Source organism: Caulobacter sp. FW305-C-30-S16 (assembly GCF_058783025.1).
The window spans coordinates 919,898-972,911 of record NZ_JBYSYH010000001.1 but is presented as its reverse complement, the minus strand read 5'-3'; the positions used below and the strand labels follow the sequence as shown (position 1 = coordinate 972,911).

Genomic DNA, 53,014 nt, shown 5'->3' with positions numbered 1-53,014 from the left:
AGCCAGCCCCACGCGCCGTGGGGCTGCGGGACGATGAAGGCCGCGGGCAGCACGAGCAGCGCCGAGAAGCCGTCGATCAGCGCCCGGCTCGACATCTTGTCCTTGCCGGCCTTGAGGATCGCGTTGACCACCGCATGGGTCGCGCCCGAGGCGATCATCATCAGCGCGGCGGTCTGGGCGGCGGTCATGGTTCAGGACCTGACAGGCTTACCCGGCGGCGCGCAACTCTCGCCAGAACGGTTAACCACAAGACTCATCCGGCGGATGAAGGTCAATGCGACTTTCGGGCGAGCGGCCTAGCGTGTCATCGGAGGGGTACCGCCATGGTCTCGATGATCATTGTCGTCGCGTCGTTGTTTTCAGGGCTGCTGTTCCTGTTCAGCGCCTGGGTGACACGCGCCGGATACTGGCGGACGGCGGCGGCCCTTCTGGGGGGATTGGCCGCCGCCGGCTTCCGCTTCGGCGTCGACATGATCGCTTATCGTTTCGACTGGTGGACGTTCGGCGACACGCCCTACGCGCCGGTCGTCACCTATGCGCCGGTAATGTTCTGGTTCGGCGCAGGTCTGGGGCTGATCGGCTGGCGGATGATCCGCAACTGGGGCGCGGCCGGCGAACTGAGCTTCTTCGCCGCCTTCGTGGCGATGGGCCTGGGCCGCGACCTGCTGCTGACGACCGGCGACGGCGCGTTGAAGATGGCCCTCGGCTACCTGCCGCTGGCCATCGCCGCCGGCGCCTGGCTGGTGATGGCGGTGCTGGTCCAGATGCTGATGCAGATGCTGGTCGGGGCGGTCGACGCCGACGAGCTCGCGCCTGAGCGCATTCCGCAGCTCGACGAAGCCGCCACCCTGTCCTGGACCCGCGACGGCGGCGACCCGTTCAGCCGTCACGCCTGACCCGTCGCGGTCAGAACGCGGGTCGCCGGAAACAGGGCCTCATCTCGCCCTGAAGCGACGAAGACCGTGAATTACTCCGCCTGGACCGCCGAACTCTTTCGACCAGCGCCGCGCGACTCCGCTGCATCGCAGCATATCACTTGTAATTCCAGACCCGCCGGACTAGTCTTGACGCCCCCGGACGTCTGCGCCCGCGGCCGGCTATCAACACCTCCCCAGGGCGAACCCGAGCTAATCTCCTAATGGAAAAAGTGCCGATGACCGCCGGGGGCTATACGTCCCTCGACGAAGAACTTAAGCGTTTGAAGACGCTGGAGCGACCGAGCGTGATCGCGGCCATCTCCGAAGCGCGTGCGCATGGCGACCTCAGCGAGAACGCCGAGTACCACGCGGCCAAGGAACGTCAGGGCTGGATCGAAGGCCGTATCGCCGAGATCGAGGACAAGATCGCGCGCGCGCAGATCATCGACGTCTCCAAGCTTTCGGGTTCGCAGGTCAAGTTCGGCGCCACCGTCACCGTGGTCGACGAGGACACCGAGGACGAGGGCCGCTACCAGATCGTCGGCGAGCACGAAGCCGACGTGAAGCAGGGCCGCATCTCGCTGTCCTCGCCGCTTTCGCGCGCGATGATCGGCAAGGAAGTGGGCGAAGTCGTCGAGGTGAACACCCCGGGCGGCGTGAAGGCCTACGAAATTCTCAAGGTCGAGTGGGTCTAGGGCAGCGCGCCTTCGCCGGCCATCATTCCACCGTCATCCTCGGGCTTGTCGTGGGGCCTGCCCTCGGGTCGGATTTCATCTGATCCCGGGGGACCCAAGCACACTTACGTCTGGCGGTGTTCATGGGTCGTCAGGACAAGCCTGACGATGACGGGTATTGAACGCCGGTGGTCAAACAACCCTCCCCCCCTCCTCTGACGATCTGGGCCCTGTCCGACGGGCGCGCCGGCATCGAGGCGCAGGCTGTCGGCCTGGCCGAAGCGGTCGCGCGGCACCGCAAGGCGAAGGTGATCGTCAAGCGGATCGGCTGGACCGGCCGGATCGGTCGCCTGCCCTGGTGGCTGAACCTGTTTCCCCGCCGCTGGCTGACGCCGGAGAGCGAATTCGAAGCGCCCTGGCCTGACCTGCTGGTCGCCGCGGGTCGCGCGACCCTGCCGCTGTCCATCCGCATGCGCCGCTGGACCGGCGGCAAGACCTATGTCGTCCAGATCCAGGATCCCCGCGCGCCGGCGGGTCTGTTCGACCTGGTCGTTCCGCCCAACCATGACCGGCTGAAGGGCGACAATATCGTCTCGATCATCGGTGCGCCGCACCGGGTGACGGCGAAGAAGCTGGCTGACGAGTACAAGCGGTTCGCCGCCGCCATCGATCCCCTGCCCCACCCACGCGCCGCGGTGCTGATCGGCGGCCGGTCGAAGGCCTTCGACCTGTCGCCCGAGCGGGCCTCCGCCATCGCCCAGGAGATCCAGCTGCCGCTGGAACAGGAGGGCGGCTCCCTGCTGATGAGCTTCTCGCGGCGGACCCCGCCCCAGGCGCGCGCGCTGCTGACCGCGCGACTCAAGCACCTGCCGGGGATCATCTGGGACAACGAGGGCGACAACCCCTACTTCGCCTTCCTCGCCGGCGCCGACTACATCCTGGTCACCGAGGACTCGGCCAACATGGCCACCGAGGCGGCCGGCACGGGCAAGCCGGTGTTCATCCTGAAGATGGACGGGCAGAGCCTGAAGTTCCGCCTGTTCCACGAAGAGCTGGAGCGCCACGGCGCGGCGCGGCCGTTCGGCGGCGCCTTCCACGGCTGGAGCTACGAGCCGCTGGCCGAGACGGACCGCGCGGCGAAGGAAATCCTGGCCCGGATGGACGCGGCGAAGGCCGGCTGACCCCCTTTATTCGGGGCGCGGCGGCACGCCAGTCCAGCAAGGATGCGGGCCACTGACACCGGAGTCGCCCATGTCGCTGTCCCTGATCCGCCGCCACGCCGCCGCCCTCCTCCTGGCCGGTGTCGCCCTGGCCGCGCCGGCCGTCGCGCACGCCGACTGGGAATGGACCCGCTGGGGCATGACCGTCGACAGCGTGGTCGCCGGGTCCGCCGGCGCCGTGAGCCGGGTCGAAGGGCGGCCCGGCGACCGGGTTCACGACTTCGACCTCAAGGCCACGGGCGAGATCGTGCGCTACGGCATCCGGCTGAACGCACAGTTCTATTTCGATCCGGCCGGCGCCTCGCTGAAGGTCATTCGCCTGTCGGTCATCGACTTCGCAGACTGCGACAGGCTCAAGCAGGCGGTCCGCCGGGACCTGGGCGCGCCGGACTCGCCGGGGTCCTTTCTGGAATGGCGCAATGACGGTCGCGGCAACTATGTCGGCGTCACGGGGGTGAAGATCGGTGCGACCGACGGCATCTGCTTCGTCCGCTACCGTCCGGTCGCCGACGGCAGCGGGACGCCCTGACGCGACCGCGGCCGCTGCGCTACAACGGGCGAGTCGCGCCACCGGACACCGTCCATGATCCTCGCCATCCTCCAGGCCCGCATGAGTTCCACCCGTTTGCCGGGCAAGGTGCTGATGCCGCTGGCCGGGGCGCCGATGATCGTGCGGCAGATCGAGCGGGTCGCCCGCGCGCGCCGGATCGACAAGCTGGTGGTCGCCACAAGCCTGAGCCCCGCTGACGACGCCATCGAGAAGGCCGTTCGCAAGGAGGGGATCGCTGTCCATCGCGGTTCGCTGCACGACGTGCTGGCCCGGTTCCTCGGCGCGCTGGACGAGCATGGTCCGGCTGACCACGTCGTGCGCCTGACCGCCGACTGCCCGCTGGCCGATCCGGACGTCATCGACGAGACGATCGAGACGCATCTGGAAACCGGCGCCGACTACACCAGCAACACCCCGCCGCACCGGACCTTTCCCAAGGGCCTCGATATCGAGGTGATGAAGGCCGACATCCTGCGCCGCGCGGGCGCCGAGGCGGCGACGCCCGAGGAGCGCGAACACGTCACCTGGGGGATCTGGAACAACCCCGACCGCTATCGCCTGGCCTTCCATTCCCAGCCGGCCGACGAGGGCGAGGTCCGCTGGACCGTCGACCGGCCGGACGACTACGCCTTCATGGCCACGGTCTACGACGCCCTCTATCGCGGCAACCGCAACTTCACCTCCGACGCCGTTCGCCGGTTCGTCCTTGGCCGCTCCGACCTCGCCGACTACGGCGGAGACCGACGCGTATGACCGCCCCGACCGTCACCCTGCGCGACCTGACGCCGGAGGACAGCGGCCGCATCCACGCCTGGCGCAACAGCGAGGCCGTGCGGTCGTACATGTACACCGACCACCTGATCAGCCCGGACGAGCACGCCCGCTGGTTCGCCGGCATCGCCGGCGACGACCGCCGCCGCTACTGGATCATCGAGCTCGACGGCAGGCCGGTGGGGCTGGCCAACCTCTATGACATCGACCGCCGCCACGGCCGCTGCGCCTGGGCCTACTACCTGGCCGATCCGTCGACGCGCGGCCTGGGGCTGGGCAGCTATGTCGAGTTCTGGATGATCGAGCAGGTGTTCGGGCCGCAGGGGCTGGGCAAGCTGTGGTGCGAGGTGCTGGCCAGCAACGAGGCCGTCTGGAAGCTGCACGAGCGTCACGGGTTCGTCCGGGAGGCCTGCTTCCGCCGGCATGTGATGAAGGACGGGATTGCGGTGGACGTGCTGGGCCTGGGTTTGCTGGCCGAGGACTGGGCGCAGCGGCGGGATGCGATGGCGGCGCGACTGGCGGAGAAGGGGTTTGAGGTTCCCTAACACACACTCCTCTCCCGCCAGGGAGAGGGGGACCAGCCGGAGGCTGGTGGAGAGGGAAGCGCGGAAGTTGGCAGGGACGTCCCGATCAATCGCTCTTCAGCGATCAGCCGCCGGCGCCTCCCTCTCCACCATGCTCCGCATGGTCCCCCTCTCCCTCGCGGGAGAGGAGTGCGAATAGCCGCTCCGCGGCCCGGTCCGCCCCCAGCCCGTCGCAGAGCGCCGCCGACTTTGCTGACAGTCCTGCCCGGAGCGCATCGTCCCGAACCAGCCGCCCGACAGCCTCCGCAAGCCGCCCCTCAAGCCCCGGCCATCTCGCGTCGAGCGCCAGGGTCACGCCCGCTGCATCCAGCTTCATCGCCATGTCGCGCTGGTTGTCCGCCAGGATCAGCGTCACCGTCGGCAGGCCGAGGCAGGCCCGCTCCCAGACGCTCGACCCGCCCGCGCCGATGCACAGGTCCGCCCGCGCGATCAGGCCGGCCATGTCATCGGTGTCGATGTGCAGGGTGACGCGGCCGTCCGCCGCCAGCGCCTGCAAAGCCGGCAAGCTGGGCGCGCCGGCGCCGACCACCACGTCGAGGGCCAGGGCGCCGTCCGCCAGCGCCGCCGCGACCCGGCCGGTGATCCCGCCCACATCGGTCAGGCCCAGCGAGACCAGGCAGCGCCTGGCCGGCTCGCCCCGCCGGGCCAGCGCCGCCGACCGCGCCGCGACGAACGCCGGCCGGACCAGCGCATAGGCCGGCCCCGCCAGCACGACCGGGGCGGCGTAGTCCCGCGCGTCACGCCCGAACGAAGGGTCCAGCACCAGATCCGCGTCGTGCGGCCGCATAAGATCGTCGAGCACCGCCAGCCGTCCCGCCCGGGCGCGCCAGACCACCTCGGTCGCCGGCGCCATGCGATAGGAATCCAGCACCACCAGGTCGGCCGTGGCGTCCTCGCCGACCAGCGGCATGCCCGGCGCGTAGCGGGCAAGGATATCGGCCGCCTCGGGCGTCCGCACGAAGGCGCAGCCCGCGCCCTTCGCCGCCAGCGCCCCGGCCAGGGTGAGACAGCGCATCACATGCCCGCCGCCGACGCCCGGGCCGGCGTCGCAGACAAAGAGGATGCGGGGTGAGGTCATCGGGGTCCGGGAGCGGTGAGTCGCGTTAGTCTAGGCCAGCTTCCCGTGACACGGCGCGTTCGATTATCCCACGGACGCGGCACTGGCGAACGCCGGTCATTGGTCTCATATGGTCTTCAAAGCAGACGCACTAGCGCACCCCGGAGGCGAGCATGGCCAGTCAGAAGAAATCCGTCGTTGTCACCGGCGTCTCCACCGGCATCGGCTGGGGCGCCCTGAAAGTCCTGGTGAACAAGGGCTTCCATGTCTTCGGCAGCGTCCGCAAGGCGGCCGACGGCGAGCGGCTCAAGGCCGAGTTCGGCGACGCGTTCACACCGCTGCTGTTTGATGTGACCGACGAGGCGGCGGTCCGCGCCGGCGCGCGACAGGTCGAAGCGGCTCTGGGCGGCGCGACGCTGGCGGGTCTGGTCAACAATGCCGGCATCGCCGTCGCGGGCCCGCTGCTGCATCTGCCGATCGAGGAATTCCGCCATCAGATGGAGGTCAATGTCACCGGCATCGTGACCGTGACCCAGGCCTTCGCCCCGCTGCTCGGCGCGGAGGCTCCCGCCCGCAAGGATCCCGGCCGGATCGTCAACATCTCCTCGGTCGGCGGCAAGACGGCCAACCCGTTCCTGGCCCCCTACTGCGCCTCGAAGTTCGCCGTCGAGGGGTTGTCGGAATCCCTGCGCCGCGAGCTTCTACCGTTCGGGGTCGATGTCATCGTGGTGGCGCCGGGCGCCGTGGCCACGCCGATCTGGGCCAAGGCCGACGAACTCGATATCAATGCCTACGCCAACACGGTCTACGCTGGCCCGCTCGCGCGGCTGCAGGCCTACATGCAGGGGCTGGGCAAGTCAGGGCTGGCGCCCGAGCGCATCGGCGAGGCGATCCACACCGCCCTGACGACCGCGAAACCCAGAGTTCGCTACACGGTTTCGCCGGAACCGTTCCAAGTGTTCATGTCCGAGCGTGTGCTGTCCAAGCGCGGGCTGGACGCCATCGTCGGCAAGCGCCTGGGCCTGCTGCCGGAGTAGGCCTTCCCGAACTAGGAGACCATCGACCAGTCCAGCGGCTCGCCGAAGGCGAGGTCGCGGCTGGCGACTTTCCCAAGCACCCTGTCCAGATCCGCCGGCGGCAGGCCGTTGCCCGGCCGCACCGAGCGGACGTTGGCCTTCGTCAGCACCTCGCCGGCCTTCACCGGAGCGGTGACATAGAGCGAGCGGCGGAACTGGCGGTTGGCCTTCTCCGAACCCAGCACATCGTAGTGCGCCTGGCCGAGCGCCGCCCAGGCGTCGCGACAGTCGCGCACGAGGGCGGTGAATTCGGCCGGCTCCAGGCTGAAGGCGGAGTCGGGCCCGCCGTCTGACCGGGCCAGGGTGAAGTGCTTCTCTATCACGCAGGCGCCCAGCGCCACGGCCGCGACCGCCGTCGCCGTGCCCGGCGTATGGTCCGAAAGGCCGATCACAACGCCCAGCCGCCCGGCCATGTCGGGGATCGTCCGCACGTTGGCGTCCTCGAAGGTCGCCGGATAACTGGACACGCAGTGGAGCATCACTACCCCGGCCGCGCCGCCGGACAGGGCGGCGTCGCGGGCGGTCTTCATCTCCTCGAGATTGGCCATGCCCGTTGAGATGATCAGCGGCTTGCCGTGCGCGGCCGCGTAACGGATCAGGGGCAGGTCCACGGCCTCGAAACTGGCGATCTTGTAGGCAGGCGCGCTCAGCCCCGCGAGCAGGTCCACCGCCGTCTCGTCGAACGGACTGGAGAACAGCGTCACGCCTCGCGTCGCCGCCCGTTCGAACAGGGCGGCGTGCCATTCGTAGGGGGTCTGCGCCTCGCGATAGAGGGCGTGCAGCGTCTGGCCGTCCCACAGCCCGCCATGGATGACGAACTCAGGCCGGTCGACGTCGAGGGTGATGGTGTCGGCCGTATAGGTCTGGATCTTGATCGCGTCACAGCCGGTGTCGGCCGCCGCGTCGATCATGGTCAGCGCCCGGTCGAGGCTGCCGTTGTGGTTGCCCGACAGTTCGCAGATCACATAGGGCGGATGGCCGGGTCCGATCTTCCGGCCGGCGATCTCGATCTCGGGGATGGCGGTCATGGCGAGGCTCGACGCGGCTGAGTCGGAGCCATCCTAGACCCGTTCGGCATGACTAGTCGCCGCCGCCGCCATCGCTGCCGCCGTCTGAGCTGCTATCCGAACCGCTGTCGCTGTCGTCGTCGCGCGAACGCCCGCCGTCCCCGCCGCCGGCCGCGCCGTCGCCGCCCGATCCGTCGCCCTTGCCCTTTTCCCTGCCCTTTTTCGCCGACATCGCCACGCCCATGCCGCAACCGATCGCGACCCCGAGACTGAGGCCGAGGGCCAGGTTGTCGAGCGCCAGACCAAGGCCGACACCGATGGCGATCCCCGCGCCGATGCCGATGGAAAATCCCGCGCCGTTCATATCCAGCACCTCAAAGCCACGCGCCCATCGCGCCGAAGCGGAATCATCCCTAAATTAGGGCCCATGTCGACCTCCGCCCCCCGCACCACCCGCTGTCTGATCATCGGTTCCGGCCCCGCCGGCTGGACCGCCGCCATCTATGCCGCCCGCGCGCTGCTCAAGCCGGTGCTGATCCAGGGCATCCAGCCCGGCGGCCAGCTGACGATCACCACCGACGTCGAGAACTATCCCGGCTTCGCCGACGTCATCCAGGGGCCCTGGCTGATGGAGCAGATGGAGGCCCAGGCCCGTCACGTCGGGACCGAGGTCATCAGCGACATCGTGCTGGAGGCCGACCTCTCGCAGCGGCCGTTCCGGATCAGGACCGACAGCGGACAGGACTGGCTGGCCGAGACGGTGATCATCGCCACCGGCGCCCAGGCCAAATGGCTGGGTCTGGAGAGCGAGGCGAAGTTCCAAGGGTTCGGCGTCAGCGCCTGCGCCACCTGCGACGGCTTCTTCTATCGCGGCAAGGAGGTCATCGTCGTCGGCGGCGGCAACACCGCCGTGGAGGAGGCGCTCTACCTGACCAGCTTCGCCAGCAAGGTCACCGTGGTCCACCGCAAGGACGAATTCCGCGCCGAGAAGATCCTGCAGGAACGTTTGCTGGCCAATCCGAAGATCGAGGTGATCTGGGAGCATGCCATCGACGAGATCCTCGGCGACACCGATCCGATGGGCGTCACCGGCGCACGTCTGAAGCATGCCGTGACCGGTGAAACCCGGCTGGTGAAGGCGGACGGCGTGTTCATCGCCATCGGGCATGCGCCATCGTCGGAACTGTTCAGGGATCAGCTGGAAACCCATGCAGGCGGCTACCTTTCGGTGCTGCCGGGCACGGCCTCGACGGCCATCGCGGGCGTCTACGCCGCCGGCGACGTCACCGACGATGTCTATCGGCAGGCCGTGACCGCCGCGGGCATGGGCTGCATGGCCGCGCTGGAGGCGGTGCGCTTCCTGGCCGAACAGGATCACGAGGCCGCCCATCACCCGATCAGCCACGGCGAGGCCCTGAAGATCGGGATATGGTGATCCGCCCCGCGACGCCCGAAGACCACGCCGCGATCCGCGCCGTCGTCACGGGCGCCTTCACCGCCGAGTTCGGCAAGTCCGACGAGGCCGGCCTCGTCGACGCCCTGCGCGCCGACGGCGACGCGCTGGTGGAACTGGTGGCGATCGAGGATGACGCCGTTGTCGGCCACGTCCTGTTCAGCCCGCTGACGACGGACACCGGCGCGCGGTTCGCCGCGCTGGCCCCGCTTTCCGTGGTCCCCGGTCGCCAGAAGGACGGACTGGGCACGATGCTGATGCAGGTGGGGCATGAGCTCTGCCGCGCGGCCGGCGTGGAGGCGATCATCGTCCTCGGCCACCCCGCCTACTACCCGCGCGTCGGCTACTCCGGCGAAGCCGCGAAGGCGGTAACGTCGCCGTTCGCCGGACCGCATTTCATGGCCCTGGCGCTGAAGCCCGGCGCGCTGGATGGGCCGGTGACCGTGACCTACGCCAGAGCGTTCGGGCTGCCCCCGAAGACATCCGCGTAGGGCGACCGCCTACTGGCCGCGGCGTGTCGCGATCGGCAGGTCGCCGGCGTTGGGGTCGGGCGCGGGCGGAGCCACAGGCGGCGGCGCGGTGCTGACCGGCGCGTCGGGATCCTCCATCGCCTTGAGACGCGCATTGATGTCGGCGATTTCCGACGGCGTCGGCGGGCGGCGGGCAGGCTGGAGCGCGCCATCGATCCTCACAGGCTCCTCGCCCGGCAGGCCCGGGACCTGAACCTGGATGGTGTAGCTGCGGCTCTCACCGTCGACGTCCAGGGTCACCGTCTTGACCTCCTCGCCCTCGTGCAGGTGGTCGCCGAGCAGTTGATTGCCCTGGGTCCTGCCGTCGACGCCCTCGAGAATGGCCAGGCTCAGGTTCGTTTCCCCGCCTGCGTACTTGCCGGAGAAGGCGCGCGGCAGGCCTGAAGGCCCCGTCCAGCGGTAGAAGATATGGCGGCCGATCTGGGCGATCTTGTAGAGGGTCGGAGCCCAGTAGGGCGCGACATAGTCGGCATGATAGTGGGTCGCGGTGCCGACGTTCTTCAGGACGAAGCCGTTCAGGGCATTCAGGGCGACGCCCCGCGCCCGCTCCCACAGCACCGGGTGAGGCACCCGCATCAGGGCGCCGTCGCAGGTGAAGCTGAACTGGCAGCCGGTCGTCCGCTGCGAGCCCTGATAGACCACGCCGCAGATTGATTTCGGATAGCCCGGGTGACGCAGCCGATTGAGCACGGTCTGGGCGACGGCCTGCATCCCTTCGACCGGCTCGACCGCCGCCTCGTAGTAGACCGCCTGGGTCAGGCATTCCTCGGCGCGGGCGCGATCCTCGTCCGACGCCTTGAGAATGAACGGCCTGGCCGGCAGGGGCGGTTCCGAGCCGAACGGCCGCAGGGCGTTGATCAGCATCGCGTCGCCGGCCTCGAGTTCGAGACTGCCGAGGGTCGGAATCCGCGCCAGGTCATAGCTGGTCCAGCCGACCACCCGCCCCCAGGGATCCGACGCCCGGACCGGATCATGCCGCTGCGCCAGCGCCAGCATCGCCGGGTCCATGTCGGCGGTCAGCCGCGCCAGGGCTTCGTTGGAGAGGCCGCGCGCCACCGCCAGAACGCCGCCGATCCGGCCGGTTCCAGGCGCGACCCGATAGTTGGTGACGCAGGCGCCGAGCGTCGCTGCGATCACCACAACGAACAGCCATCGGGCGACAGGGCGCAGGTCTGCGATCAAGCGGGCATCCGTTCCATCAGCGCCTTGCCTGACAGGATCCATGGCTCCCCTTGAACCCGGGTCCGGCGCGGCGAAGCTCCCCGTTTAGCGCCGCTCTGTGAAAAACCCTAGCGCCCGGATGCGGGTGATGAGCGTGTTGCGCCGGGCAGACAAGGTCGGCATTGATTGCGGCAAGGTGTCGCGGCGCGTCGGGGGCGTTTCGGCAGAGCGAGGACGCATGGCCGACCGCAATCTTCCCCCCGCCGATGGAGACGCCGAGCCCCTTTTCTGGCGGGCGATTCCGCTACAATCTCCGCCCTGGCCGCAGGCGCTGGCGGTGATGACCGTGGCGCTTCTGCTCTCCATCGCCATGCGGCTCGCGGTGCTGGGCTTTCCGCAGGGCCTGGGCCCCTCGTCGACTTTCTTTCCCGCCTTCATGGCCGCCACCCTGTTCGGAGGCCAGCGCTGGGGCTGGGCGGCGCTTGCAATCGCCCTGGCGATCGGCGGCTTTTCGCCCTGGAACCCCGCCTACAATCTCCCGCAGCAAGGTACGCTCGCTCTGTTCGGGCTTTCGGGAATCGTCACGGTCGTGGTCGCCAGCGGCCTGCGCACCGCGCTGGTCCGGCTACGCCGGGAAGCGACAGCGCGGTCGGAAGCCGAGGCGATGCTGACGCTCGCCGAGGAGGCCGGCGGCATCGGCCTCTGGGACTGGGACATGGCGGCCCCCCGGGTGCGCTGGTCCCCCGGCGTGTTCCGGATCATGGGCATCGCGCCCGCCGACGCCCCGCCTTCGCCGAGAAACCTGCTGGGCCGCGTCAACCCGGACGACCTGGATCGACTGGCCGACGTCAACGCGCAGGCGATCCGCCATGGCCAGGCCTACACGGTCGACTATCGCTCCAGGGGTGATGACGGTCAGGAGCGCTGGCTGCACGCCCGGGGCCAGATCCATCGCAACGCCGCCGGACGCGCCGTGCGTCTGGTCGGCTACATCCTCGATGTCACCGAACGTTACCGGGCCGCCGAACAACTGCGCGAAAGCGAGGCGCGGTTCCGCAATCTCGCCGACAGCGCGCCGGCCCTGCTGTGGATTTCGGAACCGGCCGGCGCGCGGGCTTTCGTCAACTCGGCCTATGTCGCATTCCTCGGCGGTTCCTACGATGACGTGCTGAAGGTTGACTGGCGGACGCGGCTGCATCCGGACGATCTGCAACGGATCATTCGCGAACAGGTCGCTGGTGAAAGCTCACGCAAGCCGTTCACGCTGGAGGCGCGCTACCGCCGGGCGGACGGCGAATGGCGCTGGCTGAGGTCGTTCTCGCAGCCGCGTATCGATCCGGCGGGCGCGTTTTCCGGGTTCGGGGGCATCGCCTTCGATGTGACCGACGCCAAACAGGTCGAGGCCGACCTGCAGCACATCAACGAGCTGCTCGAGGACCGGGTCCAGCTGGCCGTGGCCGAGCGTGACCAGGCCCAGGCCGCCCTGCTGCAATCGCAGAAGCTGGAGGCCCTCGGCCAGCTGACGGGCGGCGTGGCCCACGACTTCAACAACCTGCTGACGGTGATCATCGGCGCCCTGGACATCGTCCAGCGCCATCCGGAGGACACCGGCCGCACCGCCCGGCTCGGCAAGGCGGCGCTGGACGCGGCCCAGCGCGGCGAGCGCCTGACCCGGCAGCTGCTCGCCTTTTCGCGACGACAGCCTTTGCGCCCGGAAGTGACGATCATCGACACCGTGCTGCGCGACAGCGAGACCCTCTATCGCGGCGCGCTCGGCGAGCGGTTCATGCTCGACATGTCGCTGGCGGCCGGAGACGCGCCCGTCAGCATCGACCCGGCCCAGTTCGACGCGGCGGTGATGAACCTCCTGGTCAACGCCCGCGACGCCATGCCCAGCGGCGGCGTCGTCTCCATATCGACCCGCGTCGGGCAACGCCCGGCGACCGGCGACCTGGCGGCCGGGGACTATCTGTCCGTCAGCGTTCAGGACACCGGCGAGGGCATGGACGACGCGACACGCGCGCGCGTGTTCGAGCCCTTCTTCAGCACCAAGCCGGTCGGCAAGGGGACGGGCCTGGGCCTTTCACAGGTCTATGGCTTCGTCCATCAGAGCGGCGGCGGCGTTGCGATCGAAAGCGCGCCCGGGCAGGGCGCGACGATCACGCTGCTGCTGCCGCTGACCCAGGCGGCGCAGCCGGTGAGCGAGGAGGACAGGCCTGCGCCGCACACGCCGACCAAGGCCCTGGATGTCCTGCTGGTCGAGGACGATCCGGCGGTCGCGACGCTCGCGGAGGCCATGCTTCGGGAGCTCGGGCATTCCGTGACCCTGGCCGTGCACCCGGCGGACGCCCTGGCGCAGCTGGACGGGCCGGCGCGCTTCACCCTGCTTTTGACCGATGTGGTGATGCCCGGCGAGCTCACCGGCGTTGACCTCGCGCGCCAGGTGGTCGCGGCCCGGCCGGACCTGCCGGTCCTGCTCAGCTCCGGCTACACCGGGGACATCCTGGCCTCGGCCGAGGACGCGCCGTGGCCGCTGTTGCGCAAGCCCTACACCCTCGACGCGCTCGCCGCGGCGATCGCCGAGGCGGTCAAGCGGGCGTAGGCAACCCCAGACGCCGTCGTCTGGGCCCCGTGCCCAGGCCCCCTCTCCACCTGTTCCGAACCCGTCAAGTTGGAGAACCGCCCCTGCGACTGAACGCGGGATCCTCGGGACGGGCCCGAGGATGACGGTGAGGATGGATGGCCGCGGATCGGCGAATTTACCCCTTGCCTCTTATGCTCATATCTAGCATAAGTAGCTCACCGCCGGTGTGGATCGGTCCGCTGCCGGCGTTTTACAGGCCCCTGAAATGCTCAGTTTGAGCATAAGGAGGATTGAGATGGCTGACGGTTTCGCTGCTCTCGACTTCACCCCTGAGGTGGAAGCCGCCGTCGCCCCGCTGTGGGAACGGGTCAAGGGCCGGGTCACGCCGCTGGAGTGGCGCGTCCACGCCCCGCTGATCGCCGAGATCAACCGCATCAAGCGCGAGAAGAACGCGGTCATCCTGGCGCACAACTACATGACGCCCGAGATCTTCCACGGCGTCGGCGACTATGTCGGCGACAGCCTGGGCCTGGCCCGCGAGGCGGCCCGGTCGGATGCGAAGATCATCGTCCAGGCCGGCGTGCACTTCATGGCCGAGACCAGCAAGGTGCTGTGCCCGGACAAGACCGTGCTGATCCCCGACCTGCGCGCCGGCTGCAGCCTGGCCAGCTCGATCACCGGCGCCGACGTCAAGCTGATCAAGCAGCGCTATCCCGGCCTGCCGGTGGTCACCTATGTGAACACCACCGCCGACGTGAAGGCCGAGACCGACATCTGCTGCACCAGCGCCAATGCGGTGCAGGTGGTCGAATGGGCCGCGAAGCAATGGGGCGTCGACCGGGTGATCCTGATCCCCGACGAGTTCCTCGCCCGCAACGTCGCCGCCCAGACGGACGTGAAGATCATCGCCTGGCAGGGCCGTTGCGAGGTGCACGAGCGCTTCAACGCCGCCGACATTGCCGAGATGCGGATCGCCTACCCGGGCGCCGAGATCCTCGCCCATCCGGAATGCCCGGAGGAGGTGCTGGCCGCCGCCGACTTCGCCGGCTCGACCGCCGCGATGAACGACTACGTCGTCACGCGGAAGCCGAAGCAGGTGGTGCTGATCACCGAATGCTCGATGGCCAGCAATGTCGCCGCCGATGCGCCGGGCACCGAATTCATCGGCCCCTGCAACATGTGCCCGCACATGAAGCGGATCACGCTGGCGAACATCCATGAGGCGCTCGTGAAGGAGCAGTTCGAGGTCACCGTCGAGCCGGCCCTCGCCGCCCGCGCGCGTCTCGCCGTGCAACGGATGATCGACCTGCCCCCGCCGGCCCAACCCGCGCGTTACGACCTGGTCAAGGCGCGCCACCACGTCGCTGTGGAGTTGATCTGATGATCGCCATCAACAAGCTCGGCGTCGCCTACATGGTCAAGGCGACCCCGCCGGAAGTGACCAAGCCCTGGGGCAGCCTGCTGCCGCTCAACGCCCGCAACGTGGTGGAGGAACTGATCCGCCACGGCTGCAGCCTGCAGGACGCGTTCGACGCCATGGTCACGGCCGATCCCGCCCGGGCCGCACTGGAGCTGCGATGATCGAGCGTATCCACCACGACGGCGTGCTGGTCATCGGGGCCGGGCTCGCGGGTTTGACCGCCGCCATGGCCGTGGCGCCGCGCCGGGCGCTGGTCCTGTCGCCGACGCCGCTGAACCAGGGTTGTTCCTCGGCATGGGCGCAAGGCGGAATGGCCGCGGCGCTGGGCGAGGACGACGCGCCCGCCCTGCACGCCGCCGACACCCTGGCCGCCGGCGCGGGACTCTGCGACGCCGACATGGTCGACATCCTGACCCGCGAGGGCCCGGACGCCGTGCGCCATCTCGCTGAACTGGGCGCGCCGTTCGACCGGACCGCCGAGGGCGGCTTCGCCCAGAGCCTCGAGGCCGCCCACAGCCGCGCCCGCGTGGCGCGCGTGAAGGGCGACCAGGCCGGCGCGGAGATCATGCGCGCCATGACCGTGGCTGCCTATGTCTCGCCGCTGATCAACACCCGCGCCGGAGTCCGCGCGCGGCTGCTGCTGCAGGATGCGACGGGCCGCGTGCGCGGCGTGCTGGCCGAACAGAAGGGCCGGCTGATCGAGATCACCGCCGACGCGGTCGTGCTGGCCACCGGCGGGATCGGCGGCCTCTACGCCGTCACCACCACGCCTGCGGAACTGAAGGGTGAGGGCCTGGGCCTCGCCGCCCTCGCCGGCGCGGTGATCAGCGACCCCGAGTTCGTCCAGTTCCACCCGACCGCCATCGACATCGGCAGAGACCCGGCCCCGCTGGCCACCGAGGCCCTGCGCGGCGAGGGCGCCCGGCTGCTCAATGCGACGGGCGAGGTGTTCATGGACCGCTACGACCCGGCTGCCGAACTGGCGCCGCGCGACGTCGTGGCCCGGGCCATCCATGCCGAGATCCAGGCCGGACGCGGCGCGTTTCTCGACGCGCGCGCGGCGGTCGGCGACCACTTCCCGGACGAGTTTCCGGGCGTGTTCGCCGCCTGCATGAGCGCCGGCATCGACCCGCGCTATCAGGTCATTCCGGTCGCCCCGGCCTGCCACTATCACATGGGCGGCGTGGTCACGGACGCCGCCGGCGCCACCAGCCTGCCCGGCCTTTATGCCGCCGGCGAGTGCGCCTCGACGGGCGTGCACGGCGCCAACCGGCTGGCCAGCAACTCGCTGCTGGAAGCGGCGGTGTTCGGCGCGCGCGCCGGGGCCGCCGCCCGAGACATCCCTGCGCCAACCGCACGGCTGGTGCGGGGCGAGGCTCTGCCGGACCTGCCCGCCAAGGCCCTGGCCGCGCTGCGGCGGGCCATGAGCCGTGACGCCGGCGTGGTTCGCGACGCCGACGGCCTGACCCGGCTGATCGAGACCGTCGAGACGATGAAGGCCGAGCACGGCGAGGGACCAATCCTCGCTGCCGCCGGACTGGTCGCGGGGGCCGCGCTCGCGCGTCGGGAAAGCCGAGGCGCCCATTTCCGCACTGACTTCCCCTTGTCGGCCGAGCCGCCGACCCGCACCTTCATCACCCACCCGGGCCAGCAGGCCCTCAAGGTCGCCGCCGAATGATCGCTCCCCTGCCCGACCTGCTGATCGACCCCGTTGTCCGCGCCGCCCTGGCGGAGGATCTGGGACGCGCGGGCGACATCACGGCGCTCGCCTGCATCGACGCCGACGCCCGGCTGGAGGCGACCTTCGGCGCCCGCAAGGCCGGGACCATCGCGGGTCTCGCCTGCGCTCGCCTCGCGATCCTGGCGATGGATCCGGACGCGAAGTTCAAGGCGCGTGTCGCGGACGGCGATCAGGTGAAGGCCGGCGCCGTGCTGGCGAAAGTCTCGGCCAACGCCCGCGCCCTGCTGTCGGCGGAACGGACGGCGCTGAACCTGCTCGGCCGGCTGAGCGGCGTGGCGACCCTCACGCGCAGCTACGTCGACGCCGTCGCCGGCACGTCGGCCCGCATCACCGACACCCGCAAGACCACCCCGGGCCTGCGGGCGCTGGAGAAGTACGCCGTCCGTTGCGGCGGCGCGCTGAACCACCGCTTCGGCCTGGATGACGCCATCCTGATCAAGGACAACCACATCGCGGCCTGCGGCGGGGTCGGCGAGGCCATCCGCCGCGCCCGCGCCTTCGCCGGGCACCTGGTCAAGGTCGAGTGTGAGGTCGACAGCCTGGCGCAGCTGGTCGAGGCGCTCGACGCCGGCCCGGATGTGGTGATGCTGGACAACTTCAGTCTCAAGACCCTGCGCGTCGCCGTCGGCATGGCCGCCGGCCGGGTCGTGCTGGAGGCCTCCGGCGGCGTCAATCTCGACACCGTCCGCGACATCGCCGAGACCGGCGTGGACGTGATCAGCGTCGGGGCGCTGACGCACTCGGCGAGCGTGCTGGACATCGGCCTGGACGCGGCCTGATCTATCCTCCCCAGCCCGCTGGGGAGGATAGGCGTGAGTTGAAAGAGAGCCAACGATGCACATCGACCTCACCGGCAAGACCGTGCTCGTCACCGGCGCCAGTCGGGGCATCGGCGCAGCGATCGCAACAGCGCTCGCGGGTTCCGGCGCGAAGGTCGCGGTGCACTATTCCGCCTCGCCGGACGAGGCGGCGCAGGTTGCAGCCGCCTGCGGGCCGGACGCCCGCACCTTCGCCGCGGACCTGGCTGACCCGGCCGCCTGTCAGCGGCTGTGGACCGAGGTCGTCGCCCGTTACGGCCGCATCGATGTGCTGGTGAACAATGCCGGCGTCGCAACCGCCGTCGATGACCCCTCCATCGACCGCTGGCTCGAAATCTGGAACCGGACGCTCGACGTGAACCTGCGCGCCACGGCCTTGCTCTGCCGGCTGGCGACGGACCATTTCACGACTCACGGCGGCGGGCGGATCATCAACATCAGCTCGCGGGCAGCCTTCCGCGGCGACCAGCCGGACTACATCGCCTACGCCGCCTCCAAGGGCGGGATGGTCGCCCTGACCCGCTCCATCGCGCGCGGCTTCGGCAAGCAGGGGATCGTGGCGTTCAACGTCGCGCCGGGCTTCACCCGCACCGCCATGGCCCAGGACTTCATCGACCAGTACGGCGAGGACTACGCCACCAGCGACATCGCCCTGACCCGGCTGACCGAGCCGAAGGACATCGCCCCGACCATCGTGTTCCTCGCCAGCGGCCTGGCCGACCACGCCACCGGCGCGACGATCGACATCAACGCCGGCTCCTACGTCCATTAAATTTGCGTCATGCGCCTCCGGGCGGGCGGTTTCGTGCCTCTCTATCCTTCGGGAACCCATGGGAGGGCGTATGACAAAGCTCGATCGCCGAGGTCTGCTGACCGGGCTCGGCCTGGCTGGACTGGCCGCCGCCGCGACGCCCACCGCCGCGCAAACGCCGCCGCCGGCAGCCGCCGCGCCGAAACCGACGCTTGCCCAGCGGTTGGCCGCCGAGGCCCCCAGGCACCAGCGGGCCATGTCGTTCGACGGACAGAACTGGTCCGGCCCCGGTCTTGACTGGCTGGTGGCGGAGGGGACTGCCGCACAGTTCTTCCTGTTGGGCGAGGAGCATGGCCTGGCGCAGGTTCCGGCCCTCGTGCGCCAGCTGCTGCCGGCGCTGAAACCGGCCGGCTATTCACGGCTGGGGCTGGAGGTCTCGCCGCCCGCGGCGCGCGCGCTGGACAAGGCGGCCGCCGGCGGGCTCGACGGGTTGAAGCGCTACTTCGACCAGGTCGGCGAGGGGCCCGCCTTCTATACCATGAGGGAAGAGGCGCAGATGCTGGCCGCTGTCCGCGCGGCCTTTCCCGGAAAGCCGCCGCTGCTGTTCGGGCTGGACTACGAGATCCTCCTCGACCGGCCCTTCATCGCCGACCTTAAGGCCAGGGCGCCCGTTTCCGCCCGCGCGCCGCTGGCGGCCCTGGAAGCGGCCTCTCTTGCCAGCTGGGCGGCCTACGCTGCGACGAAAGACATCGGCAAGATCTTCTGCTTCAGCGGCGACCCGGCCTTGGTCGAGGCGGTCAAGGCGGCCTGGTCCGACCCCGACCCGGCCAGCGCAGAGATCCTGGAGACCCTGCACCAGAGCCTGATCATCAACGGTCACCAGACCGCCGGCCGCTATTTCCAGTCCAACGACAGCCGGGCCCAATTCAACCGGGCCAACTGGGCAAGGTTTTGGCGCGCTGAAACCGCAGCAGGCCGCCTGCCCAAGGCTATGTTCAAGTTCGGCGCCGGTCACATGGTCCGTGGACGCAGCATGACCGAGGTCTATGACATCGCCAGCATCGTGTCGGAGACGGCCGCACTGTTCGACGGCCATAGCTTCCATCTGGCGGTTGTGCCGCTGGATGGCGGCCGCCAGGCGGTGCTCAACCCGGAAACGATCACCTATGGCGACGCGCCGGTAGAGACCGTGGCCGAGATGGGCCTGGAGCCACTGGCGGCGCTGGCCGGCCCGACAGGCTCCACACTGCAGGACCTGCGTCCGCTGCGGCGGCTGATGTCTGCCTCGGTGACCGCCACCGCCGATCCGCGGCTGGCCCGGGTGGTGCACGGCTATGACGCCGTGTTGTTCGTCCGCGACGCGGCCCCGTCGGGCAATCTCTAGGCCGCCGACGAGGCTTCCGCCGGCGCGCGACCGGCCGGCCGGCGCCGGGTCAGCCACGCCTGTAGCGGCGCGTCGAAGAAGCGGTGGAACAGGCCGGCGGCCATCAGGGACAACGGCAGCGACGCGGCCCACAGAACCCAGTGCAGCCAGGCGGGCAGCGGCAGGACGCCGGACAGCAAGTTGAGCCCGGCGAACCAGATCATGCCGGTCAGGGAATGGGTGATGAACAGGGAGAAGGACAGTTTGGCCCCCTGTTCAATCAGCGCGGAGGGTCTGGTCACGGGCAGCCGGCCGAGGGCCAGCACGATGGTCGCGATGGCGATGATGCTGGGCAGATCGAAGCGACCCTCGATCTGCAGAATGACGATAGCCGCGACGGCCAGGCCGGCGAGCCAACGGGCGACGGCGACGCCGGGACGCCCCTGTTCGACCACGCGGGCGATGCAGATCCCCAGCAGAAACAGGGGTGCGGCCCGGATCACGCCCAGACTGAAGTCGAGATCGTAGATGCTGTGATGAAAGACCCGCAGGCAGACGAGGTCGCCGGCCATGACGGCGGCCAGTCCGAGCGCGAGCAGGGCCGAGGGACTGGTGATGCGGCTGATCCAGCGCCAGGCGAGCGGGAAGGCGGCGTAACAGACCAGCAGCGCCGACAATGACCAGCTCGGGAGGTTCCACCCGCCGCCGCCGGGGAGACCCCAGCCCTGCATCAGGAACCCCTGCATGAGAAAGGCCGTCGCCGTGTAGTTTTCAGGATGCCGCACGCCGATCCCGACCAGGGTGGCCAGCCCCAGGACGATCCCCAATGCCGCCAGCACCATCACCTGGGCCGGCCAGATGCGCGTCAATCGCTTCCTGAGGAAATCCAGCAGGCCGACGCGGCCCGACAGGATCTGGCCGCCATAGGCGCGGCCCAGCACATACCCCGACAGGATGAGGAAGAAGTCGGTGGCGAGGTAGCCGCGGCCGAACACCGGGTGAAGGTCCGCCAGGGCGATCGGCGCTTCGGCGCCGTAGTGGTACAGCACGATCAGCAAGGCTGCGGCAAACCGCAGCAGGTCAAGCGCGCCGCCGCGACCGTCCTGCCCGGAATGGGTCACAGAATGGGACATATCTCGCTTCACGGGCGAAGCCTCCGGGGAACTGACAGGATGACTTGCATCTCCCGGGCCGCTGCCTATCTGTATCAGTAGCAGTTACTTACGGAGTCGCCATGACCGCTCGCATGCCGGTCCTGTTCCTCGGCCACGGTTCGCCGATGAACGCCATCGAGGACAACGCCTGGCGGCGCGGCTGGGCGAGCGTCGCCACTTCCCTGCCCCGCCCCAGGGCGGTGCTCTGCATCTCGGCGCACTGGGAAACTTCCGGCGCCGCGGCCGTGTCGGCGGCGGAGCGCCCCGCCACCATCCATGACTTCGGCGGCTTCCCCCAGGCCCTGTTCGACGTGCAGTACGCGGCGCCGGGCGATCCGGCGCTGGCCGCGCGGGTCGGCGACCTGCTGGCGCCCGACGCTGTCGCTCAGCACCCGACACGCGGCCTTGATCACGGCGCCTGGAGCGTCCTGCTGCCGATGTACCCGGACGCCGACGTCCCGATCGTCCAGCTCAGCCTGGACCGGTCAAAGCCCAATGCCTGGCACCACGCGGCCGGCGTCCGGCTGGCCGCCCTGCGCGACGAAGGGGTGCTGATCGTCGGCAGCGGCGACATCGTGCACAATCTGCGGGACGTGAACTTCCGCACCGGCGCGACCCCCGACTGGGCGCCGCGTTTCAACGAGACCGCCAAGCAACTGATCGGGGCGGGAAACCACGGCCCGCTGATCGACTGGGAATCCCTCGGCGCGGACGCCCATGCCGCGATCAACAGCGCTGAACACTATCTGCCCCTGCTCTACGTCCTGGGGGCGACAGACCCTGGCGAGCCGATCAGTGTCTTCAACGATGACGTCTTTGCCGGGATCTCGATGACCAGCCTGCGATTTGGCTAGGGCCGGCGCCGCGACCGGCCAGATCAGCACCCGGGCGGTGGTCGGAAGTCGCGGGTCTCCATCGCCTGCAGCCCCAGTTCCGCCCGGCGTGCATCCAGTCCGGCGGGGTCCTCGACCACCCCGACGGTCCAGGTTCCGGCCTTGCAGACCGGCTGGGTGCCGAACCGTTGCGGCCGGCCCTCCAGCACGGCCAGCCGATCGACGACGCTGGCGTACCAGGCCGGCAGCACCTCGGCGTCAGCGACCAGCGGGGCCATCCGCATTGACGCCTCGCGCATGAGCTTGCGGTCGTTCACCGCGTGCACCGTGATCAGCCAGGCTGCACGCGCCGCGTCTTCGCCGTAGGCCGTCCGGCCGAACCAGCCGCCGCCCTGCGGCAGCATCGCCTTCAGCCCCGCCTGGTTGCGGCGATCGACTGCCTCGACGAGCGACCAGGCCGCACTGAGGGTCGCCCGCTGCTCGTCGAAGCTCATGGTTTCGAGATCGAGGTCGTACAGGGCTTCCCTGGCGGTCTGTTCGATCCCGGCCATCCGCGTCAGTTTGTCGGCATCCGACGTCGCCGGCGGCAGGGCGTCCATCTCCGCCTGTTTCGCCCGGATCGTCGCCTTCAGCCCGCGCACGAGCTTCTCGCCGCGCGGCGACAGACCGGGGCCCGCGTCAGGCGCGTAAACCGGAGCCGCCGCCAGGGCGGGCGTGGCGGCGAACGCGAGGGCAGTGAGCAGCAGGCGGCGGGTGAGCATGTCCGGACACTCCGAAGGAAGCGGAGACTGTCCATCATCCCGCCAGGAGCGCAACCGGACCGCCTTCGGTCGCCCTAGGGAAAGGAAGGCGCCTAGTCGGTCTTGCCCTGCCCCGTCTCGACCCGGGCTTGCTCCAGCGCCTCGCCTTCGGGACCGTCGAGGGCCTGCTCGGCCTCGCGGGCTTTGGGCTTCACCTGACCGGACTGGACGAAGGCCCGCTGTGCGTCATCGAACCGCTCGGCGGCCTCGTAGTCGCCCTCGCCCTGAATTCTGGTCTTGTCGGTCATGTCGACCTCCGTGGGTTGCCTGGAAAGCAAACCCGCACCTGGCCGGACCGGTTCCCGTCCGCCCGGTGGGAACAGACTGGGCCTGCACAGGGTTGTGTTCCCATCACCAAGGGAGACACCCATGCGCACCACCCTGACACTCCTGGCCGCCTCGGCCGCAGCCCTGTCGCTCGCCGCCTGCAGCGGTCCGGCCGAGGACGCCGCCCAAAAGCAGGCCGACGCCGTGGAAGCCGCCGGCGACGCCAGGGGCGACGCCCTCGACAAGCAGGCTGAAGCCGTCGAGCGCGCGGCCCCGGCCCAGGCCGATGCGCTCGAGGATCAGGCCGACGCGGCCCGCAAGGCCGGCGATCAGCAATCCGACGCCATCAAGAAGGAAACCGACCGCGCCTACTGACGCGGTTCGACCTGCGTTCCCCCTTCCCCACCGGGAGGGGGAGCGCCCATCAGACGCAGTCCGGCGGACGCCGGTCGCGAGGCCGGACACGTGAGCGAGTCACGAAGGACTTGTGTCGCGGCGGCCTGGTTGCTGTAGAACAGGGACTTCACCGCTGGCCGACCCTCGCCGGCGTGTTGCCTGCCCCGGGCGCCGCGTTCCGGAGACGGTCATGGCCAAGGGTCAGAAGAAATCCAACAAGGAAGTCCGCAAGCCCAAGGCGGACAAGAAGGCCGCCGCCGCGCCGACCAGCCGGTTCATCGAGGTTGCCGGAAAGAAATAGGGTCCGCAGGGGACATGGACCGCAGGTACGTGTCCCTCAATCGAGCTTCTGCGGTTTAGGGGACACGTACCTTCGGTACATGTCCCCCTCAGCTCAAATCCCGCGCCAGTTCGGCCCGGCTCGCCGGGCTGAGCATCGCCATGTGGGCGTAGTGCTCGTGGTCGCAGCCCAGAGCGATCGTCACCGTCGGGTCCCGGAATACCGTCTTCATCGCCTCGGTCAGCGGAAAGCGCAGGAAGTGGATGGAGGACGTCTTGCCGTCCTCGCGCGTGCGCTCGACATTATCGCCCTCCTCCGGCACGCCGGGCGTGCGGGCGTCGGCGCCGAACTGCAGGAAGAAGCAGTCCTCGACGCCCCCCAGTCGCGCCAGGGCCGCCGCACGACGCACGGGCTCGTCGATCTCGAACATGATCGTTGCGACCAGCTCCGACCCCTGCGGGATCAGCGGATTGTAGGCGGCCAGCTCATCCGGGATCTGTTCGGCGCCGCCCTTCTCGGTGAGGAGCATCTCCTGCACCTGGAACAGCATGGTCTCGTAGCTCTCGAAGATCGCCGTACAGAACGGCCCGAGCGAAATCCGCCGCAGACGCTTGGCCGGCAGAAGGGCTGCCCGGCGTTCGCTCCGCTGGCGGGCGTGCTCGGCGTCGCTGACCAGATCGGCGGGGGTGATGCGGCGTTCAGAGAGGGGCACTATTTTCTCCGCTCATCCCGGCGAAGGCCGGGACCCAGATGACAAATCTCGATGTCAGTCGGTTCGAGAAACGCTCTTTGATCTGGGTCCCGGCCTTCGCCGGGATGAGCGGATCCTGAATCACCGAGTGCACCCTCACAAGCCATACGCCTTCGCCAGCACCTCGATCGGGTGCCCCTGGTGCATGACCGCGCCGCCGGCCTCCGCCGCGACCATCTGGCCGAGGTGACCACAGGCCAGCGGGCAGTCGGAACAGAGCTCCTCGGTCTTCTTCGCCGCGACCTGCCTGGCCGCCGGCTTGCCGACCTTCAGCGCCATCGGCCGGGTTTCCTTCATCACCCCGAAGGTGCCGCCGTGACCGCTGCAACGCTCGACCAGCTCGATGCGGGTGTCGGGGATCAGCTTCAGCATCTGGGCCGACTGGGCGCCCATGTTCTGGGCCCGGGCATGGCAGGCGTGGTGGACGGTGACGCCGCCCTCAATGGGCTTGAGACCCGGCGCGAGACCGAACGCCTTGTTCAGGCTGACGACATACTGCGAGACATCCTTCGTCGCCCGGGCCAACGCCTTCACCGCCGCGTTGTCCGGCAGCAGCAGCGGCCACTCGAACTTCATCATCAGGCCGCAGGACGCGGTCAGAGCGATGACGTCGTAGCCTTGCGCGATGTACGGCGCGAAGGCCTCGGCGGTGCGCGCGGCCCGACCGGCGACATCGGCGAGGTCGCCCGATTCCAGCTGCGGCATGCCGCAGCATTCCGGATAGCAGAAGGCTGTCTCGACCCCCTGTTTCGCCAGCACCTTCGCCGCCGCCTGGGCCGTGCCCGGGTCGTTGTAGTTGCTGAAGCAGGTCGCGTAGATCACCGCCTTGCGCTGACCGAAGGCCGGACCGGCCGGATCGGCGACCGGCATGGTCTTCAGCCGGTCCTTGGCGGTCTTGCTGTGGAACTGCGGCAGCCCGGCATCCTTGTCGATGCCGGCGATGGCTTCGAGGAACCCGCGCAGCGGCGTGTTCTCGCGCGCGGTCGCCCAGTTGGCGAGACCGGCGACCGGCTTGGCGAGCGTGCCGTTGCGATCGGTCTTGCCCAGCTGATCGCGGACAAAGTCGCCGCCGTCCTGTTTCCGCTTCGCCGCGCGATAGCGCAGGATCAGGTGCGGGAAATCCAGGTCGAACTCGTGCGGCGGCACATAGGGACACTTGGTCAGGAAGCACATGTCGCAGAGGGTGCAGGCATCCGCGACCTCGGCGTATTTCTCGGTCGGCACGCCGTCGAGCTCGCCCGTCGGCCCCTCGTCGATCATGTCGAACAGCTTGGGGAAGCTGTCGCACAGATTGAAGCAGCGGCGGCAGCCGTGACAGATGTCGAAGACCCGCTCCATCTCCTTCTCGATCGCGGCCATGTCGTAATAGGCCGGATCCTGCCATGCGATCGGATGCCGCATCGGCGCGTCGAGACTGCCTTCGGCCTTGGGGGCCGCGGGCGGGAGAGCGGTGGGTTCGTCGGTCATGGGCGCCTCGGAAAAGGGAGTAGCTGTTAGGGAGTAGGGAGTAGCCAAGCCGGGTCACGGCGCCGACGGCGCACAAAGGTCGAACTACGCCCTACTCCCTACGCCCTACTCCCCAAGCCCTAGTCCAGCGTATCGAGCGCCCGCTGGAAGCGGCCGGCGTGGGACTTTTCAGCCTTGGCCAGGGTCTCGAACCAGTCGGCGATCTCGTCGAAGCCTTCCTCGCGGGCCGTGCGGGCCATGCCCGGGTACATGTCGGTGTACTCGTGCGTCTCGCCGGCGATCGAGGCCTTCAGGTTGTCGGACGTGCCGCCGATCGGCATGCCGGTCGCGGGATCGCCCACGGCTTCCATGAACTCGAGGTGGCCGTGCGCGTGGCCGGTCTCGCCCTCGGCGGTCGAGCGGAACACGGCGGCGACGTCGTTGTAGCCTTCCACGTCGGCCTTTTGCGCGAAGTACAGGTAGCGGCGGTTCGCCTGGCTCTCGCCGGCGAATGCGGCCTTGAGGTTCTCGAGGGTCTTGCTGGTGGCGAGCGCCATGACGTTGAATCTCCGGTGATGGGATCGGGCCGGGAGTCCGCGCATTCAAAGCGGACCCCACCGCTGACGCGGACAGGTTAGGGCGGTCACATGGCGCTCGCCCAATCAATTGTTTCTTGGAACAGGATAGAGAACGACTATGTGCCGGCGAGTATTGACGCCCGATACCTGATATTGCGATTTATTCGCGTCTGGCGAAGGGCGCGGCTAGAGCTTGTCCTTCTCGGCCGCCGCGTCCAGCGGGACGACCTGGCAGGTTCCCTTGTGTTCGGACGGCGTGGGCGTGAACACCGACGAGACCCGCGCCGTCAGGGTGCGGGTGGCCAGGGTCCTCAGGTCGATGATGTTGCGGATGGTCGATACCTCGTCGCGGACCTTGGACCGGTGCTCGGCGCGCAGCACGAGCTCCTCGTCGGTCCAGGATTCGATGGTGCGCACGGTGGTCATTCGCTCGCTTCCCTGCGTGGCGCCGGCGGTGGTGAAAATGGCGTCCGCCTCGCCTGTGACCCGACCCGCGCTCCGGTCAAGACGATAGACGGTCACGACCGACCTCGAACCGCCCCAGTCCACCTCGCAGCTGATGCTCCGGGGCGCCTCGGTCGCCAGGGCGACACCGGGTCCCGCCAGGCCGAACGCGAGCAACGTGGCGATGAGCAGACGGGCGGACAGGCTCATGGAGGAGTCTCCGAAAGGTCAGCCTGCAACGCTAGCGAGGCCGCCCTTCTTTGCATGCCCCGAAAGGGGGTCGTTGACCGGCGGCTATCCTTCGGCCGTCGGCGCATGCAGACCCTGCACCGGCGCCCCATGCAGGGCGATCCGCTGGTCGCCGGCCTCGCGCATGAAGGGCTGGGTTCGCGCGAAGTATGCGCTCGGCGACATGCCCAGGTAGTGGTGGAACTCACGGATGAAGTGCGACTGGTCGACGAAATGACTGTCGATCAGACCGCTCCAGGCGCCCTGGGGCGTGTCACGCATCGCGGCCAGGGTGCGCAGGAACCGTTGCCGACGCAGCAGCCGCTTGGGCGAGATGCCGAAGTAGCGCTCGCACAGGCGTTCCAGCTGACGGCTTGAGAGCGCCAGATCGTCCGCCCAGCCTTCGACGGACCGCGGCTGGGACGTAACGAGCCCGGCATGGATGCGCGCGATGATCGGCGGGGCCGGTGGACGCGCGGCGATCAGCGCCTCGAACCAGGCATCGAGCATGCCGACCATTGCGCCCTCGGTCTGCGCCGTGCGCAGCATCGCCAGGAGCGTTTCCACCCCCGGCCCCAGCGCATCCGCCAGCGGCCGCAACCGGTTGGCGAAGTCGCCTGCCGGCTGGCCGCTGAGCCGCACCCATCCCGCTGGAAGGATGCCGAGGCCCACAAGCACGCCCGGCGAGCCACGCACCACGGCGCCGCGTTCCAGCATCCCGGTCAAGGCGGCGTCGGGCAGGGTTTCCAGTTGGCTCTCGCCGCCGAACCGCACCTGCCACTGGCCCGACAGGACCAGACGCGGGTTGGCCCACTCCGGATGGATGATGTCCTCAACCACCCCCGGACCGAGAATGCGCAGGATGTAGTAGCTGGAAATCGCGTCCCGGAGCGGCGCGGCGGGAAGATGAAAGCGTACCGTGGCCGACGTCATGCTGCGCTCCGGCTGCGTCAAGCGCCCACTAGCCGCCGATTCACGCGATGTCGGAAACCTACAATCGAGGCCATGGCCGCGTCCCTATCAAGGCAGGGTCCCCCGAAACAGGATCGGAGCAAGGCGTCCAGACGATGACGGGCGCCCGGCGGGGGAGCTTCCGGTCCGCCAACGATGCGAGGTAGACATCCATGAAAGCTCTGTTCGCCACTACGGCGGGAATCCTGACCCTGCTCGGAGGAACGGCCCAGGCCGCCGAGACACCCCTCGGCTTCATCGGCGTATCCGCCGGTGGGGCTTCCCTCGATGCGGGACCGGCCGGAGAGTTCGACGCCGATCTGACCGGCCTTCAGGGCCTGCTGACCCTGCGATCCGGCTCCGGCCTGAGCGTCGAGTTGGCCGCCGAAGGCACGCAGTTTGACGGCGAGTCGGTCACGTCACCCACGGCCCGGCTCCTGTTTGGGATCGGCGGCAATCGCGTCGGCGCATTCGTCGGCGGAACCAGCGGCGGCGGCGTCGACCTCTCCGGCGGCGGGCTGGAAGGGCGCTTTGAACTGGCGCCGAACTGGCGGCTGGACGCCGCGGCCGGCGCGGCCTCGGGCGACGTCGACGCCTGGGCCGGCAGGGCGCAGTTGCGCTTCTTTGCGTCGGACAACACCCGGATCGACGGGTTCGCCAATGCCACCAGCCTCGACGCCGGCGTCGGTGACGCGAGCGGCTGGCTCTTCGGCCTCGGCGCGGAACACCAGTTCGACGGAGCGCCCTGGTCCGTGTTCGGCAGGGCGGAACACGGCGAACTGGACGAGGCCGGCGTCAGCGTCGACTCGTTCCGCATTGGCGTGCGCTGGAATTTCGGGGGCGGCACGCTGCGTGACAGGGATATGGACGGCCAGTCCGCGCCGGGGTTCACCGACGTCTTCGGAGGCGATCTGCTTCGCGGTCTCGCCGCCGCTCTGGCTGTCCCGCCCCCGCCTCCGCCCCCGCCCCCGCCGCCGCCCGGCGAAAGCTAGCCAGGAGATCCGGCGGCGGGTGGATTTCAGCCTGCCGCCGGATCAAGGGCGACGCGCTTGCAGCGTCCGGGGTGAGCCCCCGGGCTCGGCGTCACGGCGCCAAGGTTCATCACGCTCTCCACGCGCAAGGTCAGCGCTTTAAGGTTCAGGACATCCCGGAAGCTCGCGCTCTGGGGTCCGGTTCTCGATCGCGTGTCCCAGCGGAACACGATTTCGTCCGCCGTCCAGGACTCGATGATGTAGACCCCGATCAGGGCCTCACTCTCCTGGGGCGTCCCGGCGCGGGTGTAGCGCGCACCCGGCTCGCCCAGCACTTCGCCCGCGGCCGGGTCGATGCGGTAATACTGCACCGTGGGTTCGGCGTTGCCGAAGTCGATCTCGCAGCGCAGACGGAACGGCGCTTCCGGCGTCGCCGCAGCGACGGGACCGGCCATCGCCGTCGCCAGCAGCGCGGCGGAACACAGGCGGGCGAGCAGGGTCATGGGCGGGTCCGGAGGGGAACGGGTTCAGCGACTCTGGCGCCTCCGCCCCGCTTCGCATGCCCGAAAAGGGGGCATGTCGTCAGGCGGCGGCTCCGGCCCGGACGTCGCACTCGATGATGCGGGATATCTCGGACAGCAGCGCCGCCGGAGAAATCGGCTTGGCGACCACGCCGTTCATGCCCGCCGCGCGGTACTCGGCGCGCTGATGCACCATCACATTGGCGGTCAGCCCGATGATCGGGACGTCGGCGGCCGGCCCCTTGAGCGCGCGGATCGCCCGAGTGGCGGTGACACCGTCCATGTGCGGCATCTGGACATCCATCAGCACCAGATCGAAGGCGCCTGAGCGAGCGGCCTCGAGGCCAATCAGGCCGTCTTCCGCCTCCGAGACCGCCGCTCCCAGCCGACCCAGCATCGTGCGGGCGACAAGGCGGTTGGTGGGGTTGTCTTCCACCAGAAGAATCGAAAGTCCCGCCAACGGCCCTCCGTTCGAATCGTCGACCTCGACTGCCCCCGCCCCCGGACCGATGGCCAGAGCCGGGGATTCCGCGGCGGGCGCCTCGAAGGTCAGCCAGAAGGTGGATCCCTTCCCTTCGACGCTGGTGAAGCCGATGTCGCCGTTCATCATCCCGATCAGCGCACGCGTGATCGACAGGCCAAGGCCGGCGCCTCCGAACCTGCGCGCCGTACTGCTCTCGGCCTGTCGGAATCGCTCGAAGAGATGGGCCTGGGTTTCGGCCGTCATGCCGATGCCTGTGTCTTCGACCTCCAGCCGGACCCGACGTAGACTGTCACCGTCCGGAATCACGGAAAGGCGCGCGGTCACCTGCCCGCGGGACGTGAATTTCACGGCGTTGCCGATCAGATTGAACATGGCCTGCTGCAGGCGGACGGGATCGGCGTCGATCAGCAGGCCGTCGCCGACAATCTCGCAGTTCAGGCCCACGCCCTTTGCGCAGGCCTGCCCCCGGAGCAGGGCGACCACCGTGCGGAGCGCCTCGCCCGCATCGGTAGGTTCGGGCGTAAGGTCGAGCTGGCCCGCGTCGATCCGCGAGAAGTCGAGCACGTCGTTGAGCAGCTGGGACAGCATGCGGCCACACGCATTCGCCTGACGCATGAGCTCACGACCCTCGGCGGAAATCGGCTCACTTTCCAGCAGGTGGAGCGCCGCCAGCACGCCGTTCATCGGCGTGCGAATCTCATGGCTGACGTTGGCCAGGAACTCTGACTTGGCCTGGTTGGCCGCGTCCGCCTGGACCTTGGCCTCCTTCAGGGCCAGATCAGCTTCCACGCGCTCGGTGACGTCGCGGCTGACATTGATGATGCCGACCGGGACGCCGCGCTCGAGTACAAGGCTGACATTGCTCTGGATCCAGATCCAGCGGCCGTCCTTGTGGCGTACTCGAAATGTCAGCGCCTGCGATCGGGTTGGGTCAGCCTTCAGTCGGCGCAAGCCCTCCGCAAGGTGGGCCGTACTGTCGGGATCGATGGTGGAGAAGCGGGCCCGGCCCAGCATTTCCTCGCTTGTGTAGCCAAACACAGCGAGGCTTGCGGGCGAGACATACTGGTTCACTCCGTTCATGTCCCAACGAGCGATGACGTCCGGTATGTTGGCCGCCATGGTCTCGAAATCCCGGAGACTGGCGTTGAGACGTCGTTGGTTTTCCTGCGCTGACGGCGTGTCGATCGCGCGGCCGATATTGAAGGCCATGGTCAGGCAGATAGCGATCCAGATCGGCGTCATGGTGCGCCAGTCGTGCCCGCCAGCCACCGCCATGACGGCCAGCGCGGCGCCGGACGGCACTATGCCGGCCACCAGGAACACCACCGGCGTGTTGTAGAACAGCAGCACGAGAACAGAGACAAGGGCCGCGAACACGACGGCGCCGCTGGCCTGACCGGCCAGTCCTCCGCTGCTCCACAGCAGCGCGCCCAGCACCAGCCAGGACAGGTTGTTGGTCACATAGTTGGCGACGAAGCTTGCGCGTGTGGCGCGGCTGACCAGACCACCCGCCGCCTGGGTTCGTGTCGCGAACCAGCACCAGACCTCCAGCACCAGGTTCGCCGCCACCCAGGCCAGCGCCGCCGGCCATGGCACGACCATGGTCGCGATCAGTCCACCGGCCAGCGTCAGGCCGACCTTGACCGGAATGACCTGATGGATCGCCCTGGCGGCTTCGTCCATCAGGCGTGAGAAACCCGGATGGGTGATCGGGTCGACGGCGGGCATCGCGGAACTCCGGCTTAGCGATCCGCGACTAGGCCATGCGGGACTGGCGAGAAGCCCTAACGCCTCGTGCGGCATAACCGCCCAGCCCAATTCCCGGTTGAGTGGGGCCAGTCCGGCGGCGCCTACCGCTCCCAGCCGGGTTCGAACGGAAACCGCTCGGCCCAGAACCTCGCCAGCCTGGGGTCGGCATCGACGCGCCGGACCACCGGCGTCATGCCCGGCGCCTCGCGGTAGAAGCGGTTGCGGCCGGGGCCCCACCGGCTGACGACGGCGACATAAAGGTCGAGCACGCTGATTTCGTCGCCCAGCAGGTAGTCGCCGGCGGGCCTGATCTGCTGATCCATCATGCGCCAGCAGTCGGCGATCCGTTCGGCGGTCGCGATCTTGACCCTGTCGCCGGCGGCCTTGTCAGGACCGGCCAGACGCGACGGCTCGTCCCGAACCCAGAACATCGAATAGATCGATGCCGGGATGTAGGTCATCCAGCGCAGGAACTGCCCCCGTCGCGGATCGTCGATGGCCGGGCCGAGGCGCGCTTCGGGGTGCGCGTCGGCCAGCCAGACCAGGATCGCGCCGCTCTCGGTCATGATCTCGCCCGACGGCAGGACCAGCGCCGGGATCTGGACCAGCGGATTGACCGCCCGGACGCGGGCGAGGATCTCCTCGTCATGTTCCCAGGTTGCGCCTTCGATGACCTCGAAGGGCCGGCCTATGAGCGTCAGGGCCGCCTCGACGGGCACGCTGCCCGATCCCAAGGCGCCGTAGACGGTCAACGATTGGTTCATGGTCTTATCCACAATCTCACAACATCTTGTGGGCAGCGTCAGTGTGACCACTAGATGTGTCGCTGCAGTTTGATACGGTTGAGATCATAACGCGCCACTTCGATTCCCGCCCGCCTCCCCCCGGAGTTCGTCACCGTGACCGCCTCGTCCAAGCTGATCACCCTTCCCGGCCTGCTCACCCCGTCGGCGGCCTACAAGCCGTTCCGCTACCCGTGGGCCTACGACATGTGGAAGCGCCAGCAGCAGGTTCACTGGATGCCGGAAGAGGTGCCGCTGGGCGAGGACTGCAAGGACTGGGCGGCGAACCTGAACGACAAGGAGCGCAATCTGCTGACGCAGATTTTCCGCTTCTTCACCCAGGGCGATATCGAGGTCCAGGACAACTACATGGACCGCTACGGCCGCGTGTTCCGGCCGACCGAAGTGAAGATGATGCTCTCCTCGTTCGCCAACATGGAGACCATCCACATCGCCGCCTACGCCCTGCTGCTCGAGACGATCGGCATGCCGGAGAGCGAGTTCGGCGCCTTCATGGAATACGAGGCCATGAAGGCCAAGCACGACTACATGCAGCAGTTCGGCGTGGAGTCGAATGCCGACATCGCCCGCACCCTGGCCATGTTCGGCGGCTTCACCGAGGGGCTGCAGCTGTTCGCGTCGTTCGCGATGCTGATGAACTTCCCGCGCTTCAACAAGATGAAGGGCATGGGCCAGATTGTGTCGTGGTCGGTGCGGGACGAGAGCCTGCACTGCGAGGGGATCATCAAGCTCTACCACGCCTTCAACGCCGAGACCGGCGCGGTGACCAAGGCCGTGGCCGACGACATCATCGACTGCTGCAAGCATGTGGTCGATCTGGAAGACCGGTTCATCGACCTCGCCTTCGAGATGGGCGACGTCCAGGGCATGACCCCGCACGACATCAAGCAGTACATCCGCTTCATCGCCGACTGGCGCCTGCGCCAGCTGAAGTTGCCGGAAGTCTATGGCGTGACGGAGAACCCGCTGCCCTGGCTGCAGTCGATGCTCAGCGGCGTGGAGCACGCCAACTTCTTCGAGGCCCGCGCGACCGAATACTCCAAGGCCGCCACCCGCGGCCAATGGCACGGCGAGACCGGCGTCTGGGGCGAGTTCGACAAGCTGATGGCGCGCCGCAACGAAAACCTGCTGCCGGCTGAATAGCTCCGCCGCCGCCGCCGGCGCCTGATTTCGAGTCACCGGAGCCCCGTTTGGCCGGGCTTTCCAGGCGTAACGGCGCCCATTCGTTGGGCGTTGCGCTGAAACGTCATCCACACGCCTGAATGGTCAGGGCTGGCTAACCTATTTGCCCTAGTCGACAGGGCATGATGGCGGGTGCGAGGAGCTTTTCGACGGGCCGGGGCGGTGGCAGCCTCCAGAGCCTGATGACGGCGCGATCCTCGTCGCGGGTCCTGAATCTGGTTCAGGCGCACGAGGGCGCCGCGAAGTCCGGCGCGCCGATGGACCCGCCCCTGTTCCAGAGTCCGGTGCTGGCGCGGTCGTTCATCATCAAGCACCGTCTGCGCCCTGACGAGCGCCTGAACTTCCCGGGAATCCGGCCGACGGCGACCAAGGTCGTCATTCCCATGGACCCGCGCAACCTCGCGCTCGGCGGCAAGTCCGCATTCATCAGCGAGGCCTGGTTCGGCAACCTGATGACCGAGGCCACCGGAATCCCCGACTTCCTCAACTCACCGGATGGGATCCTGATGCGTGAGTTCGAGCGGATCCCCTCGTTCGACCCCTTCCTCCTGCGCGAATGGCTGGCCCGAATGGGGCGGACGGCCGATGCCCGATATTTCGAACTGACGCCCTCGGTGATCGCCGGGATGGAGGCGTTCGTTCTCGAGGAAATCAGCCTGCTGGTGTCAATGGCGCTCTCGGGCAAGCCGGCCACCGCCGCCGTGCTTCGCCTTGCACGCAAGATGCTGTCCAGCCAGTACGACGACGACCTGCGGCCACTGCAGGAAGTGCTGCGCATGACGCCTGACGATTTTCGGGACGGCATGTTCGGCTGGAAGGGCCTGCTCTACTACAAATGGCTGTTCCGGCGCGTCGACGCCAAGGTGCCGGCCCTGGTCAGCGGCCTGACCGAGATCCGCCCGCGCCGCCAGATCACGCGAGACCAGATCGATGAGGCGAACGCCATGATCAGGTCCATTTCCACCGGCGTGCTGGCCTGTGCGAAGTCGGTGCAGGCGAGTCTCCTCGCCTACGACACCGCCTATCGCGGCCTGACCCAGACGCAGGACCCGGTCGGGTTTCGCCAGTTTCTGCTGCGCGCGCCGCAGATGTTCCTCGATCTCGGGGAAGCCGTCGGACTGCTGGAGCATTCCGTCGACTACTGGGGCTACCGCTCGAAGGCGATCGAACCGCGGCGCTTCAGCGGCGACGACTACCTCATGCTGATCTCGGAACTGAAGGAAGGCCTGGGCGTCTAGTCAGCGTCGGCCTGTGCCGCCCCGGGACAGCCGGGCCATTCTGAACGTGCCAAAGTCTCACAGTCCGCAAGACGGCGCGCCACCGGTGCGGCCGGATGCGCGGCGCGCTGTAAACCATCCGCGGCCCGCCACTCGCCCTTCCGGGGAATCGCGCGATCGGGATTCCCCGACAAGCAAACCTGACGCAGGCGACGCGGTTACCGATGTATTAATTGGCCGAATTATTCGAACTTCAAGTTAACAATAAGAAAATGTAAATAAAACTGGCCCTTCGATTGCTTGTATTCGTTTGCCGAATAAACGGCCAAACGGAGAATACGAAAATGAAGAGCTTGTATTTCGCGGCCGTCGCCGCACTTGTCATGGGCGGTGTGTCTCAAGCCGCCGAGAGCAACGTCTCGACCAACCAGACCAACAGCGCCAACATCAAGGCCAGGCTGAACGCTACGGTCGAGGATGTTCAAAAGGACGTCTCGCTGACGTCGGCGGCGATCGCCAATACTGTCACCGTCGAGGGCGGTGCGGCGGGCTATGTGTCCAACACGCAGCGGTTCTTCGGTGACGTGAACGCCGAACTTAACGGCACCATCCGGGACGTGGCCGGGACCGTCGACCTGACCGCCGCCGCGATCGCCAACAGCGCGACGATCAACGTGGACTACGCCGGCTCGGTCTCGAACACCCAGTTCGCCAACTATGACCCGACCGCGACCGTCAACGCCACCGTGTCGGACGTGGCCGGCGACGTCAGCAGCACGGCCGCCGCGATCAGCAACACCGCCTCGATCACGGGCGACTTCGGCTACCTCGGGTCGACCCAGATCAACAACGCCGCCGTCAACGCCGTGGCCAATGTGGGCGTGCGCGATGTGACGGGCAGCGTCTCGGCCACCGCGGCTGCGATCGGCAACACCCTGACCGTCAAGGGTTTCTGACGCCGTCTGCCGGGCGCCCGCTCTTGCCCGGGCGGGCGCCCTCCCCCCTTCGCATTGGACATCCGGTCATGCCCCACCCCGCCATCACCTTCGCCAGCCTCGCGCTCTTTCTCGCAGCCGCCCCCGCGGCGATCGCCCAGACAGCGCCCCGCCCCCTGCCCACTGTCGGCTCGATGACCAGCGGCGTCGGCGGCGGAATGAGCAGCCAGCCCGCGCCGTTCGCCCTGAGGGACAGCGCCGGCAATCTGGTCATCGTCAACGGGATGCTGCAGCCCGCCGGGCGGACCGGGGGCCTCGCGGACAGCCCGTTGCCCGTGGCCGGCGGCCCGACAGCCACCGCCGTCGCCAACCAGCTGACGGTGCTGGCGACAGGCTCCTGGAACACCATCATTGTCGATGCGGTGCAGACCAACACCGGCGACATCACCGCCAATGCCGGCGCCGCCGGCAGGAAGGCCGATCGATGACCCGCGCCATTCCCCGCACCCTCGCGGCGCTGCTGACCGCCGTCGGCCTGACCGCCTGCGCCTCGACGCCGCCGAAGGTCGACACCGCCGGCTACTACGCCCGGCCCATCGGCTCGGCCCCGGCGACCGCGAATGCAACGCCCTACTCCCCGGGGCTCGTCTGCCTGGCCATGGCCGCGCGCAGCGCCGGTCGGCGCTCGCCGACCATCGCCGTGGGACGGATCGCCGACTACACCGGCAAGCAGGAGGAAGGCCTGGCCGGGCCACGCCTGACGCAAGGGGCGTCCCTGATGGCGATCACGGCGCTGGCCAAGGCCGGAGCGGAGATGGTCGAGCGGATCGACACCTCCGTCCCCGAACTGGAGCTGCGCTTCGCCAACAACAAGCTGCTGTCCGACAGCGGCCAGGCCGCCGGCGGCTATCGTCCGATCCTGGCTGGCCAGTATGCGGGATCCGACTATGTCATCGCCGGGGGGATCACCGAGCTGAACTACAACATCCGCTCGGGCGGCCTGGAGGCGGGCGTCGCCGGCTCCGGCGCGAACTCGGCCAAGGCCGTGTTCAGCGGCAAGACCTATGTGATGAACATCGGCGTCGACCTGCGCCTGATCGACACCCGCACGATGCGTATCGTCGACGTCATCAGCTACCAGAAGCAGATCATCGGGCAGGAGGTCGGCGGCGGCGCGTTCAGCTTTCTGGGGTCAAACATCGTCGACATATCCGCCGGACGGGGCGAGATGGAGCCGCTGCAGCTGGGCGTTCGCACGCTGATCGAACGGGCGTCGCTGGAGTTCATGGCCAACCTCTACGGCGTGCCCGTCCAGGGTTGCCTGCCGGCCAACGATCCGATCGGGACCTGATCAGACTGGAGGCTGCGCGCCGGCCGGGCTAGGCTGGCGCCCACCCAAGGGGAGACACCCGATGTTGCTGATCAGACTTTTCCTGCGCACCCTGGTCGGCATGGCCGGGCTGTGGCTGGCGCAGAGGTTCGTTCAGGGGATCCAGTTCAGCGACACCCAGAGCCTGGTGATCGCCGCCCTGCTGCTCGGCGTGGTCAACGCCGTGGTGCGGCCGGTGGTGTTCTTCTTCACCCTGCCGATCACCTTCATCACCCTGGGCCTGTTCCTGCTGGTGGTGAACGCCGGGATGATCGGCCTGACCGCCTGGCTGATGGACGGCTTCACCGTGGCGGGCTTCTGGCCGGCCCTGTTCGGCGCGGTCATCGTCGGCGTCGTCAGCTGGCTCGGCCACATGCTGATCGGGCCGCGGGAAGAGCGGGACTAGCCCTTCAGACAAGAAAAAGGGCGGCTCCGTTTCCGGAACCGCCCTTCATCATTTCAGCGAAGTCGACTGGACTAGAAGTCCATGTCGCCCATGCCGCCCATACCGCCGCCGGGCATGCCGCCGGCGCCGCCGCCCGAGGACTTCTTCGGGGCTTCGACGATGGCCGCTTCGGTGGTGATCAGCAGGCCGGCGACCGAAGCCGCGTCCTGCAGAGCCGTGCGGACAACCTTGGCGGGGTCGATGACGCCCATCTTCACCAGGTCGCCGTACTCTTCCGTCTGGGCGTTGAAGCCGAAGGCGGCGTCCTTGCTTTCCAGCACCTTGCCGACGACGATCGAGCCTTCAACGCCGGCGTTTTCGGCGATCTGACGGATCGGAGCCTGCAGGGCGCGGCGGACGATGGCGATGCCCGCGGTCTGGTCAGCGTTGTCGCCGATCATGCCTTCGAGGATCTTCGAGGCCTTCAGCAGCGCGATGCCGCCGCCGGGGACGATGCCTTCTTCCACGGCCGCGCGGGTCGCGTTGAGGGCGTCGTCGACGCGGTCCTTCTTTTCCTTCACTTCGACTTCCGTCACGCCGCCGACGCGAACGACCGCAACGCCGCCGGCCAGCTTGGCCAGACGTTCCTGCAGCTTTTCCTTGTCGTAGTCGGACGAGGTGTCTTCGATCTGGCGCTTGATCTGCGCGATGCGGGCTTCAATGCCGTCCTTGTCGCCAGCGCCGTCGACGATCGTGGTGTCGTCCTTGGTGATGGTGACCTTCTTGGCCTTGCCGAGCATCTCGAGGGTGACGTTCTCGAGCTTGATGCCGAGGTCTTCGCTGATCACCTGACCGCCGGTCAGGATGGCGAGGTCTTCCAGCATCGCCTTGCGGCGATCGCCGAAGCCCGGCGCCTTGACCGCCGCGACCCGCAGGCCGCCGCGCAGCTTGTTGACCACCAGCGTGGCCAGGGCTTCGCCTTCGATGTCCTCGGCGATGATCAGCAGGGGGCGGCCCGACTGAACCACGGCTTCCAGCACCGGCAGCAGGGGCTGCAGGCCCGAGAGCTTCTTTTCGAACAGCAGGATGAGCGGCTCTTCGAGCTGCACTTCCATCTTTTCGGCGTTGGTCACGAAGTAGGGCGACAGGTAGCCGCGGTCGAACTGCATGCCTTCGACGACGTCGAGTTCGGTCTCGGCGGTCTTGGCTTCTTCAACCGTGATGACGCCTTCGTTGCCGACCTTTTCCATGGCGCGGGCGATCATCTCGCCGACTTCGGCGTCGCCGTTGGCCGAGATGGTGCCGACCTGGGCGATTTCGCTGTTGGCCGAGACCTTCTTGGAGGTCGACTTGATCTCCTCGACGACCTTGATCACGGCCTTGTCGATGCCGCGCTTCAGATCCATCGGGTTCATGCCGGCCGCAACCGATTTCAGACCTTCGACCACGATGGCCTGGGCCAGAACGGTGGCGGTCGTCGTGCCGTCGCCGGCCTTGTCGTTGGTCTTGGAAGCGACTTCGCGGATCAGCTGGGCGCCGAGGTTCTCGAAGCGGTCAGCCAGTTCGATTTCCTTGGCGACCGAGACGCCGTCCTTGGTCGAGCGCGGGGCGCCGAAGGACTTTTCGATCACGACATTGCGGCCCTTGGGGCCGAGGGTCACCTTCACCGCGTTGGCGAGGATGTTGACGCCGCGCAGCATGCGGTCGCGCGCGTCGGAAGAGAAATAGACGTCTTTAGCGGCCATTTCGGAGCTCTCTTTCTTGGCATCCCTCGATCCGCTCACCCCGGCGAATGCCGGGGTCCAGATCGTAGAGGGACTAGGTTCAGGTCAAATTGCGCTGGTCAGCGGCTGTATCCGGGTCCCGGCTGTCGCCGGAGGGTCTTACTTCTCGACCACGCCCAGGACGTCGCTTTCCTTCATGATCAGCAGGTCTTCGCCGTCCACCTTCACTTCGGTGCCGGACCACTTGCCGAACAGGATGCGGTCGCCCGCCTTCACGTCGAGAGCGTGGACCTTGCCGGCGTCGTCGCGGGCGCCGGGTCCGACGGCGATCACTTCGCCTTCCTGCGGCTTTTCCTTGACCGTGTCGGGGATGATGATCCCGCCCTTGGTCTTCTGTTCTTCCTCGACACGCTTCACAAGGACGCGGTCGCCAAGAGGACGAAACTTCATCGGGTCGTCTCCGTATGCGAATTGCTTGTTTGAATGGTCTTCGCCGACCATCGGGGGGCCGCTGTTAGCAGTCTTGATCCCCGAGTGCCAACGACGGTGGGCAGTTAGGTGCGCGGACCTGTCGAGTCAAGGGAACGGCCGGCGATTGAGGCCCTCCCGACGGCCGATTTTAACCGATAAGGTCGGGGCCGCATGAGGAGCCCCCATGCATGATCCTGTCAGCGCGACGGTCAGCGACCTGACCGGGCCGCCTGGCCGTCACAGTCCGGAGCAGACCCTTGATTCCCTACGTCCTCGCCGTGTTCGCCTGCTGTCTGGCGGGAGGTCTGGGCGGCTATGTGCTGGCCCGCCCGCATGAGGCGCTGGCGAAGCGCGGCCTGGCCTCGCTGGAGGGAACGCCGGGCGCTCTCCCAGCGGCGCGAAGCTTCGGGGCGATGCTGCTGATGTCCCACGCGGGCGCCGCCGGGCTGCTCGGCTACTACCCGTCGGTCGGCGCCAGCATGGCCCTGGCTCTGTCGCTGCTGTGGGCGGGTTCAGCCATCGGCCGGCTGGCGTCCAGCGTGCTCGACGGCCAGGCCGACCCGGCGGGCATCCAGGGCCTGCTGCTGGATGTGCTGATGGGACTGACCCTGTCGCTGCCCTTCTGGGCCAGCCGCCAGCTGACCGCGGGGCCGGTGTTCAACGTTTGAAGGCGTCCACCCTCCCCCCAAGGAGGAGGCAAAGCCCACCCTTGACGACAGATCACTTTGCTTTTTAAAGTGCCTTATCGGAACAAGGAGACACCCCATGACACGAGTTGGATTGAGCCTGGCCACGCTGCTGATCGGCGCAGGTATGGCGACTGCGGCGGCGGCCGCGGATGTGACGGTGACGCTCACCGGCGTGCAGGCGCAGGGCGGCCAGATGCTGGTCTCGCTGCAGACGCGGGAGCAGTTCATGAAGCCGCAGGGCGCCAACGGCGCCACGGGCCCCGCCCAAGCGGGCGCCCAGGTGTTCACGGTCCAGGACGTCGCGCCCGGCGACTATGCCGTGATGGTCCTGCACGACGCCGACAACGACTGGTCCATGGACCGGCAGGCCAACGGCATGCCAGCCGAGGGCTGGGGCATGAGCGGCCAGGCGCCGACCAATCGCGCGCCGACGTTTGACGAAGTGAAGTTCACGGTTCCCGCCGACGGCGGCGCCGTGACCATCGCGCTGGTCTATCCGCAGTGACCGGGAGCCCGGCCATGACGCGTGCCGTCATCGCGGCCGTGGCCGGGCTTTCCCTGCTTGCGGTGACCGACCGGGTCGTCGCGGCGGATGAGGCCGACCTCCGGGTGAGGATTCGCCTTACCGCGAATTAAGCGGCAGCGAGCGTCGCCCTGTGTTTCCTTCCGCGAAACAAACCGCTGGAGGGCTGTCCATGCGCACGCCGATCATCGCCAGTTTCCTGCTTGCCCTTGCCCTGGCCGGGACCGCCCAGGCGCAGACCGCCCCCGCGTCGGTGAGGACGTTCCCGCACGCGCCGCTGCACATCTATCCGCTCGACAGCGCCCGCGGCGTCCAGAGCCTGCTCCTGCCGAACGCCGCCATCATCAATACAGGCGCCGCGCCGATCACCGTCGACAGCCTGCTGTTCGAGGTGATGCGCGGCGGCGATGTCATGGAAACCCGGACTCTGCACGCCGCCGATCTCGACCGCACGGCGAAGGGCGGCGCCGGCCTGCAGGCCTCCGGCATGATGGGCCAGCTCGGCTTCCTGTTCGGCGACGTCCTGGGCGAGCCCGCCTCGGCGCTGGCTTCCAGCCCGGCGCTGGCGCCCGGACAGGGCCTGCTGGTGACGAACCAGCTGTTCGCCTGGACCGGTTCGCGGGACGCCTTGCGCATCACGGCCCGCGCCGCCGACGGGACCCTGCTCGGCCAGTCGACGATCGCGATCGACAGCACGCCGCCGCAAGCCCGCTACATCTTCCCGCTGGCCGGCCGGCTCTACGTCCAGGCCGGGCCGACCCCGCACACCCATCACCGCTGGGCGCCCCCCGAAGCGTTCGCGTACGACATCGTCCGTCTGGCCGACGGAGGCGCGACCCACCGGGGCGATGGCGTGAAATTCACCGACTACGCCGTCTACGGCGCGAGTATTCGGGCCGCCGCGGACGGCGAGGTCGTCGCCGTGGTCTCCGACCAGATCGAGGATCCGGCGCAGTTCCGGCGGCCGGACGAGACAACCGAGGCCTACGCCGAACGCGTCCAGGCCTGGCAGGCCGAGGGCATGGCCAAGGGATCGGCGTTCCTCGCCGGCAACTACGTCGTGATCCGGCATCCGTGGGGGGAATTCAGCGTCTACGCCCACATGAAGCCGGGCTCTGCGCGGGTGAAGCCCGGCCAGACCGTCCAGGCCGGCGCGGTGATCGGCCAGGTGGGAAGCTCAGGCTCCTCGACCGAGCCGCATCTGCATTTCCACGTCTGCGACGGACCTGGACCGATCGACTGCGTGGGTGTTCCGGTCGCCTTCACCGGCGTCGAGGTTCCGTGGGCCTTCACGGCCGGCGCCATCCAGAGCGGGGACGTCGTCGAGGCGAAGTAGCTCTGAGGGGCACGTGCCTTCGGTAGGTGTCGCCGCGCCAGGAAAAACCCCGCCGGCGTTTCCACCGGCGGGGCTGATCAGGTTAGCTGGATCAGGGGACACGTACCCTCGGTAAGTGTCCCCGTGCGTCCTAGCGGATGCCGGCGACTTCCAGGCTGCGCTCGCGCTCGGCCTTCTGCTGCATCTTCAGGTCGCCGTACTTGCCGAATTCATCGCGGGCGATGGTGCGGCAGTGGACTTCGTCCGGGCCGTCCGCCAGGCGCAGGGTGCGCTGGTGGGCGTAGGCGGAGGCGAGACCGAAGTCGGTGGTCACGCCGGCGCCGCCGTGGGCCTGGATGGCGTCGTCGATGATCTTCAGGGCGATGCGGGGCGCCGCCACCTTGATCATGGCGATCTCCAGACGGGCCGACTTGTTGCCGGCCTTGTCCATCATGTCCGCCGCCTTGAGGCACAGCAGACGGCACATCTCGATGTCGATGCGGGCTTCGGCGACGCGCTGTTCCCAGACCGAGTGATCGGACAGGTACTTGCCGAACGCCTTGCGGCTCATCAGACGCTTGCACATCTTTTCCAGCGCGACTTCCGCCGTGCCGATGGTGCGCATGCAGTGGTGGATACGGCCCGGGCCAAGTCGCCCCTGGGCGATCTCGAAGCCGCGGCCCTCGCCGAGCAGCAGCGCGTCCTCGACCTTCACCCGGACGTTCTTCAGCAGAACCTCGGCGTGGCCGTGCGGGGCGTCGTCGTAGCCGAACACCGGCAGCATGCGGACGATCTCGATGCCCGGCGCGTCGAGCGGCACGAGAACCTGCGACTGCTGGGCGTGACGGCTGGCGTTCGTCGGGTCGGTCTTGCCCATGACGATCGCCACCTTGCAGCGCGGATCGCCCACGCCGGACGACCACCACTTGCGGCCGTTGATGACGTACTCGTCGCCTTCGCGACGGATGTCGGTTTCGATGTTGGTGGCGTCCGAGGAGGCGACGTCGGGCTCGGTCATCAGGAAGGCCGAGCGGATCTCGCCGTTCATCAGCGGCTTCAGCCAGCGATGCTTCTGCTCCAGCGTGCCGTAACGCATCAGCACTTCCATGTTGCCGGTGTCCGGCGCGGAGCAGTTGAACACCTCGGACGCGAAGCCGATCTTGCCCATCTGCTCGGCGATCATGCTGTATTCGAGGTTGGTCAGCTGGATGCCTTCGAACTGGAAGGTGTCATCCACATGGGTCTGGCCACTGTGCGGCGGCATGAAGAAGTTCCACAGGCCGGCGGCCTTGGCCTTGGCCTTCAGCTCTTCGACGACCTGCACGACCTTCCAGCGCTCGTCGCCGAGGACGTTCATTTCCTCGTTGTAGCGGGGGATCGCCGGGGCGATGTGCTCGTCCATGAACGCGACGACGCGGTCGAGGAACTGGCGCTGTTTGGGAGAGATATCGAAGTCCATGGGTCGGCCCTGCCCTTTTCAAACGGTTGTTTGAGCGCAAGGTAACGGCGGGTGACGTCAGGGGCAAGCTTCAAACCAATCCTCCCCCCACAGCGGGGAGGACTACGGTTCTTCAACCACCGCCGCCATGTCCCCCTCGTCATACCGGTAGTCCAGCAACTCCCCGGGCGTGCACTCCAGAACCGCGCAGAGCTTGGACAGGGTGTCGAACCGCATCCCCCGCACCTTGCCGGTCCGCAGCAGGGAGAGCTGGGTCTCGGACAGGCCGATACGCTGGGCCAGATCCCGCGCCTTCATCTTGCGGCGGGCCAGCATGATGTCGAGGGTGACGATAACGGGCACGGGCCTAAATGATCTCGTCGAGTTGGGACTGCAGCCGGCGGGCCTGGGCCATCATCTTGCCGAGGATCAGGATCGCCCCGCCGATCACGGCGATCACCCAGGTCTCCATCTCGAGATGGAAGCCCGCGAAGCCGTACTCGCCGTCCAGCCAGCTCTTGATCCAGGGCACGATCACCGCACTGGCGGCCGCGCCCCACAGCAGGGAAGAGCCGACTTCGGCCAGACCGTCGGAGTTGGCGCGGGAGAACAGCTCACCCCTGGCCACCCGGCCAAAGATGCGCGCCGCCGCCAGCACGCCGCTGAGGTAGATCAGCGCCGGCAGCACATCGACCATCCGCGACAATACCGGCGGCAGGGCCAACCTGAGACCGGCCCAGTCGCCGTACCTGATCGCATCGTTCGCCGGACCAATGAGCGTGAACAGCTTCAGGAAGACGAGGAACTGCAGGGCCAGCGTCACCACCGCGATCCATGCGATCACTTCGAAGGTCTTGGCCTGGTCGGTCAACTTGGCGTTGGACATGTGATTTCCCCCTAGATGATTTCGTCGAGCTCGGACCGCAACGCGGTCGCCCGGGCGTGAACGAGGCCCAGCATCTGGATCAGGCCGCCGATCACCGCGATGAGCATGTCCTGCGGCTGGGTGCGGAAGCGCAGCGCGCCCAGGTCGAGCCAGTCGACGACGGCCGGCGTCACGATCATGGCGACGAGCGCGCCCATCGACAGCCAGCCTCCGACCGCACCCAGCGTCGCGCTGTTGCGGGCGCTGAAGATCTCGCCCGTGGCGATCCGGCCAAAAATGCCGCCCGCCGCCAGCACGGCGCCCGCGTAGCAGAAGCTGGGCAGCGCCAGGGCCAGCCCCTTGAGGCAACCGTCGATCTCCAGCTGGGTGAGACCGCTCCCGAACAGGGCGAACAGGAAGGGGATCACCTCGCCTGTGCGCAGATAGTTGAGGACGGTCCCCACCACGATGATGGTCGCGGCCGCCTGCAGGAAGATGGCCTGCCGGCGAAGAAACTTGTCCGAGGCGTCGTACGGCATGGAGGCCGCTCCAGCTGTGATGTTGATATTTTTATATAAGACATAAATTTTCTGAGACGCCACATTAAATCTTCGTAGGCTGTTCACAACCGCCTTCGCCTTCGGCAAGCTGTCGCCATGAACCTGAAAGCCAAAGTCCTCAAAGGCCGCTACGTCCGGCTCGAACCGATCACCGCCGAGCACAGGGACGAACTGCGCGGCGCCATCGATTGCGACCCCGAAGCCTGGGAGATCATGTCGGTCAACGGCTGCGGCGAGGGCTTCAGCGACTGGTGGGGCGCGCTGCAGGGTGAGACCGGTCGCGGCGAGCGGATCGGCTACGCGATCCGCCGACTGTCCGACAAGAGGATCGTCGGAACCTCGAGCTTTCTCAACATCCGTCGCCTGCACAAGGGCGTCGAGATCGGCGCGACCTTCCTGCATCCGGACGTGCGGTCCGGTCCGGTGAACCCCGAATCGAAGCGGCTGATGCTGACCCAGGCCTTCGACGCCGGCGCGATCCGGGTGGAGTTCATGATCGACGAACGCAACGCCCGCAGCGAGGCGGCCGTGCTGAAGCTGGGCGCCACGAAGGAAGGCACCCTGCGCAACCACAAGATCACCTGGACCGGTCATGTCCGGGACACGGCCGTCCTGTCGATCTGCGACTACGACTGGCAGGGCGTGAAGGAGCGGCTGGACTTCCGCCTGCAGGAAATCGTCACCTAGCCGGCGTCGCGGCCTGCGACCTGACGACGCAACCAGTCATTGTGCGACAACGCGTCACACGCAACCAAGGGTTTCTGGTAACTACCGCGAGCCAGGGTGTGGTCATGACCGCACTCGCCTGTCTCCGCATCCTGATTGACCCGGCCGCTGATGGCTGCGGCGCTTCGAGCCTGATGGTTCGGCGCGTCGCCGCCGCCTTCCTGGTGAGCCGATGGTCGAGACCGCGTCGCTTCGGCGAAGTCGCGGCGGGCGTGTTCCTTCTGACCGACCCGGGCGCCGCCAGCATCGATCCGGACGAACTGATCCCCCTTGCGATGGAACTGCGCCAGGAGGCGGTCACGCTCGCCCTGCTTCAGGGCGACGAGGCCGCCGCAACCTGTTTCACCGCCCTGCACGACTCTGACCTGCGTTCGGTGCTGGCCGGCCGGCTGGTGGTCGACGACATGCCCGGACAGTTAAGTCAGGTCACGGCGGACGGCGTACGGGCTGTCGAGCCTTCGCCCGACTTCCCGCCGTTGCACCTGATCATCGAGAGTACGCCGCTGCGGTCAACGCCGGAGGGCCTGCGCCTGGCCGGTTAGGGGACGCGGCGGTAGCGCCAGTCCATGCCCTGTGTCTGGCCGTTGATCGCGCCCTCGATCCGCGCGCAGAGATCCTCGCCGCATTTCCGGTAGATCACCCGCTGCGGGAAGTCGTGATCTGGGTTCTCGAACACCGCCTCGCCCGGCGCGCCCGGCCGGAGCACGAAGGCCGTCGGAGCCTGGCCGGCGACATAGGCGGTGAAGGTCACGCCTGCGGACCCGGTGGTGATTGTGCTGAACTCGGTCGAGGCGGGTTTGCCCGGGCGGTGGGTCTGGGTGACGCCCGCCATGGCCCCCTGGACAGGCGGCAACCAGGTTTCGCGAACGACCTTGCCGCCCGCCTCCTGCGTCCAGCTGCCGGCCATCCAGGCGAGGTCCTCGACCTTCGACGCCTCTCCGGCCACGGCGGGCGAGGCGGTCAACAACAGCACGACGAATGCGATGGTCTTCATGACGATGCCTCCGGCGTCCGGGGCAGTGTGCTCCGATCAGTCCCGGACGTCACTTCCCGCGCCGGGCCCGGAAGAAGCCGCGCAGCAGGTCGGCGCTTTCGTCCGCCAGCACGCCCCCGGCGACCTCCGGCCGCCAGTGGCAGGTCGGCTGATCGAAGAAGCGGGCTCCATGGATCACAGCCCCGCCCTTGGGGTCGTCGGCGCCGAACACGACCCGGCCGATGCGCGCGTGACTGATCGCGCCGGCGCACATGGCGCAGGGCTCCAGCGTGACCACCAGCGTCAGGCCGGTCAGGCGGTAGTTGCCGAGGCTCGCCGCCGCGCGCCGCATCGCCACGATCTCGGCGTGCGCGGTCGGGTCATGGGCGCCGATGGGACCATTGCCTGCGCGCGCCAGCACCACCCCTGTCGCCGGATCCAGAATCACTGCGCCGACGGGCGTTTCGCCGCGCGCGGCGGCGTCCCGCGCCTCGGCGAGGGCGATCTGCATCGCGTCGTGATCGCTCAAGGTCGTCAGGGGGCCGTTTCCGTGCTTAAAGGGCCGGGTATCGCCGGGAGGCGACACAGCCTTCTAACGGAGCCGGTCACATGACTGCACAGGATTCTTCCCAACAGAATGATCGCGTCGCCAAGGTCCTGGCCAGGGCCGGGGTCGCCTCGCGCCGCGAAGTCGAGCGGCTGATCGAGGAAGGCCGCGTGGCGATCAACGGCCAGACCCTGACCACGCCGGCCGTAAAGGTCGAGCCCGGCGACATCGTCACCGTCGACGGCGAGGTGGTCGGCGGCAAGGAGCCGACCCGTGTCTTCCGCTACCACAAGCCGGTCGGCCTGCTGACCAGCCACAACGACCCGGCCGGCCGGCCGACGGTGTTCGACGCCCTGCCCGAGGGCCTGCCGCGCGTCATCTCCATCGGGCGGCTGGACATCAATTCCGAAGGCCTGCTGCTGCTGACCAACGACGGGGAGCTGTCGCGGGCGCTGGAGCTGCCGTCGAGCGGCTGGGTGCGCCGCTACCGGGCGCGCGCCTTCGGCTACACGACCCAGGAGAAGCTCGACACGCTGAAGAACGGCATCACCGTCGAGGGCGTGCGCTACGGGGCGATCGACGCCAACCTCGACAAGGCCACGGGCGACCGGGACGGCGCGCGCAACGTCTGGATCACGGTCACCCTGTCCGAAGGCAAGAACCGCGAGGTCCGCCGCGTACTCGAAGCCATCGGGTTGAAGGTGAACCGCCTGCTGCGCCTCAGCTACGGGCCGTTTTCGCTGGGCACGCTGGCGGCCGGCGAGGTCGAGGAGGTCGGGCCGCGGGTGATCCGCGAACTGCTGGCCGACTTCATCCCCGCCGCCAACATGCCGACCGGCGCTGCGGTGCAGTTCAGGGCCGCCCTGTCAGCGGGTCGCCGCAGCGGCGCGGAAGACGGCGTCGGCGGCGCGGCGCCCGCGGCGAAGCCGCATCGGAACGCGCTGCGTCCCGGTCAGGAGAGCGGCGAGCTGAAGGGCGAACGTCAGGCGAAGAAGCCCGGCTGGGCCAAGGCCAAGCCGAGGAAGCCCGGCGGCCTGCGCACGCCGAAGAAGGCGGCGCCGGCGGCGAAGGCCGGTGCGAAGAAGCACTGGAGCGAAACGCCCAAGGCGGCGCGGGCGGCCGGAGCCGACAGGCCGCGGACCTACGCCAAACCCACGGGCGCGGCGAAGCCCGCGGGACCGCGCGGACCGCGTCCGACAGCGGCCCCCAAAGGCCCTCGCAGCGGCGGTCCGGCGAAGCGCAAATAGAGCCCTTCTCCCGCGACAGGAGGAGGACTATCGCGTGCGTTCCTGCTCCGACTGCCGCTCTTCCAGGCGCAGGGCCAGGGTCCGGGTCCGGCGGATCAGGGTCCAGACGGTACCCGCCGCGATCACCCCAAGGCCGATCATCAGCACCTGCCCCTGCCCGCCCCACAGCGGCTCCAGCGCGCTGACCACGCAGGCGACCGTCAGGGCGAACATGCGGTGGGGCTTGGCCATCGGGCCGGAGAAGTCGGCGGGAAAGTCGAGGCCGCGCCCGAGCTCGCGGACATAGGCCGTCATCACCGCCAGCAACGCCGCCAGCCAGCCCAGCCAGGAGCCGGCCGTCAGCCCCATCGCCCAGGCCCCATAGCCCGCGCCGACGAGGAACAGGGCGTCGGCGACCCGGTCGGGCAGCTCGTTCCAGATCGCCCCCGCGCTGGAGCCGAGGCCATGCTCGACCGCGACCATCCCGTCGAGCATGTTGGCCAGCAGTCGCAGCTGGATGCAGATCGCCGCGCCGATCAGGCAGGCGGCGCGCAGCCCGGCCTGGTCCTCCAGCCCGCTGATCATCAGAAGCCCCGCCCCGAGCACGGCGAAGACGACCGAGAACAGCGAGATGATGTCGGGGCTGATCCGCGCCCGTCCAAGCCGCGCTGCGAGCGCGCCGGCCCAGGCTTTCGACCGGGTCTTCAGCGGACGACGGTTCTCGGGGGTCTCGGTCATGCGGCGCTCCGGCGGGCCCGGACCAGGCCGGCGTTGTAAACGATGGCGTAGAGGGTCGAGACGCTCCACGGAAAGGCGATGGTCGCAAGGAGCTCGGGCGTGCCGATCAGCGTATGAACGAGCACCAGCAGCACGAGAATCGAGCCGGCCGTCACCGCGGGCGGGATCATGTAGGCGAAGAGACCGCCGAGCCGGCCATCCAGCGCCTCCAGCGTCTTCTTGAGCGCTCCGGTCAGGGCGCCGGACAGCGTCCCCTGGGCCAGCGCGGGCAGCCAGGCGGCGCCCAGACCGTGCGCGCGATTGGCGAACAGGGCCCAGCCGCCCATCAGCAGGAAGCCGAACGCGACATGGACCAGACTGGACCGGAGCAACCTCTGCATGCGCGAAGCCTTGACCGGATCGCTCCGCACGGCAAGGTCTCCCCGGCGCGCCCTTCGGGGGCCGGCCGGATCAGGACCTGACCATGGATATCATCCGGCTGATCGTCGACTTTCACAACGCCCAGCCGATGTCGCTGCTGTGGGGTCTGGGCGGGATCTTCGCCCTGCTCGTGCTCGGAAGCCTGGTGGCGGCGGTGCTGACCGTGGCCCGCCCGTCGAAGGACTACCGCGAACTGCGCCAGCGGATGTCGAGCTGGTGGGTGATGGTCCTGTTGCTGGCCGCCGCACTGCTGGCGGGATGGCAGGCGACCCTGGCGCTGTTCGCCGTGGTGTCGTTCATCGCCCTGCGCGAGTTCCTGTCGCTGGCCCCGACGCGGCGCGAGGACCGGCTGATCATCCTCGGCTGCTATCTGACCATCCCGGTCAGCTACGCCTTCGTCGCCGCCGACATCTACGGCATCTACCTCGTCATCATCCCGGTCTACGCCTTCCTGATCCTGCCCTGGCTGATGGCGGTGATCGGCCAGACGAAGGGCTATCTGTCGAGCGTCGCCCTGTTCCACTGGGGGCTGATGACCTGCGTCTACAACATCGGCTACGCGGCCTTTCTGATGCGGACCCCGGCGGACCAGGCGCCGGCGGGCGCGGCGGGTCTGGTGTTCTTCCTGCTGGTCGCCACCGAGTTCAACGACGTGGCGCAGTATGTCTGGGGCAAGCTGTTCGGGCGCAACAAGATCATCCCCAAGGTCAGCCCCAACAAGACCTGGGAGGGCTTCCTCGGCGGATGGGCCAGCACCGCGGCGCTGATCTGGTTCGTCGGGCCGCTGTTCCTGCCGCTCGGCGGCGTCGGCCTCGCCACCCTCGCCGTCGTGCTGCCGGTCTCCGGCTTCGCGGGCGATGTGACGATGAGCGCGATCAAGCGCGACATCGGGGTCAAGGACACATCGCACCTGATCCCCGGTCACGGCGGCATCCTCGACCGGATTGACAGCCTTACCTTCACCGCGCCGTTGTACTTCCACCTCCTCGCCTGGTTCTCGCTGGCGAAGTTCTGAGGGGACGCGTCGTGACCTGGGTTCGCTGGCTGCTTCTGTTGCTGATCGTCCGGCCGATCGCGCGATTCCTCACCGGGGCCGACGTGAGCGGGCGCGAGCACCTGCCGCTGAAGGGCCCGGCCATCGTCGCGGCCAACCACAACAGCCACATGGACACCCTGCTTCTGCTGAGTATCTTCCCCAGTCGGGCGGTGATGCGGGTGCGGCCGGCGGCGGCGTCCGACTACTTTCTGCGGGATCCGGTGATCGGCTGGTTCTCGCGCAACCTGATCGGCATCGTGCCCATCGCGCGCGGCAAGGCCGGGACCGGCGAGGATGTGCTTGCCCCGGCCCGCGAGGCCCTGGCGGCCGGCGACATCATCGTGGTCTTCCCGGAAGGCACGCGCGGCGACGCCTCCGACGAGATGGCGGCGCTCAAGAGCGGCGTCGCCCGGCTGGCAGAAGCCTTTCCTGACGCCCCCGTGACGCCGGTGTGGATCCAGGGCGCCGGCCGCGTTCTGCCCAAGGGCGAGGTGATCCCCGTGCCGCTGAACTGCGCCGTGCTGATCGGACCGCCCGTCCACTGGGAGGGCAAGCGCGGCGAATTCATGGACGGGCTGCGGACCGCGCTGCTATCGCTGAAGGCCGAAGCGCCCCCGCTTCGCTGGAGCTGAAGCGTGCGTATCGTGTCCGGCGCCCATCGCGGGCGGCCTCTCAAGACCCCGCCGGGCGAGGCGACCCGTCCGACAAGCGACCGGGCGCGGCAGGCGGTGTTCAACATCCTCGAGCACGCCCCCTGGGCCGGCGACCTGCCCGGCGCGCGGGTCATCGATCTGTTCGCCGGGTCCGGCGCGCTGGGGTTCGAGGCTGTGTCGCGCGGCGCGGCCTTCTGCCTGTTCGTCGAGACCGACGAAGCGGCGCGCGGCGCGATCCGCGAGAACATCGACGCGCTGGGTCTGTTCGGGGCCACCCGCATTCACCGCCGCGACGCGACCGACCTGGGCCAGCGCCCGGCGAGCGCGGGTGAGCCGTTCGACCTGGCCTTCCTCGACCCGCCCTATCGCAAGGGCCTCTGCGAACCGGCCCTGGCCGGGCTGGCGAGCGGCGGCTGGCTCAAGCCCGGCGCCGTGCTGATGGTCGAACGGGCCAGCGACGAGATCGACCTGGCTCCCCCCGGCTTCGAGACGCTGGACGCGCGCGACTACGGGGCCGCCCGGGTGCAGTTCCTGCGCTACGCCCCGGGCGACTGACGTCCGACAGGGCGACGAAGGCGTGTCGCTCGCCGGGCCCGTCGTCCGAAGCACCGACAGGTGATCGCCGGGCCGCAACCCTTGTCGATGCATGGAACCGATTGACGCGATGACCTGAACCGGCGGTGAACGACCGCTCGAACCTGTTTCTCTACTGGCGCGCAACCTATGCCGCGCAGGGCCGTTTCCGAGGCAGCCACGAACCGACACTGCCGCGCCACGCGGCTCCGGCCGGCATGTGACCCCCTCGACGCTGGTATCCGGCGCCTTCTCGCAAAGAGACCGTTATGACGAAATTCAACACCATGGCCTTCCTGGCCGCCAGCGCGTTGGCACTGACCGCCGTTCCGGCGCAGGCCCAGTACCGCGCCTCCCCGGCCCAGAGCCTCTCGGGCTCGTGCCAGGACATCGAAACCCTGAACAGCGGCTATGTGACCGCCGTCTGCCGCGCCAACGACGGTCGCTGGCGCTGGAGCTCGATCTACTATCCGCACTGCCGCAGCGACATCGCCAATCGTGACGGCGTCCTGTCCTGTGTCGGCGCCCAGGGCAGCGCCGGGTCCTACATCGAGCCGCGTTCGTCCGGCCAGGCCGCCGTCGGCGCGATCGTCGGCATCATCGCCGGGGCGCTGCTCGGCGGCAGCGACCAGACCCTCTATGAACCCGGCGCGCGCTACCCGGTCTGGGGCGAGCGCGGCTATGGCGACCCCCGCACGGATCCGCGCTTCGGCGAGCAGGGCTGGGGCTACGGCTCGCAAGGCCAGTGGGTCTCGATCTCCCGGCGTCAGGCGTGGCTGGAGCGTCGCATCAGCCAGGGCGAACAGCAGAGGACGCTGACCCGCTCGGAAGCCGGCGTCCTGCGTCGCGAACTTTCTTCGCTGATCACCCTTGAGCGCCGGTACAGCGCCGGCGGCCTGTCGGTGCGGGAGCGGGCCGATCTGGACCGTCGCTTCGACGCCCTCAGCATGCGGATCAGGCTTGAACGCCAGGACAGCGACGGCGGCTGGACCAACATCAACCAGCGCCAGGCCCAGCTTGACGCGCGCATCGACGCGGGCGTCCGCAATGGCTCGATCTCGAACCAGGAAGCGACCCGCCTCCGCGCCGAGTTCCAGACCATCGCCCGGCTCGAGG

General features: G+C 68.5%; 62 protein-coding genes (1 of these 62 only partly in view). 36 read left to right on the top strand and 26 right to left on the bottom strand.

The genetic code is table 11. From position 1 onward, the window contains the following. Nucleotides 1-188: the beginning of an EamA family transporter gene (locus AC3WJT_RS04750; RefSeq protein WP_492341913.1), read on the bottom strand. 733 nt of this gene lie to the left of the window's left edge; the window shows 188 of its 921 coding nt (coding positions 1-188); it begins with the start codon at nt 186-188; its stop codon lies beyond the left edge, outside the window. A 135-nt stretch (nt 189-323) separates the two neighbouring features. Between AC3WJT_RS04750 and AC3WJT_RS04745 the strand changes: the two genes are divergently transcribed. From AC3WJT_RS04745 to pseH, 6 genes are all read left to right on the top strand, one after another. Further along, nucleotides 324-896 carry a hypothetical protein gene (locus AC3WJT_RS04745; RefSeq protein ID WP_492341912.1) on the top strand — a complete coding sequence of 191 codons (573 nt, stop codon included), beginning with the start codon at nt 324-326 and terminating at the stop codon, nt 894-896. A 242-nt stretch (nt 897-1,138) separates the two neighbouring features. Beyond that, nucleotides 1,139-1,612, top strand: coding sequence for a transcription elongation factor GreA (gene greA, locus AC3WJT_RS04740; RefSeq protein ID WP_492341911.1), 474 nt, complete (start codon nt 1,139-1,141; stop codon nt 1,610-1,612). Between the two features lie 167 nt (nt 1,613-1,779). Further along, nucleotides 1,780-2,772, top strand: a complete 993-nt coding sequence (locus AC3WJT_RS04735) for a mitochondrial fission ELM1 family protein (protein WP_492341910.1) — start codon at nt 1,780-1,782, stop codon at nt 2,770-2,772. A 70-nt stretch (nt 2,773-2,842) separates the two neighbouring features. Then, nucleotides 2,843-3,340, top strand: coding sequence for a hypothetical protein (locus AC3WJT_RS04730; protein WP_492341909.1), 498 nt, complete (start codon nt 2,843-2,845; stop codon nt 3,338-3,340). A gap of 54 nt (nt 3,341-3,394) precedes the next feature. Further along, complete coding sequence (locus AC3WJT_RS04725; RefSeq protein ID WP_492341908.1) at nt 3,395-4,114, top strand: cytidylyltransferase domain-containing protein; 720 nt, start codon at nt 3,395-3,397, stop codon at nt 4,112-4,114. Beyond that, nucleotides 4,111-4,677, top strand: coding sequence for a UDP-4-amino-4,6-dideoxy-N-acetyl-beta-L-altrosamine N-acetyltransferase (pseH, locus tag AC3WJT_RS04720; protein WP_492341907.1), 567 nt, complete (start codon nt 4,111-4,113; stop codon nt 4,675-4,677). The genes AC3WJT_RS04725 and pseH overlap by 4 nt, the downstream gene beginning before the upstream one ends. 103 nt (nt 4,678-4,780) lie before the next feature. Here pseH and pseG read toward each other — a convergent pair whose 3' ends face one another. After that, nucleotides 4,781-5,794, bottom strand: coding sequence for a UDP-2,4-diacetamido-2,4,6-trideoxy-beta-L-altropyranose hydrolase (gene pseG / locus AC3WJT_RS04715; RefSeq protein WP_492341906.1), 1,014 nt, complete (start codon nt 5,792-5,794; stop codon nt 4,781-4,783). A 152-nt stretch (nt 5,795-5,946) separates the two neighbouring features. Here pseG and AC3WJT_RS04710 point away from each other — a divergent pair, with 152 nt between their 5' ends. Then, nucleotides 5,947-6,810 carry an SDR family NAD(P)-dependent oxidoreductase gene (locus tag AC3WJT_RS04710; RefSeq protein ID WP_492341905.1) on the top strand — a complete coding sequence of 288 codons (864 nt, stop codon included), beginning with the start codon at nt 5,947-5,949 and terminating at the stop codon, nt 6,808-6,810. 11 nt (nt 6,811-6,821) lie between these two features. Here AC3WJT_RS04710 and pseI read toward each other — a convergent pair whose 3' ends face one another. Both pseI and AC3WJT_RS04700 read right to left on the bottom strand, forming a co-directional pair. Continuing rightward, entirely contained in the window at nt 6,822-7,877 is a 1,056-nt protein-coding gene (pseI, locus tag AC3WJT_RS04705; protein ID WP_492341904.1) for a pseudaminic acid synthase, read from the bottom strand. 52 nt (nt 7,878-7,929) lie between these two features. Further along, nucleotides 7,930-8,220 carry a hypothetical protein gene (locus AC3WJT_RS04700; RefSeq protein WP_492341903.1) on the bottom strand — a complete coding sequence of 97 codons (291 nt, stop codon included), beginning with the start codon at nt 8,218-8,220 and terminating at the stop codon, nt 7,930-7,932. A gap of 63 nt (nt 8,221-8,283) precedes the next feature. On the opposite strand from AC3WJT_RS04700, the gene trxB reads away from it, so the two are divergent. Both trxB and AC3WJT_RS04690 read left to right on the top strand, forming a co-directional pair. After that, nucleotides 8,284-9,291 carry a thioredoxin-disulfide reductase gene (gene trxB / locus AC3WJT_RS04695; protein ID WP_492341902.1) on the top strand — a complete coding sequence of 336 codons (1,008 nt, stop codon included), beginning with the start codon at nt 8,284-8,286 and terminating at the stop codon, nt 9,289-9,291. Next, a complete protein-coding gene (locus tag AC3WJT_RS04690; protein WP_492341901.1) occupies nt 9,285-9,800 on the top strand; it encodes a GNAT family N-acetyltransferase in 516 nt (171 codons plus the stop codon). Before trxB ends, AC3WJT_RS04690 begins: the two co-directional genes overlap by 7 nt. Nucleotides 9,801-9,809: 9 nt before the next feature. Here the strand turns inward: AC3WJT_RS04690 and AC3WJT_RS04685 are convergent, their stop codons facing one another. After that, on the bottom strand, nt 9,810-11,021 hold the full coding sequence (locus AC3WJT_RS04685) for a cell wall hydrolase (RefSeq protein WP_492341900.1): 1,212 nt from the start codon (nt 11,019-11,021) through the stop codon (nt 9,810-9,812). 217 nt (nt 11,022-11,238) lie between these two features. Here AC3WJT_RS04685 and AC3WJT_RS04680 point away from each other — a divergent pair, with 217 nt between their 5' ends. From AC3WJT_RS04680 to AC3WJT_RS04650, 7 genes are all read left to right on the top strand, one after another. Further along, nucleotides 11,239-13,602, top strand: coding sequence for a hybrid sensor histidine kinase/response regulator (locus tag AC3WJT_RS04680; protein WP_492341899.1), 2,364 nt, complete (start codon nt 11,239-11,241; stop codon nt 13,600-13,602). Nucleotides 13,603-13,879: 277 nt separating this feature from the next. Then, entirely contained in the window at nt 13,880-14,965 is a 1,086-nt protein-coding gene (nadA, locus tag AC3WJT_RS04675) for a quinolinate synthase NadA (RefSeq protein WP_492341898.1), read from the top strand. Next, entirely contained in the window at nt 14,965-15,165 is a 201-nt protein-coding gene (locus AC3WJT_RS04670) for a hypothetical protein (RefSeq protein ID WP_492341897.1), read from the top strand. The genes nadA and AC3WJT_RS04670 overlap by 1 nt, the downstream gene beginning before the upstream one ends. After that, nucleotides 15,162-16,682 (top strand): L-aspartate oxidase, encoded by a 1,521-nt coding sequence (locus AC3WJT_RS04665; protein WP_492341896.1) that lies wholly within the window; start codon nt 15,162-15,164, stop codon nt 16,680-16,682. Before AC3WJT_RS04670 ends, AC3WJT_RS04665 begins: the two co-directional genes overlap by 4 nt. Further along, complete coding sequence (gene nadC, locus AC3WJT_RS04660; protein ID WP_492341895.1) at nt 16,679-17,524, top strand: carboxylating nicotinate-nucleotide diphosphorylase; 846 nt, start codon at nt 16,679-16,681, stop codon at nt 17,522-17,524. The genes AC3WJT_RS04665 and nadC overlap by 4 nt, the downstream gene beginning before the upstream one ends. A 55-nt stretch (nt 17,525-17,579) precedes the next feature. Beyond that, complete coding sequence (locus tag AC3WJT_RS04655; protein WP_492341894.1) at nt 17,580-18,335, top strand: SDR family NAD(P)-dependent oxidoreductase; 756 nt, start codon at nt 17,580-17,582, stop codon at nt 18,333-18,335. A 70-nt stretch (nt 18,336-18,405) separates the two neighbouring features. Continuing rightward, nucleotides 18,406-19,698: a hypothetical protein gene (locus AC3WJT_RS04650; RefSeq protein ID WP_492341893.1), complete on the top strand. Its 1,293-nt coding sequence runs from the start codon at nt 18,406-18,408 to the stop codon at nt 19,696-19,698. Here the strand turns inward: AC3WJT_RS04650 and AC3WJT_RS04645 are convergent. Beyond that, on the bottom strand, nt 19,695-20,810 hold the full coding sequence (locus AC3WJT_RS04645; protein WP_492341892.1) for an acyltransferase family protein: 1,116 nt from the start codon (nt 20,808-20,810) through the stop codon (nt 19,695-19,697). The genes AC3WJT_RS04650 and AC3WJT_RS04645 overlap by 4 nt on opposite strands. A 101-nt stretch (nt 20,811-20,911) precedes the next feature. Between AC3WJT_RS04645 and ygiD the strand changes: the two genes are divergently transcribed. Continuing rightward, on the top strand, nt 20,912-21,685 hold the full coding sequence (gene ygiD / locus AC3WJT_RS04640; RefSeq protein ID WP_492341891.1) for a 4,5-DOPA-extradiol-dioxygenase: 774 nt from the start codon (nt 20,912-20,914) through the stop codon (nt 21,683-21,685). Nucleotides 21,686-21,708: 23 nt separating this feature from the next. Here ygiD and AC3WJT_RS04635 read toward each other — a convergent pair whose 3' ends face one another. Continuing rightward, complete coding sequence (locus AC3WJT_RS04635) at nt 21,709-22,425, bottom strand: DUF6624 domain-containing protein (protein ID WP_492341890.1); 717 nt, start codon at nt 22,423-22,425, stop codon at nt 21,709-21,711. A 92-nt stretch (nt 22,426-22,517) separates the two neighbouring features. Next, a complete protein-coding gene (locus tag AC3WJT_RS04630; protein ID WP_492341889.1) occupies nt 22,518-22,712 on the bottom strand; it encodes a hypothetical protein in 195 nt (64 codons plus the stop codon). A 121-nt stretch (nt 22,713-22,833) separates the two neighbouring features. Here AC3WJT_RS04630 and AC3WJT_RS04625 point away from each other — a divergent pair, with 121 nt between their 5' ends. Together AC3WJT_RS04625 and AC3WJT_RS04620 are read left to right on the top strand one after the other, a co-directional pair. After that, nucleotides 22,834-23,106: a hypothetical protein gene (locus AC3WJT_RS04625; RefSeq protein ID WP_492341888.1), complete on the top strand. Its 273-nt coding sequence runs from the start codon at nt 22,834-22,836 to the stop codon at nt 23,104-23,106. A gap of 211 nt (nt 23,107-23,317) precedes the next feature. Beyond that, the gene (locus AC3WJT_RS04620; RefSeq protein WP_488900120.1) at nt 23,318-23,428 is read left to right on the top strand and encodes a hypothetical protein; all 111 of its coding nucleotides are present in this window, start codon (nt 23,318-23,320) and stop codon (nt 23,426-23,428) included. Between the two features lie 88 nt (nt 23,429-23,516). Here AC3WJT_RS04620 and AC3WJT_RS04615 read toward each other — a convergent pair whose 3' ends face one another. The 5 genes from AC3WJT_RS04615 to AC3WJT_RS04595 form a co-directional block, all read right to left on the bottom strand. Beyond that, nucleotides 23,517-24,119 (bottom strand): DUF3501 family protein, encoded by a 603-nt coding sequence (locus AC3WJT_RS04615; RefSeq protein ID WP_492341887.1) that lies wholly within the window; start codon nt 24,117-24,119, stop codon nt 23,517-23,519. Between the two features lie 135 nt (nt 24,120-24,254). Then, nucleotides 24,255-25,625 carry a (Fe-S)-binding protein gene (locus tag AC3WJT_RS04610; RefSeq protein ID WP_492341886.1) on the bottom strand — a complete coding sequence of 457 codons (1,371 nt, stop codon included), beginning with the start codon at nt 25,623-25,625 and terminating at the stop codon, nt 24,255-24,257. A 119-nt stretch (nt 25,626-25,744) separates the two neighbouring features. Then, nucleotides 25,745-26,161, bottom strand: coding sequence for a rubrerythrin family protein (locus AC3WJT_RS04605; protein WP_492341885.1), 417 nt, complete (start codon nt 26,159-26,161; stop codon nt 25,745-25,747). A 207-nt stretch (nt 26,162-26,368) separates the two neighbouring features. Further along, a complete protein-coding gene (locus tag AC3WJT_RS04600) occupies nt 26,369-26,836 on the bottom strand; it encodes a hypothetical protein (RefSeq protein WP_492341884.1) in 468 nt (155 codons plus the stop codon). Nucleotides 26,837-26,920: 84 nt separating this feature from the next. Beyond that, the gene (locus tag AC3WJT_RS04595) at nt 26,921-27,787 is read right to left on the bottom strand and encodes a helix-turn-helix transcriptional regulator (RefSeq protein ID WP_492341883.1); all 867 of its coding nucleotides are present in this window, start codon (nt 27,785-27,787) and stop codon (nt 26,921-26,923) included. Between the two features lie 191 nt (nt 27,788-27,978). Here AC3WJT_RS04595 and AC3WJT_RS04590 point away from each other — a divergent pair, with 191 nt between their 5' ends. After that, entirely contained in the window at nt 27,979-28,797 is an 819-nt protein-coding gene (locus AC3WJT_RS04590; RefSeq protein ID WP_492341882.1) for a hypothetical protein, read from the top strand. A gap of 26 nt (nt 28,798-28,823) precedes the next feature. On the opposite strand, the gene AC3WJT_RS04585 is transcribed toward AC3WJT_RS04590, so the two are convergent. From AC3WJT_RS04585 to AC3WJT_RS04575, 3 genes are all read right to left on the bottom strand, one after another. After that, nucleotides 28,824-29,279, bottom strand: coding sequence for a hypothetical protein (locus AC3WJT_RS04585; protein ID WP_492341881.1), 456 nt, complete (start codon nt 29,277-29,279; stop codon nt 28,824-28,826). Between the two features lie 79 nt (nt 29,280-29,358). Continuing rightward, nucleotides 29,359-31,509, bottom strand: a complete 2,151-nt coding sequence (locus tag AC3WJT_RS04580) for a hybrid sensor histidine kinase/response regulator (protein ID WP_492341880.1) — start codon at nt 31,507-31,509, stop codon at nt 29,359-29,361. Nucleotides 31,510-31,631: 122 nt separating this feature from the next. Further along, a complete protein-coding gene (locus AC3WJT_RS04575) occupies nt 31,632-32,294 on the bottom strand; it encodes a glutathione S-transferase family protein (protein ID WP_492341879.1) in 663 nt (220 codons plus the stop codon). A gap of 135 nt (nt 32,295-32,429) precedes the next feature. On the opposite strand from AC3WJT_RS04575, the gene AC3WJT_RS04570 reads away from it, so the two are divergent. The 6 genes from AC3WJT_RS04570 (at nt 32,430) to AC3WJT_RS04545 (ending at nt 37,442) form a co-directional block, all read left to right on the top strand. Continuing rightward, the gene (locus AC3WJT_RS04570; protein WP_492341878.1) at nt 32,430-33,476 is read left to right on the top strand and encodes a ribonucleotide-diphosphate reductase subunit beta; all 1,047 of its coding nucleotides are present in this window, start codon (nt 32,430-32,432) and stop codon (nt 33,474-33,476) included. 221 nt (nt 33,477-33,697) lie between these two features. Then, entirely contained in the window at nt 33,698-34,753 is a 1,056-nt protein-coding gene (locus AC3WJT_RS04565; RefSeq protein ID WP_492341877.1) for a hypothetical protein, read from the top strand. A 323-nt stretch (nt 34,754-35,076) separates the two neighbouring features. Further along, complete coding sequence (locus AC3WJT_RS04560) at nt 35,077-35,688, top strand: hypothetical protein (protein WP_492341876.1); 612 nt, start codon at nt 35,077-35,079, stop codon at nt 35,686-35,688. Between the two features lie 68 nt (nt 35,689-35,756). Continuing rightward, nucleotides 35,757-36,155, top strand: a complete 399-nt coding sequence (locus AC3WJT_RS04555; protein ID WP_492341875.1) for a hypothetical protein — start codon at nt 35,757-35,759, stop codon at nt 36,153-36,155. Further along, nucleotides 36,152-37,018: a holdfast anchoring protein HfaB gene (hfaB, locus tag AC3WJT_RS04550; protein WP_492341874.1), complete on the top strand. Its 867-nt coding sequence runs from the start codon at nt 36,152-36,154 to the stop codon at nt 37,016-37,018. Before AC3WJT_RS04555 ends, hfaB begins: the two co-directional genes overlap by 4 nt. A gap of 61 nt (nt 37,019-37,079) precedes the next feature. Further along, on the top strand, nt 37,080-37,442 hold the full coding sequence (locus AC3WJT_RS04545; protein ID WP_492341873.1) for a phage holin family protein: 363 nt from the start codon (nt 37,080-37,082) through the stop codon (nt 37,440-37,442). 71 nt (nt 37,443-37,513) lie between these two features. On the opposite strand, the gene groL is transcribed toward AC3WJT_RS04545, so the two are convergent. Together groL and groES are read right to left on the bottom strand one after the other, a co-directional pair. Further along, nucleotides 37,514-39,166, bottom strand: a complete 1,653-nt coding sequence (groL, locus tag AC3WJT_RS04540) for a chaperonin GroEL (RefSeq protein WP_492341872.1) — start codon at nt 39,164-39,166, stop codon at nt 37,514-37,516. Nucleotides 39,167-39,304: 138 nt separating this feature from the next. Then, entirely contained in the window at nt 39,305-39,595 is a 291-nt protein-coding gene (groES, locus tag AC3WJT_RS04535; protein ID WP_488900142.1) for a co-chaperone GroES, read from the bottom strand. Nucleotides 39,596-39,873: 278 nt separating this feature from the next. Here groES and AC3WJT_RS04530 point away from each other — a divergent pair, with 278 nt between their 5' ends. From AC3WJT_RS04530 to AC3WJT_RS04520, 3 genes are all read left to right on the top strand, one after another. Beyond that, a complete protein-coding gene (locus AC3WJT_RS04530; RefSeq protein ID WP_492341871.1) occupies nt 39,874-40,284 on the top strand; it encodes a DUF4345 family protein in 411 nt (136 codons plus the stop codon). Nucleotides 40,285-40,381: 97 nt separating this feature from the next. Further along, nucleotides 40,382-40,810: a DUF2141 domain-containing protein gene (locus AC3WJT_RS04525; RefSeq protein ID WP_492341870.1), complete on the top strand. Its 429-nt coding sequence runs from the start codon at nt 40,382-40,384 to the stop codon at nt 40,808-40,810. 190 nt (nt 40,811-41,000) lie between these two features. Beyond that, complete coding sequence (locus tag AC3WJT_RS04520) at nt 41,001-42,164, top strand: M23 family metallopeptidase (RefSeq protein WP_492341869.1); 1,164 nt, start codon at nt 41,001-41,003, stop codon at nt 42,162-42,164. A gap of 130 nt (nt 42,165-42,294) precedes the next feature. On the opposite strand, the gene AC3WJT_RS04515 is transcribed toward AC3WJT_RS04520, so the two are convergent. From AC3WJT_RS04515 to AC3WJT_RS04500, 4 genes are all read right to left on the bottom strand, one after another. Beyond that, nucleotides 42,295-43,602 carry an acyl-CoA dehydrogenase family protein gene (locus tag AC3WJT_RS04515; RefSeq protein ID WP_492341868.1) on the bottom strand — a complete coding sequence of 436 codons (1,308 nt, stop codon included), beginning with the start codon at nt 43,600-43,602 and terminating at the stop codon, nt 42,295-42,297. Between the two features lie 102 nt (nt 43,603-43,704). Continuing rightward, complete coding sequence (locus tag AC3WJT_RS04510; RefSeq protein WP_492341867.1) at nt 43,705-43,944, bottom strand: helix-turn-helix domain-containing protein; 240 nt, start codon at nt 43,942-43,944, stop codon at nt 43,705-43,707. Between the two features lie 4 nt (nt 43,945-43,948). After that, the gene (locus tag AC3WJT_RS04505) at nt 43,949-44,467 is read right to left on the bottom strand and encodes a DUF2975 domain-containing protein (protein WP_492341866.1); all 519 of its coding nucleotides are present in this window, start codon (nt 44,465-44,467) and stop codon (nt 43,949-43,951) included. Nucleotides 44,468-44,478: 11 nt separating this feature from the next. Continuing rightward, a complete protein-coding gene (locus AC3WJT_RS04500; RefSeq protein ID WP_492341865.1) occupies nt 44,479-44,985 on the bottom strand; it encodes a hypothetical protein in 507 nt (168 codons plus the stop codon). 117 nt (nt 44,986-45,102) lie between these two features. Here AC3WJT_RS04500 and AC3WJT_RS04495 point away from each other — a divergent pair, with 117 nt between their 5' ends. Both AC3WJT_RS04495 and AC3WJT_RS04490 read left to right on the top strand, forming a co-directional pair. After that, entirely contained in the window at nt 45,103-45,693 is a 591-nt protein-coding gene (locus tag AC3WJT_RS04495) for a GNAT family N-acetyltransferase (RefSeq protein WP_492341864.1), read from the top strand. A 104-nt stretch (nt 45,694-45,797) separates the two neighbouring features. After that, the gene (locus AC3WJT_RS04490) at nt 45,798-46,274 is read left to right on the top strand and encodes a hypothetical protein (protein ID WP_492341863.1); all 477 of its coding nucleotides are present in this window, start codon (nt 45,798-45,800) and stop codon (nt 46,272-46,274) included. Here the strand turns inward: AC3WJT_RS04490 and AC3WJT_RS04485 are convergent. Further along, complete coding sequence (locus AC3WJT_RS04485; RefSeq protein ID WP_492341862.1) at nt 46,271-46,726, bottom strand: DUF6265 family protein; 456 nt, start codon at nt 46,724-46,726, stop codon at nt 46,271-46,273. The two genes, AC3WJT_RS04490 and AC3WJT_RS04485, sit on opposite strands and share 4 nt — an antisense overlap. Nucleotides 46,727-46,775: 49 nt before the next feature. Beyond that, nucleotides 46,776-47,234 (bottom strand): nucleoside deaminase, encoded by a 459-nt coding sequence (locus AC3WJT_RS04480; RefSeq protein ID WP_492341861.1) that lies wholly within the window; start codon nt 47,232-47,234, stop codon nt 46,776-46,778. An 80-nt stretch (nt 47,235-47,314) separates the two neighbouring features. Between AC3WJT_RS04480 and AC3WJT_RS04475 the strand changes: the two genes are divergently transcribed. Continuing rightward, nucleotides 47,315-48,499: a pseudouridine synthase gene (locus tag AC3WJT_RS04475; RefSeq protein ID WP_492341860.1), complete on the top strand. Its 1,185-nt coding sequence runs from the start codon at nt 47,315-47,317 to the stop codon at nt 48,497-48,499. A gap of 27 nt (nt 48,500-48,526) precedes the next feature. Here the strand turns inward: AC3WJT_RS04475 and AC3WJT_RS04470 are convergent, their stop codons facing one another. Next, entirely contained in the window at nt 48,527-49,216 is a 690-nt protein-coding gene (locus tag AC3WJT_RS04470; RefSeq protein ID WP_492341859.1) for a CDP-alcohol phosphatidyltransferase family protein, read from the bottom strand. Beyond that, the gene (locus AC3WJT_RS04465) at nt 49,213-49,596 is read right to left on the bottom strand and encodes a hypothetical protein (RefSeq protein WP_492341858.1); all 384 of its coding nucleotides are present in this window, start codon (nt 49,594-49,596) and stop codon (nt 49,213-49,215) included. Before AC3WJT_RS04465 ends, AC3WJT_RS04470 begins: the two co-directional genes overlap by 4 nt. An 83-nt stretch (nt 49,597-49,679) precedes the next feature. Here AC3WJT_RS04465 and AC3WJT_RS04460 point away from each other — a divergent pair, with 83 nt between their 5' ends. The 4 genes from AC3WJT_RS04460 to AC3WJT_RS04445 form a co-directional block, all read left to right on the top strand. After that, entirely contained in the window at nt 49,680-50,651 is a 972-nt protein-coding gene (locus tag AC3WJT_RS04460) for a phosphatidate cytidylyltransferase (protein WP_492341857.1), read from the top strand. An 11-nt stretch (nt 50,652-50,662) separates the two neighbouring features. Beyond that, the gene (locus AC3WJT_RS04455; RefSeq protein WP_492341856.1) at nt 50,663-51,304 is read left to right on the top strand and encodes a lysophospholipid acyltransferase family protein; all 642 of its coding nucleotides are present in this window, start codon (nt 50,663-50,665) and stop codon (nt 51,302-51,304) included. Between the two features lie 3 nt (nt 51,305-51,307). Beyond that, nucleotides 51,308-51,880 (top strand): 16S rRNA (guanine(966)-N(2))-methyltransferase RsmD, encoded by a 573-nt coding sequence (gene rsmD / locus AC3WJT_RS04450; RefSeq protein WP_492341855.1) that lies wholly within the window; start codon nt 51,308-51,310, stop codon nt 51,878-51,880. 287 nt (nt 51,881-52,167) lie between these two features. Beyond that, the coding region (locus AC3WJT_RS04445) for a hypothetical protein (protein ID WP_492341854.1) at nt 52,168-53,014 on the top strand (847 nt) is incomplete at its 3' end.

What these genes read in the sequence shown, in the direction of transcription:
- AC3WJT_RS04745 (WP_492341912.1), top strand. Translation starts at nt 324, where the DNA reads ATGGTCTCGATGATCATTGTCGTCGCGTCGTTGTTTTCAGGGCTGCTG.
- greA (WP_492341911.1), top strand. Translation starts at nt 1,139, where the DNA reads ATGGAAAAAGTGCCGATGACCGCCGGGGGCTATACGTCCCTCGACGAA.
- AC3WJT_RS04730 (WP_492341909.1), top strand. Translation starts at nt 2,843, where the DNA reads ATGTCGCTGTCCCTGATCCGCCGCCACGCCGCCGCCCTCCTCCTGGCC.
- AC3WJT_RS04725 (WP_492341908.1), top strand. Translation starts at nt 3,395, where the DNA reads ATGATCCTCGCCATCCTCCAGGCCCGCATGAGTTCCACCCGTTTGCCG.
- pseH (WP_492341907.1), top strand. Translation starts at nt 4,111, where the DNA reads ATGACCGCCCCGACCGTCACCCTGCGCGACCTGACGCCGGAGGACAGC.
- pseG (WP_492341906.1), bottom strand. Translation starts at nt 5,794, where the DNA reads ATGACCTCACCCCGCATCCTCTTTGTCTGCGACGCCGGCCCGGGCGTC.
- AC3WJT_RS04710 (WP_492341905.1), top strand. Translation starts at nt 5,947, where the DNA reads ATGGCCAGTCAGAAGAAATCCGTCGTTGTCACCGGCGTCTCCACCGGC.
- pseI (WP_492341904.1), bottom strand. Translation starts at nt 7,877, where the DNA reads ATGACCGCCATCCCCGAGATCGAGATCGCCGGCCGGAAGATCGGACCC.
- AC3WJT_RS04700 (WP_492341903.1), bottom strand. Translation starts at nt 8,220, where the DNA reads ATGAACGGCGCGGGATTTTCCATCGGCATCGGCGCGGGGATCGCCATC.
- trxB (WP_492341902.1), top strand. Translation starts at nt 8,284, where the DNA reads ATGTCGACCTCCGCCCCCCGCACCACCCGCTGTCTGATCATCGGTTCC.
- AC3WJT_RS04690 (WP_492341901.1), top strand. Translation starts at nt 9,285, where the DNA reads ATGGTGATCCGCCCCGCGACGCCCGAAGACCACGCCGCGATCCGCGCC.
- AC3WJT_RS04680 (WP_492341899.1), top strand. Translation starts at nt 11,239, where the DNA reads ATGGCCGACCGCAATCTTCCCCCCGCCGATGGAGACGCCGAGCCCCTT.
- nadA (WP_492341898.1), top strand. Translation starts at nt 13,880, where the DNA reads ATGGCTGACGGTTTCGCTGCTCTCGACTTCACCCCTGAGGTGGAAGCC.
- AC3WJT_RS04670 (WP_492341897.1), top strand. Translation starts at nt 14,965, where the DNA reads ATGATCGCCATCAACAAGCTCGGCGTCGCCTACATGGTCAAGGCGACC.
- AC3WJT_RS04665 (WP_492341896.1), top strand. Translation starts at nt 15,162, where the DNA reads ATGATCGAGCGTATCCACCACGACGGCGTGCTGGTCATCGGGGCCGGG.
- nadC (WP_492341895.1), top strand. Translation starts at nt 16,679, where the DNA reads ATGATCGCTCCCCTGCCCGACCTGCTGATCGACCCCGTTGTCCGCGCC.
- AC3WJT_RS04655 (WP_492341894.1), top strand. Translation starts at nt 17,580, where the DNA reads ATGCACATCGACCTCACCGGCAAGACCGTGCTCGTCACCGGCGCCAGT.
- AC3WJT_RS04650 (WP_492341893.1), top strand. Translation starts at nt 18,406, where the DNA reads ATGACAAAGCTCGATCGCCGAGGTCTGCTGACCGGGCTCGGCCTGGCT.
- AC3WJT_RS04645 (WP_492341892.1), bottom strand. Translation starts at nt 20,810, where the DNA reads ATGTCCCATTCTGTGACCCATTCCGGGCAGGACGGTCGCGGCGGCGCG.
- ygiD (WP_492341891.1), top strand. Translation starts at nt 20,912, where the DNA reads ATGACCGCTCGCATGCCGGTCCTGTTCCTCGGCCACGGTTCGCCGATG.
- AC3WJT_RS04635 (WP_492341890.1), bottom strand. Translation starts at nt 22,425, where the DNA reads ATGCTCACCCGCCGCCTGCTGCTCACTGCCCTCGCGTTCGCCGCCACG.
- AC3WJT_RS04630 (WP_492341889.1), bottom strand. Translation starts at nt 22,712, where the DNA reads ATGACCGACAAGACCAGAATTCAGGGCGAGGGCGACTACGAGGCCGCC.
- AC3WJT_RS04625 (WP_492341888.1), top strand. Translation starts at nt 22,834, where the DNA reads ATGCGCACCACCCTGACACTCCTGGCCGCCTCGGCCGCAGCCCTGTCG.
- AC3WJT_RS04620 (WP_488900120.1), top strand. Translation starts at nt 23,318, where the DNA reads ATGGCCAAGGGTCAGAAGAAATCCAACAAGGAAGTCCGCAAGCCCAAG.
- AC3WJT_RS04610 (WP_492341886.1), bottom strand. Translation starts at nt 25,625, where the DNA reads ATGACCGACGAACCCACCGCTCTCCCGCCCGCGGCCCCCAAGGCCGAA.
- AC3WJT_RS04605 (WP_492341885.1), bottom strand. Translation starts at nt 26,161, where the DNA reads ATGGCGCTCGCCACCAGCAAGACCCTCGAGAACCTCAAGGCCGCATTC.
- AC3WJT_RS04600 (WP_492341884.1), bottom strand. Translation starts at nt 26,836, where the DNA reads ATGAGCCTGTCCGCCCGTCTGCTCATCGCCACGTTGCTCGCGTTCGGC.
- AC3WJT_RS04595 (WP_492341883.1), bottom strand. Translation starts at nt 27,787, where the DNA reads ATGACGTCGGCCACGGTACGCTTTCATCTTCCCGCCGCGCCGCTCCGG.
- AC3WJT_RS04590 (WP_492341882.1), top strand. Translation starts at nt 27,979, where the DNA reads ATGAAAGCTCTGTTCGCCACTACGGCGGGAATCCTGACCCTGCTCGGA.
- AC3WJT_RS04585 (WP_492341881.1), bottom strand. Translation starts at nt 29,279, where the DNA reads ATGACCCTGCTCGCCCGCCTGTGTTCCGCCGCGCTGCTGGCGACGGCG.
- AC3WJT_RS04580 (WP_492341880.1), bottom strand. Translation starts at nt 31,509, where the DNA reads ATGCCCGCCGTCGACCCGATCACCCATCCGGGTTTCTCACGCCTGATG.
- AC3WJT_RS04575 (WP_492341879.1), bottom strand. Translation starts at nt 32,294, where the DNA reads ATGAACCAATCGTTGACCGTCTACGGCGCCTTGGGATCGGGCAGCGTG.
- AC3WJT_RS04565 (WP_492341877.1), top strand. Translation starts at nt 33,698, where the DNA reads ATGACGGCGCGATCCTCGTCGCGGGTCCTGAATCTGGTTCAGGCGCAC.
- AC3WJT_RS04560 (WP_492341876.1), top strand. Translation starts at nt 35,077, where the DNA reads ATGAAGAGCTTGTATTTCGCGGCCGTCGCCGCACTTGTCATGGGCGGT.
- AC3WJT_RS04555 (WP_492341875.1), top strand. Translation starts at nt 35,757, where the DNA reads ATGCCCCACCCCGCCATCACCTTCGCCAGCCTCGCGCTCTTTCTCGCA.
- hfaB (WP_492341874.1), top strand. Translation starts at nt 36,152, where the DNA reads ATGACCCGCGCCATTCCCCGCACCCTCGCGGCGCTGCTGACCGCCGTC.
- AC3WJT_RS04545 (WP_492341873.1), top strand. Translation starts at nt 37,080, where the DNA reads ATGTTGCTGATCAGACTTTTCCTGCGCACCCTGGTCGGCATGGCCGGG.
- groL (WP_492341872.1), bottom strand. Translation starts at nt 39,166, where the DNA reads ATGGCCGCTAAAGACGTCTATTTCTCTTCCGACGCGCGCGACCGCATG.
- groES (WP_488900142.1), bottom strand. Translation starts at nt 39,595, where the DNA reads ATGAAGTTTCGTCCTCTTGGCGACCGCGTCCTTGTGAAGCGTGTCGAG.
- AC3WJT_RS04525 (WP_492341870.1), top strand. Translation starts at nt 40,382, where the DNA reads ATGACACGAGTTGGATTGAGCCTGGCCACGCTGCTGATCGGCGCAGGT.
- AC3WJT_RS04520 (WP_492341869.1), top strand. Translation starts at nt 41,001, where the DNA reads ATGCGCACGCCGATCATCGCCAGTTTCCTGCTTGCCCTTGCCCTGGCC.
- AC3WJT_RS04515 (WP_492341868.1), bottom strand. Translation starts at nt 43,602, where the DNA reads ATGGACTTCGATATCTCTCCCAAACAGCGCCAGTTCCTCGACCGCGTC.
- AC3WJT_RS04505 (WP_492341866.1), bottom strand. Translation starts at nt 44,467, where the DNA reads ATGTCCAACGCCAAGTTGACCGACCAGGCCAAGACCTTCGAAGTGATC.
- AC3WJT_RS04500 (WP_492341865.1), bottom strand. Translation starts at nt 44,985, where the DNA reads ATGCCGTACGACGCCTCGGACAAGTTTCTTCGCCGGCAGGCCATCTTC.
- AC3WJT_RS04495 (WP_492341864.1), top strand. Translation starts at nt 45,103, where the DNA reads ATGAACCTGAAAGCCAAAGTCCTCAAAGGCCGCTACGTCCGGCTCGAA.
- AC3WJT_RS04490 (WP_492341863.1), top strand. Translation starts at nt 45,798, where the DNA reads ATGACCGCACTCGCCTGTCTCCGCATCCTGATTGACCCGGCCGCTGAT.
- AC3WJT_RS04485 (WP_492341862.1), bottom strand. Translation starts at nt 46,726, where the DNA reads ATGAAGACCATCGCATTCGTCGTGCTGTTGTTGACCGCCTCGCCCGCC.
- AC3WJT_RS04475 (WP_492341860.1), top strand. Translation starts at nt 47,315, where the DNA reads ATGACTGCACAGGATTCTTCCCAACAGAATGATCGCGTCGCCAAGGTC.
- AC3WJT_RS04470 (WP_492341859.1), bottom strand. Translation starts at nt 49,216, where the DNA reads ATGACCGAGACCCCCGAGAACCGTCGTCCGCTGAAGACCCGGTCGAAA.
- AC3WJT_RS04465 (WP_492341858.1), bottom strand. Translation starts at nt 49,596, where the DNA reads ATGCAGAGGTTGCTCCGGTCCAGTCTGGTCCATGTCGCGTTCGGCTTC.
- AC3WJT_RS04460 (WP_492341857.1), top strand. Translation starts at nt 49,680, where the DNA reads ATGGATATCATCCGGCTGATCGTCGACTTTCACAACGCCCAGCCGATG.